The following is a 57,671-nucleotide window of genomic DNA, read 5'->3' as shown; positions in this document are numbered from 1 at the left end:
CAGGCCGCGTCGATTTCATCCAAAAACCTCTGGGCATTGGCATAGTCCTTGGTGATAATCGCCTCAGAATGCCCGGTATTGTACCGGTTGATATGCGCGATGGCCTCATCGAGGGAAGATACGGTCTTTACGGAAAGAATCCAGTCCAGATACTCTCTTCCCCAGTCTTCCTCCAAGGCTGCTCTGGAACGCTTTGGCCCAAGGATCCGGCAGACATTCTGATCCCCCCGGATCTCCACGCCCCGCTCGTTCAGGGCATCCGAAAGGCAGGGAAGAAAAGACTCTGCGATCCTCTTATGGATAACCAGGGATTCGCAGGCATTGCATACACCGATGCGCTGGGTCTTTGCATTACAGATAATATCTGCCGCCATCTGAAAATCCGCGCTCTCGTCCACATAGATATGGCAGTTCCCGGTTCCCGTCTCAATGACAGGGATGGTAGCTTGGTTCACCACGGTCTGGATCAAGCCCCTGCCGCCCCGCGGGATCAACACATCTACATAAGCGTTCATCTTCATAAAGGCGGCGGCCGCCTCATGAGAGGGATCCGTGATCAGCAGGACCGCGTCTTTTGGGATTTCCTGCTCCTCTAAGGCCGCCTGGATGATGGAAACCATGGAAATGTTGGAATACATGGCGTCGCTGCCGCCTTTTAGGATCACCGCGTTTCCGGTTTTAAAACACAGCGAAAAAGCGTCGGCAGTCACATTGGGCCTGGCCTCATAAATCATTCCGACCACTCCGATCGGAACCCGCTTCTGGCCGAGCAAAAGGCCGTTCGGGCGCTTTTTCATGGAGAGGACCTCTCCGACTGGGTCCTCCAGCGCCGCCACCTGGCGCATCCCCGCAGCTATCTGTCCGATCCGCCCTTCATCCAGCATCAGCCGGTCCAGCAGGCTCTCCGGCATATGATTGGCCCTGGCCCGGACAAGATCCTTTGCATTTTCTTCCAGCAGCCGCTCCGCGTGCTCGATTAGGGCATCCGCCGCGGCGTACAGGGCCCGGTTCTTTTTCTCCGTATCCAGCATGCCGATTTTGCGGCTTACTTCTTTGGACTTTCTACATAATTCCATCAATTCCATCCTGATTCCGCTCCTTCCTTCAGCCTATGGTCTCCCGGATAAAATCCGCGAGACAGAACGTCTCATTCTTTTCCGCCCGGAAAACAGTTCCGGTAAAAGAGTCCTCAAAAATGTGGTGCAGGACCGACACATCCCTGCCGTTTGCAATCACCATATCCGCGCCGGACAGCGTGGCGATCCTGGCCGCCGTCAGTTTGGTGGCCATGCCTCCGGTTCCCACATCGCTGCCTGTGGTGCTTTTCGCCATGTGATAGATCTCGGAGTCCATCCGTTCCACCACTTCGATCAGTCTCGCATTGGGATTTCTGTGGGGATCATCCGTGAAGAGACCGTCGATATCAGAGAGTAAAATCAACAGGTCCGCCCCCACCAAGGACGCCACAATCGCCGAGAGCGTGTCGTTGTCGCCGAACTGCATCTCATAGGTTGACACCGTATCATTTTCATTGACAATCGGAATCGCCCCCAGCCGGAAAAGCTCCTCAAACGTATTTTTGGCATTTCCGCGGGCTACCGGGTCGATCATCGTATTTTTTGTCATTAAGACCTGGCCGGCCACCTGGTTGTACTCGGCAAATAATTTCTGATACACCATCATCAGCCGGGCCTGTCCCACCGCCGCGCAGGCCTGTTTCGTGGAGATGTCCCCCGGCCGCTCCGCCAGGCCCAGCGACCTTCTCCCCACCGCAATGGCTCCGGAGCTGACCAGGCAAACATCCAGGCCGCGGTTTCGTAGGTTGCACAGCTCGCGCACCAGGCGCTCCAGTTTGGTAAGATTCAGGCTTCCGGTCTCCTCGTAATTCAGTGAGGAGGAACCGATTTTTACAACCACTCTTTTCTTTACGCTAAAATGAAAAATATCCTGCTCCATTTTTCGTCATAGTCCCCTTTTTCTCGATCATCACAAATAACTGTATTACTCTATCATATTTGTTCTAAAATAGCAAAACTTTTTTCGCGTCCGGCCGCCTCTTCCTCATCTCCCAGTCCGGCCGTAAAAGCAAATCCGCAGCTTCCATTTGAACGGAAACTGCGGATCTATTGCATCCCCAAAAGCCTCAGCTAATCCATCTAAGTTTCGGCCAATAGGAAAAATAAACTTTCCCGCTGATAGCGTCTTTGCTGACATACGTATTTTTCCAGAATCTTGCATCGAGGGAGTGATTCCGGTTGTCTCCCATCACGAAATAGTGCCCTTCCGGCACATGGTAAGGGCCGTAACTGCCGGCCATGGGCTCGGCCAGGTAGTCCTCCTTCAAGGCTTCCCCGTTCACATAGGTCACGCCGTCAATGATTTCCACCGTATCTCCCGGCAGGCCGATGACACGTTTCACATACAGGCTTTCCGGTTCGTCCGGCGCGTGAAAAACAATGATCTCACCCCTCTCCGGCTCCGAAAACCAGTATGCACATTTTAAGCCCATGACACGGGTTCCGGTCATAATCGTATTTTCCATGGACTCTGTTGGAATCGTCGCATTGATCAGAATAAAAATCCGGACCAGGAGTACGGCAACCAGCAGAATGATATAAGGCAAAAACTCTCGAATCCACTTTTTCATGCAGGTTCCTCCCCGTTTTGTATTTCTTTTTCCAATGGCGCGATCTTTTCCCGGTACATTTTACGGAAAAATGTAATCCCCATCAGCAGCGAAACGATCTCGGCAATCGGAAACGCAAGCCAGACCGCCGTCAGCCCGAAGTATTTGGCAAACAGATAAGCCAAAGGTAAAATCACAATCAACTGGCGGCACAGCGACATCAGCAGGCTGAGCACCCCGTTGCCCAGCGCCTGGAAAGATCCCGACAGCACGATGCTGATCCCTGCCACCAGAAAACTCAGACTGATGATCCGGAGAGCTGGCACGCCGACCGAAAGCATGTCCTCTGATGCCTGGAACCAGGAAAGCATCAGCTCCGGAAGGAGCTGAAACGCCAGCACGCCCAGCAGCATCAGGCAGACCGCCCAGATTACGCTGGTCCGGATCGTCTCTTTCATGCGGTCCGGACGCCTGGCCCCATAGTTATATGCTACGACCGGCAGCGCCGCATTATTCAGGCCAAGCACCGGCATGACGATAAAACTTTGCAGTTTGAAGTAAGCCCCAAAGACCGCGGCGGCCGTCGTGGAGAACATCAAAAGGATCTTATTCATGCCAAAGGTCATCACCGATCCGATCGCCTGCATCACGATGGACGGAAGTCCCACGGAATAAATGCCCTTTATGATCTCTCCGTTTGGCCGGAACCGGCGGAAGGAAAGACGAATTTCCTTATTTAGAGTCAGGTTAAAGATAATAGCCAGCGTCATGCCCAAAATCTGTCCGGTCACGGTCGCGATCGCCGCCCCCAGCACCTCCATCCGCGGAATGCCAAGGGCCGGGACGCCAAAGATTAAAATCGGGTCTAAAATGATATTGGTCACTGCGCCGGCCACCTGGGCAAACATGTGGCAGACCATTTTTCCGGTTGCCTGGAGCAGGCGCTCCCAGATAATCTGCATGAAAAGCCCCACGGAGAAAACCATGACCACCCAGAGATAATCCACTCCGTAAGCCAAAATCTGTTCGTCTTTCAACTGCATCTCAAAGAAAGTCCGGGAAAACAAGACGCCCAGCAGAGCAAAAACCACATAACTGACGGCGCCGATAAAGATCCCGTTGACAGCCGTACGGTTGGCCGATTCAAAATCCTTTTCCCCCAGTTTCCTGGACAGCAGGGAATTGATCCCAACCCCGGTTCCCACCGCCACGGCAATCATCAGATTCTGCACCGGAAAGGCCAGGGAAACGGCGGTCAGCGCCGCCTCATTTAATTGAGACACAAAGATACTGTCCACAACGTTGTACAGCGCCTGTACCCCCATGGACAAAATCATTGGCAGGGCCATGGATAAAAGCAGCGGCTTTACCGGCCGCGAACCCATCTTATTTTCTTTTCTCTCTGCTGTGGCTTCCATTGTCTTTTCTCCAAACTTTCATTCATGCCGCCTCCCGGAAAAACCGGGCTGCGCGTTCTCGTCATGTATTCTTTTGTAGGGCGGCACTCCCCTGCCGCCCTGGCCCTTAAGACAAACCAAATACCCCGCAGCAAGCTGCAGGGTATTTGGTCTCCGCTCCACACTGGCCGTTCCTTGGCAAACAATAACGATCTGCCGTTTTGTGTCCTGATCAGTCTTTGATTACCTCAGTCAAAGCTTTTAAGGAACCAGCTAATCCTTGAATCTCCGAAGGAATGATGATCTTCGTTGCCTGGCCGTCCGCCGCCTTGGCAAAGGCCTCCAGGCTCTTGATCTGGATGACTGCGTCATCGGCTCCGGCGTCTTTGATCACTCGGATACTGTCGGCGTTGGCCTGCTGAATCTTCAAAATGGCCTCCGCTTCCCCTTCTGCCTCGCGGATCGTAGCTTCTTTTTTCGCCTCAGCCCGAAGAATGGCGGCCGCTTTCTCCGCCTCCGCATCCAGAATGGCCGACTGCTTCTTTCCTTCCGCCACCAGGATCGTCGAACGCTTCTCTCCTTCCGCCTGCAGGATCTTCTCTCGGCGCTCACGCTCTGCTTTCATCTGGCGCTCCATGGAATCCTGAATCTCTCTGGGCGGGATAATATTCTTAAGCTCAACTCGGTTTACCTTGATTCCCCAGGGATCCGTGGCCTCATCGAGCAACGTGCGCATCTTCGTGTTGATCAGCTCACGGGATGTCAGCGTCTGGTCCAATTCCAGATCGCCGATGATGTTCCGAAGGGTAGTGGCCGTCAAATTTTCAATGGCCATCAGAGGATTTTCCACACCGTAGGCAAAGAGCTTCGGATCCGTGATCTGGAAAAACACGACGGTGTCAATCTGCATCGTGACATTATCCTTTGTGATCACCGGCTGCGGCTTAAAGTCGATGACCTGCTCTTTCAGGTTCACCCGGCGCGCCACACGGTCTACAAAGGGCAGTTTAAAATGGAGCCCTACCGACCAGGTCCCAATATAGGCGCCCAGCCGCTCAATAATCATGGCATTGGCCTGCGGAACAATCTTGATGCAGGATGCCAGGATACCGAGCAAAAACAGGGCCAGTATGATGATCAGTGCGGTTCCGATATACTTTCCAAGGGTCGCTGCTACTAACATGTTTTTTCCTCCTCTGAAACTCTTACAATCAGCTTCACACCGCTGATTTCTACTACGGTTACCACAGTCCCGGCCGGAATAATCTGCCCCTCCCGCTCCGACCGGGCTGTCCAAGGCATCCCATCCACCTTGACCTTACCGGTTGCTTGGAGATTGTTGATCTCTTCGATCACCTCTCCATGACGGCCTTCCATGCTTTCCACATTGGTCTTGACCGTCTTGCGGTTCAGATATTTGGCGGCGACAGGCCTTGTGAACACAAGGAGAATCAGGGAAACCGCAGCGAACGCCACAATCTGAACCACCAGTCCGCCGCCGAGGAGCGCTGCAAAAAAAGCAGCCACCGCGCCGCCGGCAAACCAGATCGTCGTAAGCCCCAGCGTCAATATTTCGATTCCCAACAGAATCACGAATAAAATCAGCCAATAGATGGATTCCATATTTCGACCTCCTTTCCACAGTTTGCCCATTTTTCCAGGGTATCCAGGCATACTCTGGCAGTGCATCCACTTTTCCCCTTTTCTTTTAGAGGGCATGCGGCTGCACTTTGACAGTGTTTCGTTCCGGCTTAGTTTCTCTATCATTTTAACCGATTTCATGCCAGAATACAACAACGAATGGATTGCAAAATAATTAAGGATATTTTAAGTTTTTCGCACTGTCTTTCCAGGAGCGGATTTGTTATAATGGCAAAAGAGCCGCAAAAGCGTGACTCTCTGCGCCGCAAAGCAGCTTTTCCTAATACAAAAAGCTGTAGGATCAGCGGGGCGCGGTTCTTTCACAGGATAAATTTTCCTATGGACCAAACATAATTGGCCGGTGAGCGACCGCCGCCAAATCAAAAGAAGAAAGAAAAGAGGACTTTTTGATGAGAGGAAAAAAGAAACTTATGTCTCTGCTTCTGATTTCAGTTCTTGGAATTACCGCCGCTCTTTCGGGATGCGGAAAATCAGAGCAGGATGTGGCCGCCACCCCTTCTGCGAATCCAAGTACAGAGGCAACTACACAGACAGCAGCGACCGATGACTCCCATATGATCACCGTTACGGTTCCATCTCCGGACGGCGCCACCACGGCTGCCGGGAACGGAGGCCAGACAGGCGGAGGGGAAAGCTCTTCCGCGGAAAGTTCGGAAGCAGGAACCACGGCCGCCGGAGGGCAGACGGATGTAAAAGCCATTGCTTTGACCTTCGATGACGGCCCTTATACCTATAAGAATGTCACCAACCGAATCGTCGACGCCCTGGAAAAAAATAACGCTAAGGCCACCTTCTTTGTGGTCGGCCAGGCTGTCAACGAATGGTTCCCCACCGACGGTCCGGAAGTGATGAAAAAGGCAGTTTCCATCGGCTGTGAGATCGGCACTCACACTTACAGTCATGAAAACCTGAATACCTCCTCCAGCGATGTAATCAAAGAACAGGTAGAAAAGGGCTGTAAAGCCATTGAGGACGTAACCGGGCAAAAAGTGACTCTCATGCGCCCGCCTTACGGCAATGCAAAGCAGAGCGTCATGGACCAGGTCGACCTTCCGATGATCCAGTGGGATATTGATACTCTGGACTGGGATACCAAAGATGCGGACAATACGGTGAAGGTAATCCTGGAACAGGCAAAACCCGGTTCCATTATCCTGATGCACGATATCTACGGCGCCTCCGCGGAGGCCGCGGAACGGGTCATCCCGGAGTTGATCAAGCAAGGATACCAGTTGGTTACCGTCAGCGAATTGTTTGAGATCTATGGCAAAGAGCTGGAGCCTCATCACCAGTATTACGACGCACGGGGGGATCGAGACATAGAAAGCTAATTGCCCGTCATACAATGTAAAAAAAGACGGAGTGAATTGTTGAAATGAAAATCAATCGAAAAAGGTGGATTACTCTTTTTCTCCTAACCGCCTGTCTGACCGCTCTGCTCTCCGGCTGCAAGGCAGGGCAGAAAACCGTTGTCGGAGCAGCCGGGGAAAGCTTGGTGGCCGGAAAAGGAAAAGAAAATGCTGCTGAAACCACAGCGCCGGAGGCCAATGCTACGGTAGCCCCTTCTTCCGGAGAGAAAGTCAAGGCGATTGCTCTGACCTTCGACGACGGACCCGACACAGGCGATACCAAAGCCACCAACGATATTTTGGATGCGCTGGAAAAGAATGGTGTGAAAGCCACCTTTTTTGTGGTTGGACAGGCGGCCGCCGAATGGTTTCCCACATCCGGGGCAAAGGCGATGAAACGGGCGGTTTCCCTTGGCTGTGAAATCGGTACGCACACTTACAGCCACGAAAACCTGAACAAAGCTTCGGACGAGGTAATCGCCGAGGAAGTTGAAAAGGGCTGCAAAGTCATTGAGGACATCACCGGACAAAAGGTAAAACTGATGCGTCCTCCCTACGGAAACGCCAATGAAAACGTCCTCTCAAAGATTGATCTTCCGATGATCCAGTGGGACGTGGACACATTGGACTGGGATACCAAAGACGCGGACAAGACTGTGGAAAACATCATGAATTCCGTCAAACCTGGTTCGATTGTGCTGATGCACGATATCTACGGGCAGACCGCAGAGGCCGTTGATCAGGTGATCCCGAAGCTGCTGGACGAAGGCTATCAGTTGGTCACGGTCAGCGAACTGTTTGAGCTTTATGGAAAGGACCTGGAAGGTCACCAACAATATTACTCGGCAAGATAACCGGGTGGATAATTTTCTGAAACAAACTGCATTGATATTGCAACGCAAGTTCCGAATAGGAGCTGCCGCAAAAGAATCGTTTCTCCAAAATGCTGGTTCCGCCAATTCGAAACCGCAGCTTGTAGAAACTCCCTTTTTGCAGCAGCTCCCTTTCTTTTTAATCCAGGAAAAAATTTCGGCCCTCCGCCTTCTCGTCCTCCCTCCACTCCGCCACATATTTCCCGTCTTCCTTCCATTGGATCACCAGGCGCTTAAAACCATATTCCGTGACTTCATAACCGAAAGGCGTCAGTGAAATCCGAAAACTGGCCATGCCACCTTTTTCCGCTGTTTTTTCCGGCTGCGCGCTGACAAAATTCCCGATGGAATAGTAAATCAGCATCCGATGCCCCTCTTTTCCCTCAAGCAATTCATAAGGCTGCGCCACATGGGGATGCGTGCCAACCACCACATCCACCTGGCTCTCCAAAAAAATCTGAGCCCACTTTCTCTGAAAATCATCCGCCTGCCCGGAATTTTCGGTACCCCAATGCACAAATACAATGACAACATCCGCCTTGTCCCTGGCAGTCAGGAGATCGTTTTGAATTTTTTCCTCATCCTCCAGGAGATGTACCATGTACGGATTTTCATCCGGAAGCCGGATCCCATTGGTTCCGTAGGTATAATTGAACAACGCAAAGCGGATCCCATTCTTTTCCATGATTTCAAAGGCATGGTCTTCCGTCTCCTCCCTGGACTGGATCCCCAGACAGACGATCTGACGGGAAGTGAAAAAACTTTTTGTCGTGTCCACGCCGTCCGGTCCCTGATCCAATGCGTGATTCGTCGCGCAGGTCACCACGTCGAACCCGGCGGCGGCAATCGCTTCCCCCACCGGAACCGGCGTACCGAATCGTGGGTAATCGCTGTATTTCTTTGCATCCTCCACAAGCGGAGTTTCCTGATTGATTACGGCGATATCACTTTGGGATACGGCATCCGCAACATTCTCAAACAGGAAGTCAAAGGAACCTCCATGATTCAAGCCGTAGCGGTAGATCGGTTCATGGATCAGATTGTCGCCAAAGACGGAGAATAAAACATCCCGTTCCTCCTTGGCAAAGCCCCAGGAATCCCAAAACCAGCAGCTGATTTTTCCCTGCCGGTCGGTCAAGAAAAGCCGGTTTGACGCAGGTTCCTCCTTGCCCATGGCAATATCCGTCACATCCTGCCCAAGATAGGAGGACATCCATTTTGGCCTGACCGTTTCCCCCTTATATTCATACACAAAAATGTGCTGGGACCATTTCCTCTCATCCTGTTCCACCCAAAAAGGCTTCTCCTCGCCATACCGCCCCACCTTCCAACAGAGCAAAAGCAATTCCTCGTCCCCATCGCAGTCGATATCGCCGAAAAGTGCCTGCTGAGTCTTTATGCCTTTCTCCGGGCGCCAGATTTCAACACCATCTCTCAGAAGGCGGACCTCCCGCTGCTTTATCTCCAATTTATAGAGACCGGAACAATCGGACGCCGGCCCACTCTTCCACTCGATCCATCTCGGAAGAAAGAAACCGATCTGCCACAGCAGATACAAAGCGGCGCCGGTCACCACCGACGCCGCCAATACCAAAAGCCCGATCTTCAGGCCCTTGCGCTTAATCATAATTACACCGATAGCTTTCCGTCCATTCCGGCTGGGAGATTTGCCCGCTATTTTCATAAAAACCGCCCTCGTTCGGCTGTATGCCCTGCATCTGCCGCCACTTGGAGTCGGTCAGACGGTCATCCATCGGCCAGGCAAATTGATAGAAAGAATAGACGCTGCCGGACGCAATTCTCAGCTTTCCATCCACCTTGACCACCACATAGATCGTGGACGGGTTCCCGGTCGCCGCCTCCAGCACAGAGCCGTTGGGATCCGTCGCTATGTCAACCACAAGCGCAGCCGGGTATTCCTGGGAGTGTATCTCCTCGGACAATCCTTCCGCTCTCATCGCCTCGACCCAAAAATGTTCGATATTGCCGCCGTAATCCTTGATCAGAGTATACTCCTCCTCGGTCAGCGTTTCGTCTTGCAGTTCCTTCTTGGAAATTTCCATCAACTGTTCCGCCATTGTAGCCAGCCGGGACAAGCTTTCTTCCGCCGCGTCAGGCAGCATTCCGTAATTTTTCAGCCCCTGAGCAGTGGATGCGGCAAGCTTGGCAAAACGGGCATACACCAACGGCTCCGGTTCCACATAGCCTCTGTCGTCAATCTCTTCGTTGAAACCGCCGCCCATCTCCGCCATCACCTGTTTGGAGTAGAGCACTGTATCATGCTTAAGCTCCGTAAAGCTGCCCGCAAAACACTCCAAACTTTTCTTGGCCCATTCTTCGTTTTGCATAAACATCGGATAACCTTCGCCCTTTTCTTCCAGCAGAGGGCGCAATGTATTGAGCCAGCCAGCATATAGACTTGCCGACCACAAGGTTTCATTTTCCTTCGATAGACCATTTTTCAATTTTGTCAGATTTTCTGAGTATCCCTTGTAATCCGTCGCGCCGTTTTCTTCCAAAATACTCAGAGCGGCCTCGCTGCCCAAGGCGGCCGGAACATCCAGCACGTCCGGAAGCATCCGCTTCGCTCCCCCGCTGTTTTCTCCCACTTCGCTGTAAATCAGCTTCTGCATGATGGACGCATCGATGCTGAACCGCTGTCCCATGAAGCGAAATCCTAAAATCGTATTCTCTTCCCCGTCCTCAATGGGGATTGAATTGATCTGGGGATCCGGGAGCGACATCGAAAGCGTACAGAAATCCTGGAATGCCGCGTCATCGGTCTTTAGGTCCTCGGTCGACGCATCCGCCCCGTAGACCGCATCCAACACCTGCTTATAATCAAAGGCAGTGATATCATCGCTGGCTCCCGCAAAGAAGGAGGTCACCGCATAGATTCCTTCCCACAGGCTGTAAGCCTCCGAATCGTCCGTCAGAGCTTTTGTCATAAGGACCGCGCTTCTTTGCATCTCCTCGTCATCCTGAGCAAAGTGCATTCTGCCGTACCACATCATCGCCCGGAAATAAGACTCCAGCCCGGCATCCCCTTCATAGTAGCCGCGCGGAATATACTGCGTATAGTCCTCATTCTCGCCGGTAATCTGCGATACGGATATCCCCGACGCCTGCCGGATGGCGTCCATTTCCTGCTCCACCATGCCGGACACATAGTCTTCTGCAACGACACTGTCGTCTTGCAGTTTGGCCCCGACGGTAAAGAAAGCGACGTTTCTCTTAGCCGCATTCTCCCATTGGCTCCCCGCCAGCTGCTGATACTGGGCAATGCTGTCGTTCAGCATCCGTTTGCTTAGCTGTTCCACGCAGCCCGTTAGATGCTCTTTTTCCACATTCTTTAACAGATAACTGAAATACACGTGGTAGGTGTGCATCAGAGAATCCACCGTTACAAAATTCGGGATCTGTGCATAGCGGTTCGACTCGTAAATCTCAAAGAACTCTTTGCCGTAAGAGCTGGATACGACAAACCCGTTCTGCCCTAGTTTAGACGTCATCTCCTCCGTCAGATAAAACTGGTTCAAATTCTCTACATTGCTCAGCCCAGGCTCCACGGTATACGGTTCCACACTAGGGAGCAGGCTTCCCACCGCTTCCTCGGCTCCCGCGGAGGAGGCCAGAGACGGCCGGTACACCATATAATTCAGTAGAGATTTCACATCGTTATCCGCCTTTGTCGTGTCCTCTGCTTTTGTGGTGTCCGCTGCCAAAGTGGTTTCTTTCTTCCCCGTTTCCTTAGCCGCCGCCCGCGTAGGATCGTCCGCCGGATTCTTAGAGGCGCATCCGCCCAGCAACCCGATCAAAAGAACCATGGCAACCGCTTGCTTTACCTTTCTCTTTCTCATCGCTCCATCTCCAATTCCATCTCGTCATATCTGATAAGGGACAGGTTAAGTATAACAAACAATCACTTGCCGTGCAATATTTTTCAACTCTATTGGGCAAGGATTGCCTATACTTTAAGGAAGCAAAAAAAACGTGCCGGTATTAAAACCGACACGCAATTTTTAATCATTAATCTTCTACCCAAACCTCGCGGTAACGGACGCCCCAATCATAGGTCTTCGAGTGAGACGAAACCAGCAGATCGATGGTGTGGCCGGATACGCCGGTATCCTGTGCGCAGTACACGCCGTCTTTGCCTTCAATCTTCACCAGGGATCCCAAGGAGATAACAGAAGAATCCACTGCGATGGTATAGCCGGGCTCCATATCCGCCCCGGTCGCCGTCTTTCCGGCATTGCTGCCGTTGCATTTGGAGCAAGGGCAGTAGGCCGTGATCTTAAAGGTTCCCAGGCTTCTCCAGCCATCCTTGGAGCTGCTGGAACCGGAGCCTTCGTCCGAGTCGCTGGAACTGCTGGAGTTATTCTTGCTGGAAGAGCTGGAACCGCTTTTTCCGGAGGAACTGCTCTTCCCCGAAGAACTGCTCTTCTTAGACTCCTGCGCTTCTCTTCTTGCAGCCGCCTCTTCCGCCGCCGCCTGACGGGCTTCCTCCCGCTCGTTCACTTCTTCCTGAAGCTCTGCTTCCTCGGAGATCGTCATGCCCACGGAAAGTCCGGATGCAACGGAAACATAATCGGAATGTACATAGCCGACCACCTGGGTCGTCAGCTGAATCTTGATCCAGGAATCCTGGACTTCCAGCACGGTAAAGTGCATCCCCTTCACCGCTACGGCCAACAGGTCCGCTTCTTCGTCCGGGCCGGTCCGCACGCAAAGTTCGTCGGTCACCACCGTGGCAACCTGGGGATTTATTTCCGCCACCAGAGCTTCCGCATCCTCGCCGGTCACCAGATAAGAGCTCAGCACCCATCCGTTTACTTCGCCGGACAAAACTTTGCTCCACTCGCCGTTGATCTCCTGAATCTTGGCTCCGGCGCCGCGGTACAGGCGTCCCACCAATTCCCCGTCTTCTCCGGGAGTCTCGCGGACATTCAGAGCAACGCTAGCGTTTACCACGCTCATCTGCGGTTCCGCCGCGGGAGCCGGGGCATCCGTGTTCGCTGCGGAAGAATCCGCCGCCTGGGTTTCCGGGGCGTTCTCCTCGGCCGCCTGCTCTGCGCGAAGTTCCGCCGCGGAGAGCTTCGTCTCATCCACAGCCGGAGTCTCCTGGGCCGCTTTGCTGGCCGCAGCTTCCGCCGCCTCCGCTTCCAGAGCAGCCACATCGATTCCCTCGGCAAACTTCAACCGGCTTTCCGGTTCCGCCGGAGCGGTCTCTGCCGGAGCCGTCTCCGCGGGATCCGCTGCCGAAGTCTCCTGTGCAGGATCCGTCGTGGGTTCTCCTGCCTGATTCGGAAGCGTCGCCGCAAGCTGAGCGATCTGTCCATGGATATCTACCATAGGAAGAGTTTCCGCATCCTCCGATCCATGTTCTTCTTCCAAAACGGCGGAGACACCTGCTGCCTCTACCTGACTTACTTTATCTGTTCTTACTGCCGTATAAGTCAGCTGGAGGCAAAACACAGCGGCGATAACAACGTATATGACTACGTCGCTTTTTTTCCTCTTCATAAGAACCTCCTGATTTCTTACTCTTTTTTTGTAATTATATTACCAAGATACGAAGTTTATTACATAAATGTTACAAAAAGAATATAGCATCATTAACGAAAAAAGTCAACCCCCTCCCACTTTCCGGTCCAAAACACAACATTTTGTGGTCTGCTCCCCCACCTGAAAAGAAAAAAAGAAAGTGTCTTTCGACACTTTCTCTTACTTTCCCCCTCACCGGTTCTGCCGGTAAGCTTCATACATTAAAATAGAGGCAGCCACCGCAGCATTCAGCGACTCCACCTTTCCTTCCATCGGAATCCGGATATAGGTATCCGCCAACGAGGCCAGAGACTCCGTCAAACCGTTCCCCTCGTTCCCGATTAAAAATGCGGTGGATTTCCGGTAGTCTTCCTGATCATAAAAAGCTGTGCCTTTCAGATGGGCGGCATACACTTGAAAACCTCGCATTTTCAAGCTTTTTACATCTGCCTCAAGGTCTTCGGACACATAGTAAGGGACCCGGTAGATTGCCCCCATCGTGGCCCGCACCACCTTCGGATTATAGCGGTCGGCCGTCTCGCGGTTCGCCAGAATCCCCCCGATTCCCGCCGCCTCCCCGGTGCGTAAAATTGTTCCCAAATTTCCCGGATCTTGAATGCTCTCCAAAACCATCACCGGGCCTCCGGAAAGCAAGTCTTCCCAGACAAATTTCTTCTGTTTTGCCACTGCAAGAATCCCCTGAGGTGTTTTCGTATCCGACATATGGCGAAACACTACATCTGGTATGGGCTCAGCCCCCACCTGGGAGGCAAAATCCGCATTTTCTTTATTAATTAAGTAAGACTCGGATGCAAACACACGAATTCGCAGCGATTCCGGAAGTTCCTTAATTATTTTCGTTCCTTCCGCAATAAAAAGTCCGGATTCTATCCTGGCCTTGGCCTTAGTCTGCAAACCCACCACCTGTTTTACCTGTGCATTGGATGTGCTCGTGATCATCAGGCACCCTCATACCAGATCGCGCTCTCAATCTCATAACCTTTCAGGCGCTCTCTTCCCTTTAGTCCGGCCAGCTCCATCAAGAAACAAAGCTTTACTACCTGTCCCCCCAGACGCTCCACCAGATGGATCATGGCTTCCGTGGTCCCGCCGGTGGCAATCAAATCATCCACCAGCACCACTTTCTGTCCGGGATGAATGGCGTCTTTATGAATTTCAATGGTGGCTTCCCCGTATTCCAGCGCATAGCTTTCGGAAATCGTTTCCCGCGGCAGCTTTCCCGCCTTCCGGATCGGAATAAATCCTTTGTGAAAATGCTCGGCAATGGGCGCCGCGAAAACAAACCCTCTGGCTTCCGCGCCGACCACCACATCAAAATCCACTCCCTCCAGCATCTCCTCCAAGCGATGGACTGCCAAAAAAAAGCCGTCAGGATCCTGCAAAACACTGGTTACATCCCGAAAAATAATCCCCTTCTTCGGAAAATCCGGAATACTAACCACATAATCTTCTAACCGTTTCATCCCTATCTCCTTTCAAAAATGTTGCCCTTTTCCTTTGGGCTTTAGATACATCCCCGCATGTTTCAGCAGCAATAATTTTCCACCACAATCTGGAGATTGCGGCGGCCCATATATTCATTGATTGAGGGATAATAAGCAAGCATCAGACAGATTTCGTTTTTCCTGCCCTGCAAGGCCTGTTCCCAGGCGGACCGGCCGAACGTTTCCGTCACCTGCCGTTCAAATTCCTCCGCATCCCCAAAGTAAATCGCGTCCAGCACTGTCCCAGCCGCATTCTGTACCTGAAGCTTCACAATCGGCCTTGTTTTCCCGACCAGTGAGATCCGGCGCAGCCAAAACTGCTTTTCTGCAAACAGCGGCTTCGGATTTCCTTTTCCAAAGGGCTCCAAAAGCTCCAGCTCTTCCACCAGCTTTTCACTGATATAGCCAAGAGGCATCGCAGCGTCAATTTTTATGATCGGAACAAAGTCCTCTTCCGTCAGATTTGCTTCCCGATTTAATTGTTCCCTTAATATAGGAAGATTCTCCTTCGGGAGAGTGAGTCCGGCCGCCATCGCATGGCCTCCGAACCGGCTCATCAGATGCCGGCATGCCTGAAGCCCCTCAAACATATTGTAGGCTTCAATGGAACGGCCGGAGCCTTTCACCCCCTCCTCCACCTGAGTCACCACGATCACCGGCCGGTGATACCGCTCCTTGATCCGTCCGGCAATAATTCCAACCAGGCTTTCGTGGCAGTTTTCCAAGGAAACGACCATCACCTTGTCATTCTTCAGGGAAGAGTTTTCAATCGCCTCGATCGCCCGCTCCGTCCCCTTCACCGTCATTTCTTTGCGGGAATCATTCAAGGCTTTTAATTGTCTGGCCAGCGGCTCCGCCTCCTCCAAGGTCTGCGCCGTCAGGAGTGCAAAGGCCTCCGCCGCAGTCTCCAAACGCCCGGCCGCATTAAAGCAGGGCCCCAGGACAAAGCCAATGTGATAAGCGCTGAGACGATCCTTGGCCAGCTGGTTGGCGTCGATTAAAGCCTTTAATCCCGGTTTTTCGGTGCGGCGCAGCCTCTTTAGCCCCTCCTTGACCAGAATTCGATTTTCCCCTTCCAGATCCATCACATCCGCCACGGTGGCGATCGCCACATACTCCAGCAGAAATTCCAGATCCTTCGCAGGGATTCCCTGTTTTTCGTATAAATACTGGATCAGCTTATAGGCGACTCCTGCGCCGCAAAGTTTTTTAAAAGGATATGGACAGTCTTTCTGCTTGGGATCCAGGATCGCCTCCGCCTTCGGCAGCAGGTAAGTCCGGCTCCCATCCGCTTCTTTCCGAAACGCCACCTCATGATGATCCGTCACCACCAAGGGAATCCCCAATTCCGCCGCTCTCTCCGCCGCCTCAAAGGCCGCAATGCCATTGTCGCAGGTCAAAAGGAGACCGGCGCCCTCCGCGGCCGCTTCTTCCACGATCCTCTGATTCAGCCCATACCCCTCTTTGACACGGTGAGGCGTCTTGACTCCGGCCGACGCCCCCAGGTGGCGCAGCCCCTCCCATAGAATCTGACCGGAGAAAATCCCATCCACATCAAAATCCGACGCGATGACAATGGGCAGCCCGGCTTTTATGGTGCGAAGAACGGCGAAAGCCGCTTTTTCCATATCTTTCATCAGTCCCGGAGAATTCAAATCCTCCAGGGTTCCGTACAAATACTGCTCCATTTCTGCTTCTGTGCAGACGCCGCGGTTCACCATCAGCCGGATGATCAGCGGATCAACGCCAAACCGGCGTCCCAGCCCCTGAAAATCAGCCCGCTTTGCCTCCAGCACCCATTTTTCCATTTTGTAACCTCAAATTCTTTTGTTTCTGTCCAGGGAAAAGTATAGCACAAATCCTGAGTGAATTCAATTTCAACCGATACGTTATCATCGCCTCTCCTTTTCCCTCTATTTTCCTTGTACTTTTCTTCTAGTTTTATTATAATGAAATGAATAAAATATTTATCGTATTTTTCCTACAATATCAAATGGCTTTTTGATTTTTGGAAAAATGCCAAAGGAGGAACCATGTTAAAAACCGGATGTATCCACCCGCCCCTTCTCTCCGCCCTCTCCTACTGCGGCCATGGGGACAAAATCTTAATCGGCAGCGCCAATTACCCGCTGCAAAGCCGGTCCGGCGAGGCAGAGCGGATCTATCTCGGCCTTTCCCGCGGCCTTCCCACCTCCACGGATATTCTCAAAAGCCTGCTCAGCGTCATCCAGGTAGAGCGGGTGCAGGTCATGGCGCCGGAAGGCCCGGAACCGGAAGTTTTTCGCGAATACCGGGAAATACTGGAGGATCTCCCCCTGGAACCTTGCGGCCGCTTCCCGTTCTATGAAACATGCGAGGGAAAGGACGTCCGCCTTGCCATCATGAGCGGCGATCTGCGCCCTTACTCCAATCTTCTTTTGACCGTCACCGTCGTAAGGGAGGGTTAATATCAACCTAGGGAAATTGTCCGCATAGGAAGCCATGCTTTTCCATACATTGTACCATGAAGAACGAAAATCGCCTGATTGAGGAGGCACCGCCCTCCGTACTGGAAAAGTTTGTCTCCCAGCTCAACAACCCGTTCACCTTCGTCCTTTTTGCAGCGGCCGCCATCTCTTTGCTCCTGTCCGAATACAGCGACGTAATCGTCATCCTGGCCGTCGTCATTTTCAACGGCGTATTTGGAGTGATTCAGGAAGGAAAAGCAGAGCACGCCCTGGCCGCGCTGAAAAAGATGACGAGCCCCACGGCCCTCATCCGCAAGGGCGGAACAGTCCGCCGCGTTCCCGCAGTATCCCTGGAACCGGGGGATGTGGTTCTATTGGAAGCCGGGGATCAGGTCCCCGCGGACATCCAACTGACCGAGGCGTCCCACCTTGCGGTGGAAGAATCCGCTTTGACCGGGGAATCCCTGCCCGTCCACAAATCTGCCGGGCAGTCCGTTTTCATGTCCACACTGATCACCGACGGACGCGGGGAGGGCGTCGTAACCAAGATCGGGATGGACACGGAAATCGGTAAAATCGCTGCCCTGATTCACAAAAGCGAGTCGTCCCAGACACCGCTGCAAAAACGCCTCGGCAAACTGGGAAAATCCCTGAGCATTCTGGCGCTGGTTCTCTGCGCCCTTCTGTTCGCCCTAGCGCTGGCCATGGGACGGGATGTCCCTGAAATGCTGGTCACCGCAATCTCTCTGGCAGTGGCGGCGGTTCCGGAGGGCCTTCCAGCCATCGTGACCATCGTGCTTGCCATCGGGGTCAGCCGCCTGGCTTCCGCAGGCACCATTGTCCGCAAAATGCCGTCGGTGGAAACACTCGGCTCCGTATCCGTAGTCTGCTCCGATAAGACCGGAACACTGACACAAAACCGAATGACCGTCACTGCCTATTACGAGAACGGAAAGATTACCTCCGCCTCCGAGCGGAAACCGTCCCGCCTCTTAGACGGATTTGTCCTCTGCAATAATGCGATCCTGGCGGGACGCCAGCGGATCGGGGATCCCACCGAACTGGCGCTGCTGGATTGGGCTGCGTCCCATAAGGTCTACAAAGAAGCTCTGGAAATTCGCTATCCGAGGGTCGACGAACAGCCCTTCTCCTCCGAAGCCCGCCGGATGGCGACCCGTCACAAGAAAAACGGCCGTCTTATTTCCTATATAAAAGGAGCCTCCGACGTGGTTTTGGCAAAATGTACGGAGCTGGCCTCCTATGGATCCGTCAAACCGCTGACTGCGTCGGCGCGCCGGACCATCGAGCAGGCGGTGGAAACCATGTCCGGCGAAGGACTTCGCGTCCTGGCGCTGGCGGAAGACAACGTGTTTCTTGGCTTAGTCGGTATGAAAGACCCGGTTCGTCCGGAATCCCTTCCGGCGATCCGCCGGTTCCGTGAAGCGGGAATTCAGACCGTAATGATCACCGGAGACCACAAAAACACCGCCTTCTCCATTGCCAAGGAGCTGGAACTGGCCGACCAACCGTCCCAGTGTCTGACCGGAGAAGAGCTGGACCGCCTCTCCGACGAGGAATTGGAACAAAAAATCACCAACTGCCGGGTATTTGCACGTGTCTCGCCCGGCCATAAAGTGCGAATCGTCAAGGCATTCCAGAAATCCGGCCACCTCGCCGCAATGACAGGCGACGGCGTCAACGACGCCCCCTCCTTAAAAACCGCAGATATCGGCATTGCCATGGGCAAATGCGGCACAGATGTAGCCAAAGGTGCTGCGGATATGATTCTGACCGACGACAATTTTGCCACCATTGAAAAGGCCATTGCCGGAGGACGAGGGATCTATGAGAACATTCGGAAATCCGTGCTGTTCCTGCTCTCCTCCAATTTCGGCGAGATCATGACGATGTTTACCGCCGTGGCAGCCGGATTGGCGGTTCCCTTGCAGGCCATCCATATCCTCTGGGTCAATTTGATCACCGACTCTCTGCCTGCCCTGGCTCTGGGGATGGACAAAAATGAGGACGCCCTGCTGATGCACGATCCTCCCCGTGATCCAGAGGAAAGTCTGATGGCTCACGGCGGCTGGTTTTGCACCTGTTTTTATGGTTTCCTGATCGCAGGAATCAGCCTGTTTGCGTTTCTCATGCTTCCGGTGCTGATGCTTCGCCAGATGGATATGGAACTGACTCTTGGCAATCTCCGGGTTGCGCTGGAAACTCCTGCCGTACTGGCCAGAGCTCAGACCTACGCCTTTACCACATTGGGCGTGTCCCAGCTCTTCCACGCCATCGGCATGAGAAATCAACGGAAGTCGATTTTCGAGATGAACCATCTGCAAAATCCCATGATGTTCCTGGCCCTCTTTTTAGGCCTTGGACTTCAGGCCGCGGTCACGGAAATCCCGGTGCTGATCCGGATTTTCGGCACGGCGCCGCTGGCCCTTCACGAGTGGGGGTTCCTGCTGGCGCTTTCGGCAGTGCCTCTCTTTGCCCACCAGCTTCTTTTATTAAGAAAAAGCGGGAAAAAGAAAGGATAGCGAAAGGACATTTCTCTAGGAAAAATAGAATCATCATGCTATAATATCCATGCCTGTTTTTCGGACGCCGTTCCTGCGTCCGGAAGACAGGTATCCTTGTGTAAAGAATCATAAGGAATCAAAAGAGGCAGATAAGGAAACTTTATAGAAAAGGAGATTCTTCCATGATTGATATGACGCCGACAAAATATTTGGTCTTGAAAATTGACGGGGACTACGCCATTCTCCGACGCCTGGAGGACGAACAGGCGGAGCCTATTTCCGTGGCGCGAGCTCTGCTTCCGGAAGCGATCCGGGAAGGCAGCCGCCTGCTCCGGGAATTCCTGGAATATACACTGTTGGATTAACCGGAGGATATCATGAAAAACAATACTGCAAAGGAATACGCGATCATCACTTTCGGCGCTTTTCTCGTGGCCCTCGGCGTATACTTGTTCAAATTCCCCAATAACTTTGCCTTCGGCGGCGTGACCGGTTTTGCAACGGTAGTTGCCAAGCTGACTCCGCTGACAGCCTCCACGGTCAGTATGATCCTGAACATTCTGTTTATGATTTTGGGATGGATTTTCCTGGGAAAAGACTGCGGATTGAAAACCGTCTATGGAACGTTGGTTTTCACCGCGATGCTCTCCGCCTTCGAATGGATTTTCCCCATGAGCGGACCTCTGACCCATCAGCCAATCTTAGAGCTGATCTATGCGATCGCCGTACCGGCCGCAGGCTCCGCCCTGCTCTTCCGCTTGGATTCTTCCACCGGGGGCACCGAGGTTCTTGCGATGATCATGAAAAAGTATTCCAGCCTGAACATCGGCATGGCCCTGCTTTGCACCGATGCGGTGCTGGCAGCCTCCTCGTTTTTTGTATTCGGAGTGGAAACCGGTCTCTTTTCCCTGGTCGGCCTGGTGGTAAAATCCTTGATCATTGACAGTATGATCGCCAGCATGAACCGGAACAAATATTTCACCATTGTGTGCAGCAAGCCGGACCTGATCGTCGATTACATCAACAACACCCTGCACCACGGCTCCACTCAGACCGGAGCCACCGGCTCCTATACCGGCAGCCACAAGACGATCATCTACGCCGCGGTAAAGACAAAAGAAACGCGGGCGCTGGTCAGCTATGTAAAAAAAGTGGACCCTCACGCTTTCCTGTTTATCCAAAACTCCAGTGAGATTATTGGAAAGGGATTTCTGTCCCACTAACCCCAATCCCGTTTTCCGGATCAAGGGGAACCGCCTTTCCCGGTATAAAAAACGGCGGGTCAGCTTTTCGGATAAGCTGACCCGCCGTTTTTCATTCTATTTCGCTTTATTGCACAAAAAAAGCGGATAACGGGAATCGAACCCGCCTATCCAGCTTGGGAAGCTGGTGTTGTGACTTTATGTTTTTAACTGATTCCGTCAAGTGCCATGAATGACGTATTTACGCCATTTTCTGGCACTTTCCTTTTATCTCGTTTTGTCCTCTTCTATCTCATTTTGTAAATTTTTTGTAAATCATGCAGTTCACTTACAGACACAACTCGGCGGCATTACGATTTATTTGTTTCTGCCTGCGACATTATAAATAATGTAAATACGCTATTCGGGGAACTCTTTCTTCTAGCTTTTTCTTATCATATTTTATAAAATTATCTCGAATCTATTGGATTTATGCTTCTCAAAATTTAATAAAAATTTTATTTTTATAATACTGTCTGGTAAAACACAACATATTGTGTTTGTGTATCTTTTTTTGCACGATATATATACCGAAAAATTTTTCCGGATTCCGGAAAAAAGTTACCGATATCGGAAAAAATTTCCCTCTTTAAGGAAAACGAATTCCGCTACTCATTTATAAATCAAAAACGAGAAAAACTATATATAGTATTTTCCCCCGATTTGCGTTCAAAATATAGTATGCTATAATAAGGTTGATAATAAAAATAATACTAAGAAGGGAGACAATGATGTCAAATCTTGAATTAAAAGAAAAAATTAAAAACGCTGGGCTTTTTCAATGGCAGGTTGCAGATACAATAGGAGTCTCAGACGTTACCTTTTGCAAATGGCTAAGGAAACCTTTAAGCCCGGACAAAGAACAGGCCGTCCTTGAAGCCTTGCAAAAACTAAAGGAGGCGATTTGATGAGAGCGACCAGAAAACAGAAAATTCCATTGTCTAGCATGGTAGCAGTCAGCGCGAATACTCTAGCAGGAATTCTTGATTGCGGCAGAGCTACAGCGGTCAAGATCGGGACCGATGCTAATGCCAGGTTTCAGGTAGGGAAGCGAGTTTTGTATAACGTGGAAAAAGTTCGCCACTACCTAGATACTCTGGCGGAATAGCGGGAGGGAACTTATTTGCCAAGCACAATAAAATTAAAAGAACAGGCTTTATATTATGCCAGCCTGGGCCTTGCGGTATTCCCTTTGAAGCCCAAAAGTAAGTTTCCGGCAACGGAGAATGGATTCCATTCGGCTACCACGGACAGAGAGGAAATTTCCCGTTGGTGGGACAAGCATCCAGATTACAATATTGGAATAGCCACTGGTTCCATAAGTGGTGGGGTTTTTGTCATTGATCTGGATATTGACGAAGATAAAGGCTTGAACGGTTATGAAGTCCTAAAAGAGTGGCAGCGGGAGCATGGAGACCTTCCAGAAACCTGGATGGCTATAACGGGCAGGGGAGGATATCATCTGTTTTACAAAGATAACTCTACCGTTAGGAGCAAGGTAGGGATTTATGAGGGTGTGGATATCCGCGGAGATGGCGGCTACGTAGTAGCGCCGCCTAGCGTTCATCCAAACGGAAGGTCATATGAATGGGAGATCGCTCCGGAGGACATGCCCTTGACATCGGCAAATGGAAAAGTGCTTGATTTCATCCTTCCGATGCCAGAAAAGGAGCAGACTTTCACCACTCCGGAAACCATAGCGGAAGGGGAACGGAATAAAACCTTATTTACTCAGGCATGCAGCATGAGGGCAAGAGGGGACGCAGAAGAAGCTATATTAGCCGCTGTAAGAGCGACGAATAATTCCCGATGTGTTCCACCGTTGGATGATAAAGAAGTGGAAATCATTGTGAAGAGCTCCTTCAAGTATAAAGGCGGGACAGCCCCTTATAAGGCGGTGTTAGACGATGGTAAATTCCGGCCGGTAAAAGAAATACCAAAGTTGAACCCCGTGACGGCTGCGGAGTTAGATAAAATGGAGATTCCGCCTGTTGTCTATCTAGTGGAACCGATTCTTCCGGAAGGTCTGAACATGTTGGGTGCTCCCTCTAAGTACTATAAATCCTACATGGCAATTGACCTTTGCCTATGTATCTGTCAGGGAATGGATTTCTTGGGATTTAAAACAAAGAAAAGCGCGTGCCTGTATCTTGATTTAGAGAGTACTAAGAGACGGCCTCGCGACCGGATCCGCCAAATATTAGGAAATAATCCGATGCCGGAAAACTTTCATTTACTTACGGCGGAGGATGATGTGAAGCCAATTGGAAATGGGTTTGCAGAGCAAATTGAGGGAGTACTGACAGATCATCCGGATATCCATCTTATTGTGATAGATGTATTCCAGCGTGTCCGGGCGGCTGCGAAGAAGAATCAAACAGGATATGACCGAGACTATGACGATCTGGGTGTGATTAAGAAAATTGCAGATACTCATAATGTTGGTGTGCTTCTAATCCACCATACCAGGAAAATGAAAGACCCAAACGACGTATTCAATGAACTCTCCGGTTCTGTCGGTATTATGGGTGCGCTGGATTCTGCGTGGGTAATTACGAAAGACGAGCGATTCTCCAATGAAGCTACTCTCAGTATTACAGGCCGAGATATGGAATCCAGGCAATTGAAAGTTCGATTTAATAAATCAACATTCCGGTGGGAGTACATAGGAACAGCCGAAGAAATTGAGAAACAGCGGGAACTATCGGAATACGATCAATCACCAATAAAAAAGACTGTCAAGAAGCTCTTAGATCAATCTGGTGGAACCTGGGAAGGCGGTGCAAGCGAAATCATAGAAGCCAGTAAATACTTCAATTCAAGAATCTATGATGATGCTTCTAGCGTAGGTAAGTGGATTAACCGGTTTAGCAATCATTTTTGGTTGGATGGGATTGAAGTGAATTTCGGAAGAAAAGCAGGAGGGAATAGGAAGAGGGTTTATGTTTTTACTGTCCCATCCGTCCCAAGTGATCATACTGTCCCATCCGTCCCAAGTGTCCCGGATAGTTCGGACAGATAGGGACAGTTGGGACATAGGGACAGTTATATATCAAAGGAGAAATGAAGTATGGATAAATTAGAATTTGAACAGGAACTAATGCAATGGCAAGAGTTGGCCACAAAGTATGGAGGACTAGACATCTTAAAGGCAATGGAAATAGATCGTCTTGATCAGATCGCGTCAGCCCTGAAAGGTGTTGAACTATATCTTAGTCTACTGTCTGATTGTGTGGAGGCCCCGTACGGGTACGGCGAGAAATTCTGTATCACTGAGAGGTGACATATTGAATAATAAGGACGTAACCAACGCTTTCAATGATATATTTTCCTGGTGGAAGAAATACCGAGACGAGCCGCCGGATGAAAGTCTGTTGGAACAGATGGCGAAGGAAGGCTATGAGATTTGCCGAAAATACTTCGCCGCAGATTTGGCGGTGCATATGGTAGACGATTTAGTCCAGATAATAGAGAAAAGAAAAAGCCCTTTGGAAGTTGCCGCTTCCGCCGGGCAAGTAACACGGACATACGCAAGGCCGGTCACATGATTAGTATACCAGACCAGCCTAAAATAAGAAAGGTAATTCTGATAGAATTTACAGGCCTTGGTATTTGTTTTCGTTGGATGAATGTGTATAAGATTTGTGAGGCCCTAAAAAGAGAAATCAGAGGCCCTAAAAAGGCAGGAGGACAGGCCCCCCTATTGATTGAAGTGAAATGTCTCTGGGGAGACCGGTGAGTGGAGCTTCATTTTACTCTCAGGTCGCGCGTAAGCCCCTCCCCTTTTCTGGGTGAAGCATGGGCGAAGCTAGGAATTTTGTATGCAAGTGTACGCAAGCGGCACTCTCCCATTTTGTAGGATAGCGGAAAGCGAACGGGCATAAGCGAACATTCTTTATGCTGGATACCAAGAAGAAAGAATGTTGTATGCGGTACGGGCCTAAGAAATCCTAAGAAAATACAAGGTTTCTGTAAAACGAAACGAAACAAACACAAAGGTCGCAATGAGACTTTTTTCAAAACAAACAATTATATGGCCTCGTGTTGTCCGATGTCCTCCTGCTTTCAGCGGGCAGGAGGATGTTGAGAAATGTCAAGATTGCCGGACAGACAGAGAAGCCTAACAGGAAGGATGGTATATTATGAGATTAAATACAGTCAGATACAAAGAAGTGTCAAGGGAAAAAAATTAAAAGATGCTGATGTGGCAAGAATGGCCGGAATGACAGTAAAGGCCTTTTCATGGATTCTGGAAAATCAATTTGCAGACCTGGAAGTGATCGAGATTATCGCGGACGCGGTCGGATGCAATGTAAAGGAACTGGCATTGTGTGATTATGAAGGTTACGTGGAAAATGTGATCGAATGGATTCGAGATCAGACAAGGGCTACGGTCAGCCTGTCCCAGAAAAGAACAATAAGCAGAGTTCGGAAGCTGGCGAAGGAGCATCCAGAGAAATGTCAGATCGTGGCCGAGAATAAAGACGGGAGTATTTGCGCTCATATCCCGGTTAGTTGGGTGAAGATTGTTCCTGGCAGAGCATTGACAGACGAACAGCGGACACAACATGCGGAGCAGTTAAAAAGAAATCTTTTGAACGCCGATTGCAACCGGGGTGAAAACAGGTGATTTTCCATTTTAAAACCGGACGGGTATAAAGTATTACCTAGAGATGAAAAAGAGGAAATCGGGCAGTTTTATATCAGGTGGGAGCATCCCCCCAGTATATGGAGCCGATTTGGGAGAACTCCCCTACACCGACCGCCCCCAGCTGTCAATAAAAATGTCCCGGATTAAGTTTTGACAGATTGTCCTCCTGCCAAATGGTTGATAGAAACCGCTCAACGCAAATCTGCGTTAGGCTTCCCCAATTTTGGAGAGACCATGAAAGTTCTCCTCAATTTTGAGGGGATGTGCCTCCAATTTTGGATAGTCCTTATTCCTGGAAGATACGCCCAGTTTTGAGCCGGTCTCTAATGAAAAATAGGAAACGGTTAAAGCTGTGAAGAAGCTAAGAAAAAATAGAAAAAGGCGCAAAAAATCCTCCTGCTTTTCTTGACGATGGCAGGAGGAAAGGTTATAATAGACTCAACAAGAGAGCCGGTAAGCCAGCGTACACCTGGCCGCCCGATTTTCAAGTTACTATCAAAAATAGCGCCTTACTTTACCAGAGCAGGGGCGCTATTTTTTGTGTTTGATAAAAACAAAGTAAGTAGTCGTACTACATTCCAAATAAGTCTGCGTGCGTCCCGGTTCGGTATAACAAGAGTTCACTCTCATCCTGGCGGTAAATTAATAGCCAGTCCGGTTCTATATGGCATTCTCGATAGCCAGTGTAATTGCCTCCTAAGCTGTGATCAACATTTTTCGGAGGTAGTGCATCGGGGATTCGTAATATGTCGATCACTTGCTGTAGTCGTTCCATCTTACAATGACGCTTGATACAAGTTTTAAAATCTTTTTTGAACTTAGTTGAATATCTTACATCAAGCATTGTTAATTCTCCATCAATTCGGCAAAAAGTTGTTCTGTAGAACCCGTAAAATGATGACCACCACCATTGTCTAGTTCAGTAAAAGCTTCTAGCGTTTCCGTATTTGGCATTTCGTCCGGAACAGCCGCCCCTTGTAAGTATGAAATAACATAAAATAAACGATTTTCTGGTATCTGATCAATAAGATTCTTGGCAAATTCGCGATTACTCATGGTATGCACTTCCTTTCATGGTTATTGTATGCAGTGTCTGAGCAGATTATTAGATTCTATGCCATGCAAGTTATATGACAGTTCCATCATCAAAAACAAATTCAGCACGCCATGTGCAACCTAGAATGGACGCAATTTGTTCAAGCTCCTCTTTTGTCAGGGTATTTCGTTTTACTTTCTGATTTAGATTTGATGGCGTAGTTCCAATTTTTCGAGCTAGCTCTGCTTGGCTCATTCCCTTATAAGATAAGGCCATATTCAGTTTTTGCGCGATTGTCACAGTGTCACCTCCATTTCTTAAGATTATACAGTAAAATATTGATAAAATCAAGCATAAAGTTAAAAATATACAGCAAATACTATTAGAAAATGCTTGACAATATTTAGCATTTGCTGTATAATAAGATATATCAAATAGAGAGCAACCGGAAAAAGACGTAAAAGCGTCCAAGGCCGAAAGCGTCCGATACTCCCAACCATATACCTGTGAAACGCTCAAGGGTAGGTCACAGTCATAGCCAGGAAGATGATGGGAGGGTTGCAAAAAGGAGGTATCCCGATGGGAGAAAGAGCACTAGAAAACAGAGTAAAGAAGCTGAAAGAAATCGAAGCCCAGATGAGGGCCCTGGAAGAACAGGCCGAAGCACTGAAAGCTGAGATCAAGAAGGACATGGAGCGGAAAGGGCAGGAGGAAGTAAAAGCCGGTTCCTTTGTGGTCAGGTGGAAAACCATCATTTCCAGCAAGTTTGACAGCAAGGCATTCAAAGCGGAGCACGAAGCACTTTACAACCAATACGCCCGGCAGATCAGCGGCAGGCGGTTCACGGTAGCATAAGAAAAAGCCCTTACCAGAGCGGCCACTCTGATAGGGGCAAGTACCCAAAACTAGACTTAAGGGCGGTTTGATTATACCATATCAGCCGCCCAGATGTAAAGGAGGCAATATGGAAAAGTGGAATAAACTGCGGGACGTGATCGCAGAACTCCGCGACATGCAGGAGCGGGCCTGGATTCCGATCTTGGCGTTGGTGGAAGATTATTTCAGCATTACGGATGAAACGGCAATTTTGAAGTTCCATGACCGGGCACGGGTGCAATGTGATATCGCCCACGATTATATTTTTCGAGTAGGGGAACTGGCAAGTGAAGCATATGGAATATTGGCAGGGTAGGGGGTATGAGAAAATCAGAATTGCTCCAAGAACTTGTGAGACATGTAGGAACGCTAAGTGAAATTCGTTTGAAGCAGCTTTATGAGATCATGGAGTTCTTCCGCAAGGCAGCAAATTCACAGGAATGTAAAACTTTAACAGATGTAGAATGGTTAAAAATGTTATTGATTATAGGTATCCTGCGTTTAAACGATGCTGAGCAATTAAGGCATCTGCATAGCTTACTTATGTGAAGGGAGAATCGGGATTCGATCAGAAAATCGACTACGAAGAATAGGGTGGCTCAGAGCTGCATTGACATGTTAAGAAATGTTAATGCCGGCGGGGTTGGCGTTGGGACGTTTAACCATTTCTGGACATACTGGAAAATGAAGGAAAGCGTCCTCCTGCCAGCAGTCCTACAAAAAGAGTAAATATGGCATTGTGCTGTGAAAGGAAAATGAGATGAAACAACGGTATGACAAAGAAGGAAATGTCCTTCCAAAAGGCATCACTCAGAGGCCCGATGGCCGCTATTCCGGGCGTTTTATGTACCAGGGCGAGCCTTACATTGTGAGCGGTGATACAATAAAGAAAACCATCAAAGCCCTGGACGCTTTGCGTTATGAAGTGGAACATGGGATTTATGCCAAAGAATCCAATATCACGGTTGACGCTTGGTTCAAAATCTGGATGGACGAATATAAAGCGAACAGTGTAAAAGCCAGCACCGCAGAAACCTATCGGCAGGTATACGATGCTCAAATCAGGCCGCATATTGGAAAAAAGCAGTTAAAAAGTATTCGTCCGGAAATGATTCAGCGTTTAATCAACCAATATTACGGCGATGGCCTTTCAAAGACACGGGTAAACCTTCCTTATATCGTCTTGCTTAATATGTATAAGCAAGCGGAACGAAATGGAATTGTACAAAGCAATCCCGTTTCAAAGGTTGTTCTCCCCAAATTTGTTAGCAAAAAGGAACGCCGTGTAATGTCAAAAGATGAACAAGATACTTTTCTTAAATATGCTGCTTCTTCTCAATATTATGATATCTATCTTTTTGCGCTTTCCACGGGTATGAGAATCAATGAAATTTTAGCACTGCAATGGCAAGATATTGATTTCAAAAAGAAAGTTCTCCAAGTGAATGGAACTCTCGTTTACCTTAGAGAACAGGGAAAACGTATCAAAGACGCCCCGAAAACAGAAAGCAGCCGACGTGAAATTCCTATACTGAACCATGTAGAAGCACTGTTGAAATCCCGAAAGAAGCAGCAGCTAGAGAACCGCCTACGCTTTGGCGAAGAATGGGGATACAAAGAAGGTCTGGAAAATACTGTGTTCACGGATTCCCTTGGGAAAACCATATGGGATACTCAAATCCGGAAAGACATGCAGGAGATCATAAAAAGCATACGGGCGGACGGAAAAGAATTTGATACTATCACCCCTCACACATTCCGCCATACCTTTGCCACCAGGGCCCTCGAAAATGGAATGAAGCCCAAAGTTGTGCAGATGATACTAGGGCATTCTACCCTAGCTATGACAATGGATTTGTACAGTCATGTCCTACCGGATACCAAAGCCGAAGAAATGCAAAAATTAGCACATACCTTCTAAACGAAAAGACCGCCACATCCTGGCGGTTTTGTTTGTGCAGAAATTTTGTAAATTATTTGTAAATCAGAGGAAAAGCCCTCTCCCATCATCCGACGCTGCCTCCCCGAAACCCACGTTTTTGCAACAAAAAAGCGGATAACGGGAATCGAACCCGCCTATCCAGCTTGGGAAGCTGGTGTTCTACCAATGAACTATATCCGCACATAAATGGAGCTATATGAAATTCGCTACCTGTATATTATCCTCGATAATCCTGTTTTTGTCAAGTGTTTTTCCATTCTTTCCTGCGGAAAAAAAGGGGAGCCGCCGCATATAAAATTTCCTGCGGCAGCTCCCGGAATCCCCATTGCCTGTGATTATTTTTTCTCAAAAGTAATCTTTACTCCCATAGAATCTTCGGCAATGATCAGCTTTCCGTCCTCGATCTGTACTTCCAGATCTTCTCCGTCGGCAGTCAGAACGAACTTCCCATCTTTTTCTGCCCATGTGCCGTCCTGAGACTGGTCCATCAAAGTCATGGAAAAGGTCTTATCTTCTTTTGCGACCATTTCGATCTTCACGGAATCCGCGTCCCCTCCCAGCTGTTTCGCAAAGGCGTCAAAGTCCATGCTTACTCCGCTCGCCTCTACGGTAGCCGCTTTCCATGTACCCACAATTGCCGGAGTGCTGCCGCACCCAACCAGCAGCGCCATTGCCAGCACAGCTGCAAATACCAGCGCAGCCAGCTTTTTGCTCACCTTACTCATCTCTTTTTCCTCCTCACATATGTTGTCGGCAGATATTTCGGGATGAAATACTTGCTCTTTTGTATCCGAATCTCAGCCCGCTCCCCTTGCCGCTTGAGTAATGCTCTATTATTATACAATACTGGTCATAGTTTGTACAGAGCGAACTTTTTATTGTAAAGTACTTCTTCTTTCTTTTCTATGGAAATTTCCATTTGAATTTCCCATAAAAAAACCAATCCCAACTCTTCTCTGCCGTTCCTGAGCCGGCTGCCTCCCGGCAGGCAAGGAAAAGGCCGGACCGGCAAGCAGCATCTTTCTTTCCCATCCGGCCTATGTATGTCAGCTTACCATCTTTTATTTTTCTGCTTCAATCCGGCTTTTATTGATCTCATTCCACATCTCCACATCTACACCTTTCCAGGACAGCTTGTTGGGATTATAGTAGGGATCGATCTTGGCTTTCATCTGTCTTTCATAATCTTTATACATGGCGAATACTTTCGGGGACAGCGCCAGTACGACAAGCATATTAATCCATGTGCAGGAGCCAAGAGCCAAATCCGACAAATTCCATGCCAGGCCAGATTCCACATTTCCCCAGATAAAGATCAAAACAGGCATGCCGAACTGCATGGTTCTGGTCACGATCTTGCGAATCTTCGCCTTCTTCTCACCCTGGAATAAAAACATGGCGGCGCTCTCCGCCTCGTAATAATAGCTGATCAGGCAGGTAAAGGAGAACAAGGCCAGCATGATTGCAATAAACAGCGGGGCAATGGCTCCAAGGACCTGCTGGACTGCCAGCTGTACAAAGATTACGCCGTTGGTGCCTTCCGCCGCCAGCGCGGCCATCTGGGAGGAACCGCTTCCAACATATCCGAACTGGGTATTAAAACAATCTGTCAGCAGAATCATCAGACCGGAAGCCGTACAAACGATGACGGTATCCAGCCATACACCAGCCGCATTTGCCATCCCCTGCTTGACCGGGTGGCTGGTCTCGGCTGCGGCTGCGGTCGGGGAAGCCTCGCCCATACCAGAGGCGGAGGAGAAGGTTCCTCTCTTCACGCCCTGCTGGATCGCAATACCGATACTGCCGCCAAAAATTGCGTTTGCTCCAAAAGCAGATGTAACCACATTTTTAATCAATGCAGGAACTTCAGTGATATTCAGAATGATAATAACCACCGCCGCAATCAGATAAATCACCGTCATAAAGGGTACAACCATGGAAGCTACGGAACTGATTCTCTTAACACCGCCGAATACCACGATCAGCATGACGACTGCGATAATCAGAGCGCTGACCCACATGGGAACGCCGATCGCGTTTTTAAAACCGTCGCAGATGGTAAAAGTGGCCGCCGCGGGCATGAAACAGGCAGTGCCAATCATCAAGATAACAGCCAAGAAAGCGCCATATGCCTTCCAGTTCAGTCCCCGCTGGGCACAGTAAGCGCCTCCTCCCCGGTATTCTCCATCGATTTTGGTTTTATACAGAGAACCCAAGGTACACTCAGAAAAACACACGGCCGAGTTTGTCATACCTGCGAGAATCATCCAAAACAGCGCGCCGGGGCCGCCCATAAATATGGCAACGGCCACTCCGGCCACATTGCCGGTGCCAATGCGCATTGCCATGGTCGTGCAGAAAGAGGCAAAGGAGGATATGCCGGAATCGGAAGCATTTTTGTCTAAAATCCGGCTCCACATATCTTTAAAATGAACAAACTGGAAGAATCCAAGTCTTACTGTAAAATACAAACCCGAACCTACAATCAAAACCAACATGCCGACACCCCATATAGGGCCATTCAGCGCAGCTACGAGATCGTTGAACCAATCAAACATAGACTCTCTCCTTTTTGTAGTATCGTGAACTAGATATGGACCAAAACAAGTCTTGTGTGAAGATTCGTGAAGAATCCGGGCGCCCGTTTTCCACAAAACTATATTTGGTGTTCGTGGTTATTATAACATTCCAGTCATCTTTCGTCAATATATTCCGAATTCATCGCGAAAATCATTTCTGATTTCTCACTTCATCATGAAGTATATTAATCTTATGTTTATTTGTAAAGCAACATTCCTTCAGGAAACAATTCCTTGTTCTATTCATGCGATCCTTGTTTTGTTCCAAGTTTCACAGTCTTCTATCCAAGATTTTAGAGTTAAATTGTCCTCTCTCTGTTCCAATCGGGTCTTATTGTCCGGTATGTGCAAAAAAATCGCCTAGACTGGTTCCATCACTCTGGTACCAGTCTAGGCGGTCCGGTGTCTTGGAATCTTTCTCTTACCAGTTAACCGCGTTCGCTTTTCTCGACATGACCTCAAGAAACACCTCTGCCAAAACAGGGTCAAACTGCGTTCCCGCGCCCTTTTGGATTTCCGCCAATGCCGCCGCTTCCGAGATTCCTTTGTGATAGGGTCTGTCGGCAGTCATTGCGTCATATGCGTCTGCGATTCCAATGATCCGGGCCGGAAGGGGAATCGACTCTTTAGAAAATCCAAACGGATATCCGTTGCCATCCCACCGTTCATGGTGGTATAAACAACATTGGGCGGCCATTTCCCACAGCTTGGAGGGCGGCTCCCGGAGCGGCAGGGGGATCCTGCCCAGGATGATATAGGCGCCAAGCATCGTGTGCGCATATATGAGTTTCCATTCGAAATCTTCCAACGGCCGGGTACTGTTCAGGATGGAATCGGGAATAGCCGCTTTGCCGATATCATGGTACTTTCCCCAAATATCAACATGAGAAAGCATTTCCAAAGGCAGCTCGCCTTGATCGGGTTTATACTTTGCCTGCGATATGGAATCAACGATTAATTCGGCGTATTTGCCAACCATGCAGCTATGCTGTTGGACAAATACCGGCAGCGACCGAAATACCGTTTCCATTTGTGCTGTTTTTCTAAACTCTGTCACCGGTTAACTCCTCCCTTTTGCCCACCCTCTCTCATGAGCCGTCACATAATACGGATTATGTGACTAAAAAACAGTACGATCTTCCAAAAGTTGGGCCCAAAAGTTTCATAAATATCCGTTCAAAACGAATAAAATTTATTTTGCGAAAATCTGCGCCGCAAATGTGCTGCATCAGCGGCATCTTTCTTTACATTTGTGTACCCTAAAGGGCAGACTCTGTGCATCCCTAGCGGAATGTTTTTTATATCTGTTAAAAAGGCACAAAAAACCAGGCGGGAAGAGGTGAAATTCTTCCGGCTTGTTTCTTTCTGCCTATGGTAAGATGTCACTGAGAAATCTGCCGAATCTCTTGAAAAAGAGCGGCATTTATGTTATAAGTAGAAGAAATAAATAAGTAAAAATCTATGTATGCAGCATATATCATTGAGCGGATGGTCCACATAATCCGTATTATGTGACCAGAAGGGTTTTCTGTATCCGTCCGAGGCGGGCCAGATGGCCATCACCGGATTCCATTGTGTATATCCTCGTGGTGTCCACGCTGCTATGGCCCAGCAGATCAGCCAGACGTATGATGTCTTTTTCAATGGAGTAAAATGTTTTTGCAAATAGGTGTCTGAGATTATGAGGGAAAACTTTGCTCTGAGCCACGTTTGCCCTAGCACAAAGCCCTTTCATAATGCGCCAGATATAGCTGCGGTCCAATGGCTTACCATTCTTGCCGATAAAGACCGGCCCGGTTTGCAGATTGGTCTTTTTTATATACCGGAACAGCAGCTTTTTCAACGGCGCAGGGAAAAAGATCACCCTCGTCTTGTTTTTACTGTTGACCACTGCCCTTCCGTTCCGAACCGCCTCCACGGTGACGAATCGCAGTTCGCTGATCCGGATACCTGTTCCGCAAATGGTTTGCAGGATATATGATAACTGAGTGTCCCTGGCCGCATTTACCAGCCGCCGGTATTCTCCCCTGGTTAACTCTTTTTCCTGGCGGCAAAAAATTTGCCGTTGAATTTTTAATAGCTTCACACAGCACTCCGCTCGTCCGCAAAACCGCAGAAAGCAGTTTAACGCCACCAACATGGAGTTCACGCTGGCAGGGGCGTAACGTTTTATCAAATGCTCCTTGTATGCCAAAACCTCCGTTTTCTCTGTGGCTCTTTGTTCAAGAAAAGTATAGAAGCAGCGCACGTCGTGCAGATACTTTTCCACGGTAGCTTCACTTTTTTCTTCCTGATGCAGGTATTCTTTAAATGCAGTCAGCTCTTTCTTTGATAATTGGTCCATAGCAGGTTCCTTCCTTCAGAATCGAATGATACCTTTCTATTTTGCCCACTCTCATTCACAGTATTAACGATATGAAAAAGAAGCAGACAACGATCAAAAGCCTACATCCCGGAATGAACCGTGATGCACAGGCATGGTTTTCTCAATCAATGGATACCGCAGCAGAAAAACGCCGCCCAGAAATGCGCTGGAATTTAAAATATCCGGCGTAAAATTTTGAAAATCTCTGATTAAAAAATCCCGGCAGTGGCTCAGACGGAGCACTGCCGGGATTTTGTACCGACGAAATAAAAATTGGGATTCTTGCGAAGATTTCCTTTCCACTCGCTTGATTTTGTGTGTTGGCTTTTGTCTGCACTCAGAAATTTCTACAAATGCAGCTTCTTATGCAGTTCTTCCCTCATCTCCCGTCCCCGGAATAAGGCCATCTGGCCGATGCGCAGCACGCCAAGTCCGGCGCAGATTAACGAAGGAACCTGTTGGCCTGCCGCGCCAAAGATCAAAAGCGGCAGAGGAATCAGAGCCAGCATGGCGGACAAAATCGAATAGATCATGTTCTCCCGCAGAGGAATCCGCCGCATCCGGGATAGGGCCGGCATCAGGACCATGGCAGCCACGCCGGCGGCCGGAAGTACATAATCCACAGACCAGCCCCGCCAGCCCGTAGCAAAATCCCAGATCAGACACCCGACATCCGCCGCCACGGCCATCCATATCGCGCCTTTCAGAGGATTCCGCCGTTTATAAAATCCGAAAGCTCCCATCACCCATAGACTGGCAACACCTCCGGCGGCATACAGCCCCCAATGGGCGTCAGGCCAAACCAACTGCCCCCCGGCGAGAACCGCCACCAAAACGGCCAGACATCCAAAAGTAAAGCTGCGGAACAGGCGGCTGCTCTGCCCGGCGGACGATGTTTCCTCCGGAAACTGTCCTTCCAGGATGGTCACCGGCACCCCCAGTTCACCCAGGATCCGGAAAAAGTTCCGCTGTACATTGCGTCCCAGGAGCCGGGTCGTGAAGCTGAATACCAGATCATCCTGGTAAGAGCAGACCGTCAGCTCCATCTTGGCCGTGCTGGTGAAAACGCCGAATCGTTTCATATATTTGCCATACTCCTCTGGCATCGTCACAACGCCAAGATTGGAAAAGATGGCTGTGACTCCATTTTCTCCCAATTTTAAGGCCAGGCGCAGCACCAGCGTTTTTAGGGCCAGAGGAACCGCCCGCAGAAACGGATTGCGCTCCAAAGCCACCAGCTCATTCATTTTCTGCCCGACCCGCTCCGGCGTCAGCTCCCTGGCAAAGTCCTCCTTCATCTGCCGGAGGGCAGCTTCCAGAGAATCTTCCTGCTGGAAATCATACCTCGGCTCAATCCAGCCGAAAAAATTCAGCATGGAGGAGGAAGGATAATATTTTCTCAGATTGACCGGCACCATCAGGGCCACCGGCCGCATTCGGTTTGCCTTCATCTCCTCCCGGATTGCCCAGAGCAAAACGGCAGATAGGAGTATGGTCACAGTCACCCCCTTTTCTTTTGCTGTTCTCCGAAGCGCCTGGCTGGACACAACCCCTTCCAGAATATCCAAATCTCCGTAAGGATCCTTCACCCCTTCCAGCTGATAGGAGGCGGGCTTTTTCTTCTCTTTGCTCTTTGGTTTCTTTTTGTAATACTTGGCGAACCCATCCGTAATCTGATCTTCCACGGTGATCTCCTGTTCCTCCAGAGGCAGATCCATCAGCCCCTCCTCCCCGTGGCTGACCAGTAAATACCGTTTGACCAGTTCTTTCAGAAAACAGATGGCTCCGGTCCCGTCCGTCAAGGCATGGAACACTTCCAGGTTGATTCTGTTCTTATAATAAGACACCTGGAACAGCAGAGTTTTCCGGTCGCGGATAAAGAGGGAATCGCAGGGCGGCTCCGCCTCCTCCCGCACGACCGGCCGCAGCTCGCTGCTCTCCAGATAATACCAAAAAAGCCCTTTCCGCATCACAGACAGAAAAAGGGGATAGGTCTCCAGGGCGGCGTCCAAAGCCGTCTGCAGGGCCTCCCCCTGCACCGGCTCTTTCAGCTCACAGTAGAACCGGAATACACGAGTGTCCTTCTGGTTGCTGGTGGCCGGAAAAATTTTAGCCGCGTTGTCCAGCCGCCTCCAGCGGGGAATCCGTTCCTTTCTCTTCTCCATGATAATCCGACTCCTTTAAAAACTGATTGATGATTTCTAAACTCTCCTGGACATGGTAAAACTTAATACCAAGGGCAAAATAGCCGTGAAGGGCATCTTTGATCCGGCGGACCTCCACTTGATTTCCGGCTCTCGCCAAACGCCTGCCATACGCCTCGCCTTCATCCCGCAGCGGATCATATTCCGCGGTCAAGATCAGCGTGCGGGGCTGGTTGGACAAATCCTCCGCAAGGATCGGAGCAAAATAAGGATTCTTCCGGTCCTCCACGCTGCTCTCGTACAGTTCCAGATACCGGCAAAGTTTCTGGGAGGTCAAAAGAAAATCCGTTCCGTTTTCCCGGACCGAAGGAAACGGGGATGCCTCCGAATAGTCGTTGTTCACAGCAGGGTAAATCAAAATCTGCCGCTGGGGGAGGAATTCTCCCCGGTCCCTTGCAAGCAGGGACAAGGCCGCCGCCAGATTTCCTCCGGCACTGTCGCCGATCACGGTGATCCGGTCCGGCCTGGTATTCAGGAAAAACTGGTTCGTGAACACCGCCTTCGCCACGGCATAGCAATCTTCCAGGCCAATGGGGAACCGGTATTCCGGCGCCAGCCGGTAACCCACGGAGACCACGGCATGGCCGGTTGATTTGGCAAGTCTCGCGCAGATGCGGTTGTAAGTATCCACGCTCTCCGTGACCCATCCGCCGCCGTGAAGAAAGAGGAGAACCGGCAGGGCGGTCTCCCTGCCCACCGAAACCGTCAGCTCTTCTTCCGGCAGATAGACCCTTGTGGGAATCTCGTGATCCCCGCTGAAAACCTTGCAGTCCATGGCCTTATAGAACGGCTTCAGCGGATCCAATGCCTTCAAGTTGGCGGCCCGCCTGGAGGTTTGAAGCTCCAGATCCCCATAGGACAGGGCCTTTAAAATCTTCCTCATTGTTTTATTGATCGCCATAGTTCTCCTAATCTCCCGCTGGAAATATCGCCGCCAGAAAGCCGGGATTCCTTTTTGTCTTATGTGAAGTATAACATAGAATTGGGGAAGAGAACAATTTTATTTGCAAAAGCAAGACAGATCAGGATAGACATACAGCCTCTATCCTGATCTGTCTTATGATTTCCAGCTATTTTTGCCACTTCCTATCACCAGCATAAGCGGTTTAGTCATCTAGATATAACTGCATTTTACTTAGATAATTAGATACATTTTGATCCGTCGAATTGAAATTCTCCGAAAACGTCTGCAAACTACCAGACGGATTGACAACTAAATTAGTAAATTCCAGGTAAGCGTCGTAATAGTCTTGCAAAGTACGGTAGGCTTCCTCGTGTTCTTCCGGAGGATTCTTCATGTCTTTCATCAAAGATGACACCTTTTCCTGATTCTCTTCCACTGATTTTATCTTAATCTGAAAGCTGGCATCTCGAAATAAATTCCCTAGCGCATCGTTGAAATCATCATAGAACGCACCGCTCCCCTGGTTTTTTCGGGTGAATTTATCCGTGGATGAATCTGTCTTCTCATAAATCGAGTTATACCATACTTTTTTAATTAGATTTCCCGCCGTCTCAGCGTCCGCAGCCCCAGACAACATGTCATATGCAATCAGTTCCAGATTTTCGCTGTATTCCTAGCTCAAACGCTCAGCCTCTTTAGCCGCGTTCTGTTTTTTTATTTGCTGAAAAGCAAAAATACCGATCACCGCAACTACAATCACCGCAGCGGCGATGATAATTGATTTTTTCGATTTCTGTACCTTTTTTGGCGTTATGTCACCAGTAAATTCCACCTGCTGCGACTCATCAGTCTGATCTTTTTCTTTTACTTCAGCTGGGCATCCGCACTTGCTGCAAATATCTGCTCCCTCTTCGATCTCCGCTCCACATTCCGGGCAGATCCTCTTCCCATCCGGAAAAAATACATAACCACAGTGAACACATTTTTGGGCCTTGTCCGAAACAGGCTCCCCACATCCTGGACATGGAATCATTGCCATAATCAATCCTCCCCCTTTTACTCCTACGGCTATCCGACTGCTATATCAAATTCTATCCATATACCTGCCTATTATTGACCGATATATCGATATGCTAATAGTATAGCATAAACATGTTATTTTTCAACAATTTCCCTGTCAATTTTTGATCATTCCCTCTTTATTTGCAGTATAATAGTGCTATCTTATATTTCAGACTTCAATATCCATGTTTTACCGTTCAAAATTCGCCCTGTTTCTTCCCTGCGGGAGGAGAATCAAAAAACCGCCTGCCCCGCAGACGGTTCCAAATTCAGTCAGAGAATTCTTCATTCTCTGATTTCATTATGCCAAAGCTTTCTGACTCCTAAAAAGGAAAATCAGATACAGGATTCCGGCCACGAACTGTACAACCGCAATTCCGGCCGACAAAAGGGCTGCGCCGATATTGATAATCGGGATGACGCTCAGCAGTTCACACAAAATCATGACGCCGGTACAAACGGCGTAGAGAACCCAGACTGTCGTCCCGCTTCCGGCAAGCCTATAATCAACGGTTGAAAGGAAATCCCCGGTTGTCTTGCAGATAAAAAAGACGGACAGGAAGTTCAAAATTTGAATCGCCATGTCAACCAAAGCCCCTAGAAATCCGTTTTTAAACACCATCCCGACCACTGACAGAATAATCCCCACGATATTCACATAAAATGCGGTCCGATATCCCTCTGCTGCCGTGGAAAGCGTATACAGAGCATATAGATTTAATCCAAACGCGACGATCCCGATAAAGGGCAGCCAGGAAAACAGAGAGATAATCGCCGATACAAACAGCAAAAGCAGCCCTCTGGATGCCTGTTCTCTTGGGTAACTCATAGTTTCTTCCTCCTCTGGTACAGGTTAAGAGCTTCCGCTGCTCATAGTCAGCAGGAAACTAAAGTTCATTTCGCTCTTTATTTGTTATTGTACCCCAAAGAAGAAAAATTCGCAATGTACAAAGCTCAAATATCTCTGACAATTTCCTCCTACCGGCGCCCGCCGGTCATCCATGCCAAAAACGAAAGCAAATTTGCAGGATCCGGCGACCTTAGACTGCGAACTCCCATCCGCCGCATCCCGTCCGATCCTGCCGTTTTCTTGATCTTTGCGCAAAAAAGCAGCTGCAAAAACAAGGCTTTTCAAAACTTCAACCTCTATTCTCGCAGCTGCTCTGCCTATTCGAAACACTCCAGCCGTCGGATCCTGTTAGAAAACGATCTTCTTTCCTTCTTCCGCCGACCGGTAAGCGCCATAAATCACCCGCATCACATCATAGGCCAGATAAAAATCAGAATCCGGCTCCCGGTCAAAGGCAATGCACTCCATGAAGTTCTTCAGCTCGCCGGCATAGCCGCGGATGATTTCATCCGAGACAAACGCCTGGTTCCAGCCGGTCTTCTGCGGAAGCATTTCCGAAATGTACACGTCGTCCAGCCCTTCCTCATCCATGAAATAAGTGTTCAGGATGTCGCAGGGATTCAAGTTGCAGCGGAAGGAAGCGTCGTGCGCATATACATTCACCGTGTTCCGGGATCCGCCCAGCACCGCATCGGAGCAGATGGCGACACATTTGGTCCCGTCCAGGAACGTCACGGTCACCACGGCCACATCTTCCACATCCACCGGATGGGCGTTGATGTAGCGGTGTTTCTCTTTCTCAATGGCCGCAGTCTGCACGCCGGTATCCGCCACCACGCTGACAATCCCAAACTCTTCCCCGCGGGCCTTTGCCTCCTGGCGTTTCAGCCAGAGCATCGCAGTCAGCCCATGGATTCCGTTTCTCATCAGCGTACCGCCCCCGATCTGGTTCCAATGGCCGCCCTTGGGGGAGCTGGATCCAATCAGGGTATTCTCACTGTTCATGAACACAATTTTACTCTTCTTTGCCCGGAGAATCTCCGCGGCTTTCTGTACCGGCGTCGCATAGACCTGGTTTTCTGCATACATGAATTTCTTTCCGCTGGTCTCAATGATGGCCTTCAGCTCATCCATCTGTGCCAAAACACTCTCGTACATGACGGACTTCGGAACGGTCTTGCCGATATTGTCCTCTCCGTTCCCCACATATCCGGTCAGGGGTTTCTCACAGATGACATGTTTCCCTGCCTTTAACGCCGCCATGGCAATCGGAACATGCAGGGTTTGATTGGTATTGATATCCACCACGTCGATCTCCGGATCATTGATGATATCCATATAATCCATGGTGACCACTTCGTAGCCGTAACGCTCCTTCATGGCCTCTGCCTTCTCCCGGTTGGAACCGCCGCAGACGGTCTTCAAGCGGACCGGGATTCCCACCATATTTTCATAGCCGCCTCCATGGAGCTCACAGCCATAGCCGGTTCCTACCATACCCACTACAATCGGGCGATCCACTTTCTGCTTCATGCCATCATTTCCTCCTATCGAAATGTTTTCTTTAAATATTCAATCCCCTGCCGGGTAGCGGTCAGGCTGTCCGGCAGCGGTTTGCACTCAATGGAAACCCATTTTTCATAACCCGCTTCTTTTAAAACGCACGCTGCCTGATGAAAATCAAAATGCTTGTCGTCCGGCAGATTTCTGCCTTCATCCGAGACATGGAACAAAACCAACTTTGAAAGGGAACGGCGGATCGCCGCCGGCACGTCAAAGTCTTCGGTGAGCATATGATAAGTATCCCCATTGTAGAGCAGCCAGTCCGAGTGAAATTTTTCCAAAAAGCTCATGGTACGCTCGGTGGAATTAAACACATCCCCGTCGTTCCGGTTGATCTGCTCAAATACCGTAGGTGTCTGAATGCTGGCTCCGTACTCCACCACTTCCCCCAGGGTCTCTGTCAAAATATCTTCAAACTCCTGATCGCTTCGATCCGGCCCTTTGCGTCCGCGCAGGTATCCGATCAAGATCTGGGAATCCAGCTCCTTTGCCAGATCCAACTGACGTTTCAGCCGCTCCACCGTGGCGGCGCGCACCTTCGGATCCGGATGAGTCATGCTCATTCCTTCCATGGTATAGGCGAGTCCCGTGGTCACTGCCGAGGCTCCCAAACCATGGGAATCCAACATCTGTTTCAGTTCTCTTCCATTATAATACTTGGGATCTTGAATTTGCAATTCAATTCCGTCAAAACCCAAAAGTTCCGCCTGCCTGGCGCATTCCTCATAGGTCTTTCCCCTGAGAGGAAACGGAACGTCCGGGCTCAAATCCCGATCCACCGTGCACACACTGAATTTCATATCGTTCTCCCCCTTACCGCTCGATTTCCACCGGCACATAGACCGAAGCTGTCACGCTGTGGTACTGATGCCAGGGATATTCCCCATTCTCCCCGTAGATCCTGTCATGGGCATTGCCGGGGGCCAAAATGAATTCCCGGTAGAAGGCAGCCGGGTCATTCTCCCGGAACAGCTGCACTTTTCCCATTCCCTGCAGCTGCACATGAACCTCGTCAATGTCCTTCGCATGCTCCTTGTGGGGGCCGGACGGAGACATCGGAGCCGCATAGCAGACCGTCACGGAAGTATCTTCCGTCAGGCGGATTTTTTCCGTCTTATGATAGGGAATTCCCTTCTGGCGTTCATTTCCGGACCACTCATACAGGGATTTCCAGGTTTTCTCCACCAAAGCTGCCGTTTCGGGATTGGTCACGTCGTACCGGTCGTAATTGCGGAACACCAGCGCCCGCTCCACGCCCTTTAACACAACGCCCTGAAGGACAGCCGCTTTTAACGGTTCCAGAGGAAGGCCTTCCGCATCGATGATTCCGTGTGTCTTGTGAGCCAGGTTAATGACAATGCTCTTTGGTTCCACGAAATATTCCGCCTCGTTTTCCACGAACTCCACATCCTCAAAAAAGGGTTTGGCAAAATCTAATTTTTTTATGCTCATCGGTTCCTCCTATCGGTCGATTTCGATCGGCATATAAACCGCACGGGTAATGCTGTGGTATTGATGCCAGGGATACTCGCCTTTTTCATTGTAAAACTTGTCGTGGACAATACCCGGCGCCATGATGTATTCCTGATAAAACGTGCTGGTGTCATTGGTTTCGAATTTCTGCATCTTGCCGAACCCACGAATCTGAGCATGAACCTCATCAAAGTTTCTGTCGTGATCCCGGTGAGGCCCGGACGGAGCCATCGGCTCGGTGAAGCACACGTTCAGCTCCGTATCTCCGCCTACGCGAACCTTCGGAGACTTAAAATAAGGAATCCCTTTGTGCCGCTCAATGCCAGAACACTCATAGAGGCTCTTCCAGCTGCCCTTGATCCGCGCGATTACTTCCGGATCGTCGATATCATATTTTTCATAATCCAGAACAATCAGCGCGCGGCCGATGTTTTCCAGCCAAACGCCTTCCACGATCGTCCCTTTTAATGGAAGAAGCGGGATCCCCTTGATATAGATAATGGTCTGGCTCCTCTCCGCCAGGTTGATCACCATGCTCTTCGGCTTTACGAAATACTTTTCCTCATTCTCCACATATTCCATCTCAAAAAGCGGCTGCCCAAAATCCAGTTTCTGAACACTCATGTTTCTCCTCCTCCTGCCGGTATTTCATCTCCGGCTGCTAGTTCAATTGAAATTACAATATTTTTGTTTCTTTCCACTGTGATATATTACTATCTTTTGCTTCTCCGCTTCATTTCTTTGTATACCAGGATATTAGCATCTTTTCTTCCATATGTCAATCCTTTTAGCAAAAATAGTGATATATCACTTTGTGTTTTTTTATCATTATGTTCTTATCACTACAGCGATTTGCGATTAAAATAAGGACACCGGCCTACCGCCAAAGCCGGCGTCCTTAAAATTGATACGAGTTTTGGTCTGCCTGTTATGGGGAACGTCTCGTCTCTCTTCGCGTTCAGCCTTCCAGATACGCTCTCGTCTGTTCCAGGCAATACCGGATATAAGGTTCGATCCCCTGATGTTTCATCCGATCCGGATTTGGAATTTCCAGTCCCCGGACCGCCTGCGGAATCCGTTCCAACAGCCCCCGGATATCCACGGCCCCTTCCCCCGGAATCAATCTTTCCTGAATTCCGGTTTTCACCAGGGAAGGGATATCTTCCGGAATCTCCGGCCCGCAGTCGCATAGATGGACATAGGAAAACCACTCGATTGGGAGCAAATCCAACTCCTCCACTTTTACCCGCGAACGGTAAAAATGCAGCGTATCCACCACAATCCCAACATTTTTCCATCCAGAGGTCAAGAGCATGCGGGCAGCGGTCCGAAGGTCTTTCACTGCGGACCAGGTGACAAATTCCAGGTGAACCGATTGGTCATATCCTGCCGCCAGCTCGCAGAGCCGTTGAAATTGCTCCATGGAAAAAGCTTCCTCTTCCGACCAGATATTCGTCAAAATATTCTTACAGCCAAGTTCAGCAGCCGCTTCCAGATCCGCCTCGTAATCCCTTACATCAACGCCAGGAAAGATCCGGGCGTTTTCTATATCATTTACCGTAAGACCAGTCTCCGCCAAGGCCTGTTTGGTCCGCCGCAACATCTGCCGGTCTCCGGCAAAGTCAAAAGGCGGCGGGCCGCTGAGGGAAGAGGAAAAGCCCCCGCTCTGTTTCGTACGGGCGGGAATCCCGCGAAAGCTGACGCAATCGTAACCGGCCCCGGCCGCCTGCAGCACCAATTCCGGCGGAGGGCAAAATCCATTGGTCAAATGGACCAGACAATACCTTGGTTTCACCCTTCCGTCTCCTCTCTTCTCTGTTCTGCTGCCGCCCGCTCTGCCAAAATCGTTTCCACCGTGCGCCTCATCTGCCCGATCGGCGCTTTTCTTCCCGTATGGAGCTGGAATCCGATGGCTCCCTGGTACACATTCATGTTCATCCCATTGAGAGTCCGGCAGCCGCGCGCTTTTGCTTCCTTTAGGAAACGGGTTTCCGGCGGATTATATATCGCATCGAAGGCCAGCTGGCCCGGATGAAAGATCTCCGGTGTAAATGGCATTTGCCCGGCCGATTTTCCCATCCCAAGGCCGGTCAGGTTCATGATCACTTCCGCCTGTCCGGAGACATTTCGGACAAGATCTGCCTTCTCCATGGACACAACCTCCGCGACGCCGGGAAAGTCCCGGTTGATGTCCCGGCCGAGGGCATCCGCAGACTCTGAAATCACATCCGTCAGCCATATCTTCTTCGCTCCGCAGTGGGCCAGCGTATAGGCAATGGAACGGCCGACTCCGCCTGCTCCGATGCAGAAAAAACGCTCTTCTTTTACACGGACCCCGGCATCCTCCAACGATTTTACGCAAGCCAGCCCATCGGTGTTGTATCCGACGAGGCGTCCGTCTTTTGTTTTTACCACTGTATTGACCGACTGCATTGCTGCGGCCAGGGGATCCAGATCATCCAGCAGACCGCAGACAAATACTTTGTTCGGCTTTGTGATCACCAGCCCGGCGTAATTCTGAGCCCGCGCCGCTTCCAGGACAATCTTCAAATCCTCTTTTCCCACTTCCGACGGATAATAATAGTAGTCCAGCCCTTCTGCGGCAAAGGCCTCGTTCTGAATTCGGGCGGCAAAGGAATGGTCCAAGGGCTTTCCCAGCAAGGCAATCAATTTTGTGGTTATTTGAATCTCCAAATCTATCCCGCTCCTCTCGTTTCTGTCTGCCGTCCGGCGTTAAAAATCAATCCTGCGGCCTTCTTCCGCGGACTGGTAAGCGGCATAGACAACCCGGATCGCCTCATAGGCCAGTTCAAATCCCGTTTCCGGCTCCCGGCCGTAGGCTACCGATTCCAGGAAAGACTTCATCTCACCGGTATAGCCACGAACCACTTCATCCGACACAAAAACCTTATTCCATCCGGTTTTAGAGGTGACCAGTTCTCCCCAGCCCACTTCTTCCAAGCCTTTTTCATCCATCGCATAGGTATTGAGCAGGTCCGTAGGAGTCAGATTGCACATCATGGTCGTATCATTACTGTAAACATTGATATAATTTCTGGAACCGCCCAGCACCGCGTCGGAGCAGATGGTCATGCACTTGGTTCCGTCGGAAAAAGTAACCGTCACCATGGCCACGTCTTCCACATCTTCCGGGCGGGCATTGATGTAGGAAAGCTCATCCTCCGACAGACAGGCCGTCTGTCTTCCGCAGTCCGCCGTAACGCTTTTCACCGTGATCGCTTCTCCTCTGGCCTTGGCCTCCACCTGTTTCAGATAGAGCATGCCGGTCAGCGGATGAATTCCGTTCCGCATCAAGCTTCCGCCCCCGAAATGGCGCCATTTTCCGGCCAGTGGGGAGCTGGAACCCACGATGGTTTCTTCACCGGTCATCAGCACAATTTTGCTTTTCTTAGCCCGAAGAATCTCCGCCGCCTTTTGGACCGGCGTTGCGTAAATGAAATTCTCCGCATACATAAATTTGCACTCGCTGGCGTCCACAGCCTGTTTCAGCTCCTCCAGGCTTTTTTGAACCTCTCTCCACATTTCCGACTTTTTCATGGTCTTCCCGATGTCTTTCGCCTCCGGATCACCGAAATAGCCGGTCACCGGTTTTTCACAGATGATGTGCTTTCCGGCTTTCAAAGCGCGGATGGAAAAAGGAATATGTAATGCCGGAGGAACGCTCAAATCAATCACATCAATCTCCGGATCCAAAAGCAGTTCCTCAAAATCCGTACAAACCTGTTCATACCCGTAACGTCTCTGAAACCGTTCCGCTTTTTCCCGGTTTCTGGCGCAGAGGGTTTTCAGGCGAATCGGGATCCCTCCCGCATTCAGATAACCGTTTACGTGCAGGAAGGCTCCATAGCCGCTTCCCACGGTTCCGATCACAATCGGTTTCGTCAACCGTTCCATGTCTGCCTCACTTTCTTCCTTATGATATCAAAAACAGGCTGATTCCCTGTACAAATGTGATCAGCATCAACGCTACAAAGAACATCAAAAGCTGCGGCACCGCTTTTTTGGCGATGGCCATTGGCTTGATTCCTGTCAGGGAAGACGCTACATAAAGGTTCATGCCGACCGGGGGAGTCACAAATCCGATTGCCAGGTTTACAATCATGATCACGCCAAAATGGATCGGAGTGATTCCCACGGCAGTCACAAGCGGCAGGAGAATCGGAGTCATAATCAGGACCGCCGCGCCGGTATCTAAGAGCATGCCAACCACCAGCAGGACCGCATTGATCAGCAGCAATAAGAGGACCTTGTTGGAGGCGATCCCTCCCAGCATCTCCGCCACCGACTGAGGAATCCGCAGCAGCGTTATCACTTTGGCGAAAATCGCTGCCGAACCGGTGATGATCAGGCAGGAGGCCACTGTGCCGACGCTTTCCACCAGGGAAGGAATGATATCTTTCCAGGGCAGGGAGCGGTAGACAAACAGACTGATGATCAAAGAGTACACCACGGACAAGCAAGCAGCCTCGGTCGGAGTGACAAAACCGGAGTAAATTCCACCCAGCACGATAACCGGGCTGAGAAGCGCCCAAAAACTGTTCCGGAAGACCTTCCAAAATCCAAGCCGCCGAAGTTCCGAGACCTTGGCGCGGATTTTCTCTTTGTCTTCCCCTTTCCGTTTGCAGTACAGCACCGCATAGGCAATCAGCAGTCCTCCAATCAGGCAGCCCGGCACAATTCCGGCTAAGAACATATCGCCTACCGGCGCGCCGCTGCTGTTGCAGTACATGACAAACGGAATGCTCGGCGGGATGATAACGCCCAGGCCGCCTGCCACCGCAACCAGAGCTGCGCAGAACGTAAGATCATATCCTAAACTGACCAAAAGCGGGATTGTCATGGAGCCGACCGCCGCCGTGGTCGCCGGGCCGGAGCCGGAGATCGCCCCGTAGAACAGGCAGGTGACCACAACTGCGCTGGGAAGGCCGCCCGGCAGGTTGCCGATAAAATAGGCGAACACATCGTACAGCTTTTTCGAGATCTGACCGCGGGCCATGATGACGCCGGACAGAATAAACAGCGGGATTGCCAGAAGCGTTGTATTGTTGAACGCTTCAATAACATTCCGGAAGATATACTCCGGATTGACTGCAAAGGTTCCCATCAAGCTTGGCACCGCCGAAATAATCAAAAGGATTACGCCGACCGGAACCGTCAGGATCAGTAGCACTACCAGACAAATGAACATTGCTGCCGCCATTTTTACACCGCCCCTTCTTTTTTATTTTGACCCTGTTCCAACCGCATTTCCCTGATGTCCACCACAATCATCTGGAGGGCCCGGAGGGCGGAAAGGACAAAGCCGATCAAGGATACAAAATACAGGACGTCCAGATTATAAGGCAGCGACGTGGCCTTGGTCGTTCTCATGGACACCACCACGTTCCAGGATGCCCGGAACATGTAGACAAAGAACACAAATACGATTGCATTGGAAATGATTTCAAAGATATGCCGTCCTCGCTCTGAAAAAAAATTTACGATCATATCGAACTTGATCGCCATCCGGTGGCGGATGGAATAGGCCAGCCCCCAGCAGGCGGAACAGATAAAAATGTGGCGGCACAATTCCTCCGACCAGATAATGGAAGCGCCAAAGAACTTTCTATAAAAAATCTGAGCCGTCATCACCGCCACCATCACCACCAGGCCGGCTGCAATAAATACTGCCTCCATATATTTGTCCAACCATCGAATTACTTTCATGTAACCTCCTCACCTTCTCCGGGCCCTTGCTCCAAAAGGGAACAAAGGCCCGGCTCTCATTACGATCAATCACAGCATCGCTGTTTACTGCGGAATCTGATCTCCGTAACCGGCGGCAGTCAGGAACTGATCCAACAGATCTTTTCCGATTGCTTCGCTGATACTCTTATAAGCCACATCAAAGGTTTTCTCTTTCAAAGCATCCCGCAGTCCGGGAATCTGATCAAAGTCCACAAAAGTCATGCCGCATTCTTTGATTAACTTATCCAGCATCTCGTTCTCATAGGAATCCGTGTGCTTTTGTACAATCTCAACACACTCCGTAGCCGCATCCCAGAAAATCTGCTGTTCGGTTTCCGTCAGGTTCGCCCACATATCAGTGCCGGTGTACATACATCCCACATAAAGAACATGGTTGCTGTTGGTGATGTATTTCTGAACATCGTACAGCCCCTTGTCGTATGCCTGGCTCCAGGGGTTTTCCTGTCCGCTCAGCATCCCCTGCTGAAGAGCAAGATAAATCTCCGAGGTGTTCAGCGGGGTGGCCGCCACTCCCAAAGCAGTAAACCAGGCAATGTGATGCGGGTTATTCATGGTCCGGAGCGTCATCCCGTTAAAGCTCTCGATTCCGGTGATCTCCGTGTTGGTGGTAATGGAGCGGAAGCCCTGATCCGTAAACGGGAAAAGTTTCAGCTTCTGTTTGGCAAAGGCATCCGACATATCATCAAAGAACTCTTGGTTCAGCAGCACTTTACGTGCATCTTCCACTGTGTTGAACAGGAACGGCATATCAAATACGGCCGACTCCGGAACCACGTTTGGAATGGCAGCTGGGGAGGTAATCTGAAAGTCGATCGCGCCGGCCTGCACATCCGCAGCCGCCGACGTGTCGGAGCCGAGCTGGGAAGCGTTGTAGATATCAATGGTCATCTTTCCGCCGCTTTTTTCTTTCACCAGATTGGCAAATTGTTCTCCATAATAATCGTTGGTAGAACCCGGAGATCCGCTGTGAGCCAGGACATAATTTTTCGTATTCACCTGGTCCAGATCATAGGACGCGGCGCTTCCCGCCGTGGTCGTATCAGCGGAAGCCGCCGTGCTGCCCGATTCCGTTTTTTCTGTTTCCGCCGGCGCAGCCGTTGTCGCCGCAGGCGCTGCTGTGGTTCCTCCTGCCGTCGTTCCTGTGTCTCCGCTTCCGCACCCTGCAAGCAAGGAAACCGCCATAACCGCCGACATTGTCATGGCTGCCAGTCTTTTTTTGTTCAACATACTCATTCTCCTCCTGTTTTTTATCGCTATGAGCCGGGCGTTTTTTGAAAAATATGTGCCGCTCATGGATCTTGCTCACCGAACCGCCCGGCGTACTTCCCTGTTAGGCCTTACCTGGATTCTCCGTCATCTTCTCTCCGGCAGCACAGATAATCCAGCTCTGCCTGAGTCAGTTTGATATCCATTGCACCGACGCAGGAATTCAATTCTTTTGTATTTCTGCTGCCGATCACAGCCGCCACCGGGAAATCCCGGCAGAGTACATAGGCCAGCGCAATATTGACCGACTCTACGCCTTTCTTTCTCGCCAATTTCTTGGCCCGCTCCATCCGCTCAAAGTTTTCATCCGTAAAATATACGTCCTGAATCCACTGAGGCGCGCTTCCGTCCCTCCGGTACAGGCCTTCCACAAAGAAACCGGCCGCCTGGGAAGCCCAGGAAATCAGGGCAACCTCCGGATGCTTCTCGTGCCACTTTACTTGGTCTTCATCCATATGGACCGTGCCTGGACGTCGGGGCGCCGTTACCTTTGCCAGAGAGAAGGAAGGGTTGTTGGCGACAAGCCCCTGATATCCTTTTTTCTCGCAGTAAGCCATCGCCTCTTCCACCCTGGGAAGCTCCCAATTCGATACCCCGTAGGCTTTGATCAGGCCTTCTTTCCGATGTTCCTCCAACCGGTCCATTAATTCACCCACCGGCACACTGGGATCATCCCGGTGCATTTCGTACAAATCGAAATAGTCGCATCCGGTATGAAACAATCCATAGTACAAGTCTTCGGTAATCAAGTCCGGTTTCACTCTCCAATACTGAGGATGATGTTCCTCATCCGGCGTAATAATGGGATGCCCCGCTTTATCGATGATGATCACTTGATCCCGGCATCCGGAGCGGTCCAGCCAACGCTTCAGCAGCTTTTCCGCACAGGCGCCGACGCCATAGTACCGCCCGCAGTCAATCACATTTCCGCCAGCTTCGATGTAAGCGCCCATCATCTCATCGATCACATCTTCCTGGTCCGGGTGAAACCATGCAGTCCCCATTACCAACTTGGAAAACGGCCGTTCAATCCCTTTTACCTGAATATACTCCATTCCACTTCCTCCCTTCCTTGCCATCGCATCTGCCTGTTTGGCAGTTTCTTTGTCTCCCGGAAATCAGTCTGCCATCCGGCGGCCGATGCCGCCGCTATCTTGGAAAACCACATTTCTTCCATACCGCTTTCATTTCTGTTCCGCTATTCTTTTTTGCATAGCCTTCATTTTCTTAAAACATGTTTTAAGTTTTGTTCCCTTTTTTTAGTTTTTGTGATATATCATAGTTTTGTAAATTTTACCCTTGGGTTTATCTGTACTTTATCATTGGTCCAATATTTTGTCAATCATTTTCTTATCTATTCCGTAAAACATTAATATCTTTTTATTAATATTAATTTTATTACTTTTTTACAGGGTTATTCGTGGTTTTCTTCTTGGCCTTTTCTATTTTTCTATTTCTGTTTTTATTTTTCTTTATTGATTCTATTCAACTTGTGATATTTCACATTTTCCTATGTTTGTTTTTCTTACATTTTTTTCTTGACTTCCTAGAAAAAATAAGATACTCTTATCAGAGAAATCCTAAAACGTGACAGTAAGAAAGGAGGAATCTAATTGGCCAGCAGTCAAGACAGTAAAATCATTGCGCTGAATTACCTAAAAGAACAGATTATTACCTGCGCAATGCCGCCAGGCTCCTCCATCAATATCAATGATATTGCCGCCAAGCTGAATATCAGCAAAACGCCGGTTCGTGAAGCGCTTCTGGAGCTGCAATACGAAAACTATATCACGGTCATCCCCAGAAAAAAGACGATCGTGTCCCGGATTTCCCTCAAGGATCTGGAATACGTTTACGACGCCCGTTCCCTGATCGAGATCCACATCATCAGCAATATCTCCCTGGGAGATATCAAAAAACATAAAGAAATGCTGACCGCTCTCCGAAAAGAGTGGCAGGAATTGGAGCTGGTGGAACAGACCAAAGATACCTACATCACCTTTTTGCAGGCGGACTTGCAGTTTCACACTTCCTTGATCCAACTTTGCGAGAATCCCCACTTAGTGCATTTCTGCCAGGAACTGATTTACAAGTCTCAGCGCTTTTGGTACATGGCCCTTTTCAACAATGAAGTCGACCGGGTCCGCAACGAGCATCTTCAGATTTTGGAATCCTTGCTGCAAGGGGATCCGGTAAAAGCGGCCGGCTTTGAGCGAAAGCATATCTCCGCATCCAAGGCGCTTTCCATCCTATCCGACTGATCCCGGATGGAAGAACCGGCGCAGAAAGCACCGTTTGCGGCGATTCAACAAACAGCGTATTTTCCACATGAAGTTTAGCCTGCGCCCTATTTTCTGATCGGACGACACGATCCATTTTCAATGACAAGCGGAATGATAAAAAAGGAGAGCTCCCAAGCAATTTATGCCTGGAAGACCTCCTTTTTTGTGACACCCTCTGGGATTTAAATTTTTTTGCATTCATTGGTGAATTATGAAAGCAAGCCGGAAGTTCTCCTAAGCTTTAGCCCTCGGTCTTCAACTCTTCTTTCTTGCAGACGCAGCGGAATAAAAACAGAGCCAGACAAGCCACCGCAAACACGATTCCGATCACGTAGGCGGTATTTGTCATCCCCTTGCTGCCAAAATTCAGTCCTTCTTCCGCGTACAAAATATAAGTCATGCTGACCGCCGACATAAAGGTAGCCGGTAAGGCCGCCATGAAACTGGCCTTTTTATTGACAAACCGGCAAAGATAGACGGCACCGGCCCACAAGGCGATCATGGCCAAAGTCTGATTGGACCAGGAAAAATATCTCCAGATCACCTGATAGTCCACCAGAGAGATCAAATAACCGATCCCCAGCAGGGGAATCGAGAGAAACAGACGTTTCTTCGTGCTCTTCTGGTCAATCTGAAACCAGTCCGCCAAAGTCAAGCGCGCGCTTCGAAAAGCGGTGTCCCCGGAGGTAATCGGGCAGGCAATCACGCCGATCATAGCTAACACCCCGCCGATGGGCCCCAAAAGATCCATGGACATCTGATAGACTACCGTAGAGTTTCCGCCGCCGGCCGCGTTAAGCGCCGCCATTCCGTCTCCGGCTGTGTAATAAAAAGCAACTCCCGCCGAGGCCCAGATCAAAGCAATCACACCTTCTGCCACCATTGCGCCGTAGAAGATCTTTCTTCCCTGTTTTTCCTGCGTGATGCAGCGGGCAATCATCGGCGACTGAGTTGCGTGAAAACCGGAAATCGCGCCGCAGGCTACCGTGATAAACATCAGCGGCCAAATCGGTTTTCCGTCCGGATGGAGATTTTGCAGCGTCAGCTCCAGCATGGGACGCGTTCCATTGTGCAGGACCGTGGATCCCGCGATGCCCAGAGCCATGACGATCAGGCACACGCCGAAAATCGGATATAGTTTCCCGATGATTTTATCAATCGGAAGCAGGGTCGCCAGGAAGTAATAGATCAGCACCACAATCGTCCAGAACTTGACGCTCATCCATCCGGGCGTCAGCAAAGCCAGAAGACCGGCCGGCCCCACCATGAAGACCACGCCGACCATCACCAGCAAAACAACAGAGAAAATCCGCATGACGGTTTTCATGACCGGCCCCAGATAGATTCCGACAATTTCCGAAATACTGGCTCCATTGTTCCGCTCCGAGAGCATCCCGCTCAGGTAGTCATGAACTCCGCCGGCAAAAATGGTGCCGAATACAATCCAGAGATAGACCGAAGGGCCCCAGATTGCGCCGGACAGTGCGCCGAAAATCGGCCCCAGTCCTGCGATATTTAAAAGCTGGATCAGGAAAGACCTCCAAGGTTTCATCGGAACGTAGTCCACACCGTCGGGGTGAGCCACACAGGGGGTCTGCCTTTCATCCGGGTGGAACACCTTCTCGACAATCGCGCCGTAAACAAGGTATCCGACGATCAAAAGCGCCAGACAAACAAAAAAGGTTATCATAGATTCTCCTCCTCTCAACTGGTTTCCTCTCCGTAATTTCAAGGAAGCTTTTCCATTCCGCTTTCCCCTTCTTCTATGGCGTTTCCTGCCCGCGCCGGATGGTCCCAATGCTTTTCCCAGTCTTCCGTCCCGCGGGCCATCGGAAAGTGCTCGTCTTTCCCTCCTGCCGGGCACCCGGCAGGTTTTTCAGCCCCTTCGCTCCCCCTTTCCTGCCAAGACCGCTTTTCCCGCTGTCTCGGCGCCTTCTTATTTTTATATTCTCCTTCCCACAGAAGCGTTCCTATTCAAGCCCCGGAAAGCGAAAGTTCCGCCGGTTTGGAAAAGATGACCAGTTCACTCTTCATTCCATTCAGCTCAATGATATTTTCGCATTCCCTCGCCTCGCCGCCCTGGACCGAAAAGTCCTCTGTGGACTTTCCGTCCCTCTCAAAGAGAATGTGGTTGGCAATCCCTCTTTTTTTCGTAGCAAACAACAGTCCTGCCGGGACGCAGAGTTTTGACGTGGCGGAAATCTGATTGAGATCCAGGCGGCCGTTCCAGCTCTCCCAGCGGATTTCCAGATCCTCATTGCAGTTTAGTTCCAGATGGCCGGAATTTCCTTGCAGAAAAACGAAAGAAGCTTTTCCGGAAAACTCAATATTTTCCGCTGCGAGATTCCGGATGTTCAGCCGCTCCGTATTTCCGGCAAGTTCGATCCGCTTCGTATATTTCTGCGGAAAACGGAGAAACACGTAGATGGCTTCCTTTGCCTTGGTCTCCGTCACCGGCTCCGTGCGGTGCACATCGATATCGATTCTTTGCTTGACATCATCGATCTTCACTTTACACAGCGAACGGATCTCCGGAATCTGGTCGGACGCCAGGCGAACCTGAACTTTTTCCCCTTCATATCCTTCCAATACAACCTGTCTGGCTCCCGCCAGATTGACATCAAAACTTTTCTCACAGTCAATATCATACTCGGTCACACTGTCAAACAAAAAATCCTGTTTTGAGGATGCTGTTCCCTCATTATCCAGGAGTTCGTCCAGGGAGATTTGGAACAGGGCGGAGATCGCGCAGAGATTGTCGAGATCCGGGACGCCGGCTCCGGTCTCCCACTTTGTGACGGCCTGCCTGGATACATTCAGTTTTTCCGCCAACTGTTCCTGGGACATCTTGGTCTGTCTGCGAAGAGCTTTTAATTTTTCCGATAACATAATGATTTCCTCCTACGGATTGATGGTTTCAGAATAGCAACGCAGCGTACATTCGGCAAGCAACCTTGGTTTGCAAACCGCAGATTTTTGCTACGTTCCGTAGCATCCGCCTTTTTCCTGGGTAAATCTACTGCTCTGGCGTCCTTTTCACGAATCTCCGTATGTATCTTCCAAAATCCGAGCCGCCAGTCTTACCAGCTGCACGCAGGGGCGTCCGGCATAGTAAGCCTCATTCCGCTCCGCCGGTTTTCCCCCGCGCTCTCCCTCCGGAAGCCCCAAGAGCTCCCGGCAGAGAAGACTCCCTGCCTCCGCTTCAAAGCGCTCCGCGAGTCTTCGCATCTCGGTATAATTTCTGTCTTTCGCCTCCTGGTTTCCCGGTTCCGTATTTCCGCTCTCCAAGCCGCAGACCAGAGCCATGCCGGTAACCGCGCCGCAGATCTCTCTCATCCGTCCGACTCCTCCTCCCAACGCGCAGGAAAGCTTCAGCGCAGTGGCGGGATCAAAACCGTACCGGTCTGCAAACGCGGTAAAAACAGACTGAGCGCAGGCAAAGCCCTGACGGAACAGTTCTTCCGTCTTGTCTTCCCGGCTCATGCTTTGTCTTCGTCTCCATAGGCGCCGCCTTTATATTCCGGACCGGTCACCACAGAGAAATGGAAAATCGGACGGTCCACCCGCTTGATGCTCATCCGCATATGAGGCATGCCTGCGGGACAAAAAATCAGGCTGCTCCTGGTGATCCGGTGGGACTCCCCGTTGATCGTAACTTCCAGCTCCGCGTGAAGCTCATAAGGATCCTCCGGATCGCTGCCGAAAAAGCCAATCAACTCATCATACTCGTGGACATGCTCCTCAAACACCGGATCTTTCTCCGGAACCGCGTAATACCAGGCGGTGTTCATCTGGAAAGCTCCAGGACACACCTTATCGTCGATCCACAAAATCCGGTGGGAAAAGCGCTTATACATTTCCTGAAATTCCAGAGTTCCCGCACAGGGGTCCTGCAAATTTTGAATAATATATTTTCCATATTCTCCTTCGTTGTTTTCGTATACCATTTGAATCCTCCTCATTTTTATATGTCCTGCCGTTCTTCCGAAACGGCAAAGGGGCGCACCAAGGTGCGCCCCTTATCCACTGACTGTCCCAGAGAAGACAGACGCCATCGCCCCTGCCTCCTCTTTTCAGCAATTTCTTTTATTTGCTGTAAACCTCTTCCAGTTTTTTCAGATGCTCGTACTTCGCCTTCGCATTGGCCTCCGCCTGCTCGAACAGCTTCTCGGCTCTCTCCGGATTCTTCAGCGCCAGGGAAGTGTAACGAACTTCGCCTTTCAGGAAATCCTGATAGCTGCCGGTCGGCTCTTTGCTGTCCAGCTGGAACGGATTCTCGCCTGCGTCCGCACGGCGAGGGTCGAAACGGAAGTTGTGCCAATATCCGGCTGCAACCGCGTTCTTTTCCTCGGTCTGAGCCTTGCTCATGCCGGCCTTGATACCGTGAGTGATACAAGGAGCATAGGCAATGATCAGGGAAGGTCCGTTGTAGCTTTCCGCTTCCACGAACGCCTTGATGGTCTGATTGTAATCTGCGCCCATCGCCACCTGAGCCACATAGACATAACCGTAGCTCATCGCAATCGCCGCCAGGTCTTTCTGCTTCACATCCTTGCCGCCGGCTGCAAACTGAGCCACTGCGCCCACGTTGGTCGCCTTGGAAGCCTGTCCGCCGGTGTTGGAGTACACTTCGGTATCGAATACCAGGATATTGATGTCACGGCCGCTGGCCAGAGCGTGGTCCACGCCGCCGAAGCCGATATCATAAGCCCAGCCGTCGCCGCCGAGGATCCACTGGGATTTCTTGCTCAGGAATTCTTTATCCTTCAGAATTTCCTTCGACGCCTCACAGCCGCAGGCCGTCAGAGCCGCAATCAAAGCAGTGGTGGCCGCAGCGTTCTCGGTGCCGTTCTCATAGGTAGCCAGGTAATTCTCGATGGCGGTCTTCACTTCGCCCTCGCCGGCGCCGGCCAGGATCTTCGTGAGTTTGTCCTTCAGGCCGTTCCGGATCGTGGACTGAGCCAGCTGCATGCCAAGACCAAACTCCGCGTTATCCTCGAACAGAGAGTTGGACCAAGCCGGGCCATGGCCCTTCTTGTCAACCGTGTAAGGAGTGGACGGCGAGGAGTTGCCCCAGATCGAGGAGCATCCGGTCGCGTTGGCAATGTATGCTCTGTCGCCGAACAGCTGAGTCATCAGCTTCGCATAAGGGGTCTCGCCGCAGCCTGCGCAGGCTCCGGAGTACTCCAGCAGAGGCTGTTTGAACTGGCTGCCCTTTACCGTGGTGGGTTTGAACTTAGCGGCAACCGCTTCCTTCTCCGGAAGTTTCTGGGCCCAGTCGAATACCTTCTGCTCGTTTACATTGGCTTCCAGAGAAGTCATGGTCAGAGCCTTCTCGCCCTTCTTGCCAGGGCATACGTTTGCACAGGAGCCGCATCCGGTACAATCCATCGCGGAAACCGTCATGGCAAACTGATAGCCAGGCATACCGGTCATCGGAACCAGCTTCATGCCTTCCGGCGCATTCTTCGCTTCCTCGTCGGTCAGCGCGATCGGACGGATGACAGCGTGCGGGCAGACATAGGAGCAGAAATTACACTGAATACAATTGGTCGGATTCCAGGTCGGAACGTCCACGGCAATACCGCGCTTTTCATAGGCGGCCGCGCCGGACGGAGTGGAGCCGTCCACGTACTCGGTGAAAGCGGAAACAGGCAGATTCTGGCCGTTGTGAGCATTGA

At 50.3% G+C, this 57,671-nt stretch carries 56 protein-coding genes and 1 tRNA gene (2 of these 57 cut by a window edge); 17 read left to right on the top strand and 40 right to left on the bottom strand.

All coding sequences use genetic code 11. From position 1 onward, the window contains the following. The 6 genes from MUB23_RS00490 to MUB23_RS00465 form a co-directional block, all read right to left on the bottom strand. Positions 1–1,085: the 5' portion of a glutamate-5-semialdehyde dehydrogenase gene (locus MUB23_RS00490; protein WP_244798226.1), read on the bottom strand. The gene continues 166 nt to the left of window position 1, outside the view; 1,085 of the gene's 1,251 nt are visible here — the first part of the coding sequence; the start codon lies at positions 1,083–1,085; its stop codon lies off the left edge, out of view. A gap of 19 nt (positions 1,086–1,104) precedes the next feature. Continuing rightward, a complete protein-coding gene (gene proB / locus MUB23_RS00485) occupies positions 1,105–1,956 on the bottom strand; it encodes a glutamate 5-kinase (protein WP_244798225.1) in 852 nt (283 codons plus the stop codon). A gap of 187 nt (positions 1,957–2,143) precedes the next feature. After that, the gene (lepB, locus tag MUB23_RS00480; RefSeq protein ID WP_244798224.1) at positions 2,144–2,647 is read right to left on the bottom strand and encodes a signal peptidase I; all 504 of its coding nucleotides are present in this window, start codon (positions 2,645–2,647) and stop codon (positions 2,144–2,146) included. Continuing rightward, positions 2,644–4,044: an MATE family efflux transporter gene (locus tag MUB23_RS00475; RefSeq protein ID WP_244798223.1), complete on the bottom strand. Its 1,401-nt coding sequence runs from the start codon at positions 4,042–4,044 to the stop codon at positions 2,644–2,646. The genes lepB and MUB23_RS00475 overlap by 4 nt, the downstream gene beginning before the upstream one ends. Positions 4,045–4,255: 211 nt before the next feature. After that, positions 4,256–5,206: an SPFH domain-containing protein gene (locus MUB23_RS00470; protein ID WP_244798222.1), complete on the bottom strand. Its 951-nt coding sequence runs from the start codon at positions 5,204–5,206 to the stop codon at positions 4,256–4,258. Beyond that, positions 5,200–5,646 (bottom strand): NfeD family protein, encoded by a 447-nt coding sequence (locus MUB23_RS00465; protein ID WP_244798221.1) that lies wholly within the window; start codon positions 5,644–5,646, stop codon positions 5,200–5,202. The genes MUB23_RS00470 and MUB23_RS00465 overlap by 7 nt, the downstream gene beginning before the upstream one ends. A 428-nt stretch (positions 5,647–6,074) precedes the next feature. On the opposite strand from MUB23_RS00465, the gene MUB23_RS00460 reads away from it, so the two are divergent. Next, positions 6,075–7,016, top strand: a complete 942-nt coding sequence (locus tag MUB23_RS00460) for a polysaccharide deacetylase family protein (RefSeq protein ID WP_244798220.1) — start codon at positions 6,075–6,077, stop codon at positions 7,014–7,016. Positions 7,017–7,060: 44 nt separating this feature from the next. After that, positions 7,061–7,888, top strand: coding sequence for a polysaccharide deacetylase family protein (locus MUB23_RS00455; protein ID WP_244798219.1), 828 nt, complete (start codon positions 7,061–7,063; stop codon positions 7,886–7,888). A gap of 157 nt (positions 7,889–8,045) precedes the next feature. Here MUB23_RS00455 and MUB23_RS00450 read toward each other — a convergent pair whose 3' ends face one another. The 6 genes from MUB23_RS00450 to recJ form a co-directional block, all read right to left on the bottom strand. Continuing rightward, positions 8,046–9,533, bottom strand: coding sequence for a CapA family protein (locus MUB23_RS00450; protein WP_244798218.1), 1,488 nt, complete (start codon positions 9,531–9,533; stop codon positions 8,046–8,048). Then, on the bottom strand, positions 9,526–11,766 hold the full coding sequence (locus tag MUB23_RS00445) for a DUF3160 domain-containing protein (RefSeq protein WP_244798217.1): 2,241 nt from the start codon (positions 11,764–11,766) through the stop codon (positions 9,526–9,528). Before MUB23_RS00445 ends, MUB23_RS00450 begins: the two co-directional genes overlap by 8 nt. Positions 11,767–11,935: 169 nt before the next feature. Beyond that, positions 11,936–13,432, bottom strand: a complete 1,497-nt coding sequence (locus MUB23_RS00440) for an SH3 domain-containing protein (protein ID WP_244798216.1) — start codon at positions 13,430–13,432, stop codon at positions 11,936–11,938. Between the two features lie 213 nt (positions 13,433–13,645). Continuing rightward, complete coding sequence (locus tag MUB23_RS00435) at positions 13,646–14,413, bottom strand: TrmH family RNA methyltransferase (RefSeq protein ID WP_244798215.1); 768 nt, start codon at positions 14,411–14,413, stop codon at positions 13,646–13,648. Next, positions 14,413–14,937 (bottom strand): adenine phosphoribosyltransferase, encoded by a 525-nt coding sequence (locus MUB23_RS00430; protein WP_244798214.1) that lies wholly within the window; start codon positions 14,935–14,937, stop codon positions 14,413–14,415. Before MUB23_RS00430 ends, MUB23_RS00435 begins: the two co-directional genes overlap by 1 nt. A 62-nt stretch (positions 14,938–14,999) precedes the next feature. Beyond that, positions 15,000–16,766, bottom strand: coding sequence for a single-stranded-DNA-specific exonuclease RecJ (gene recJ, locus MUB23_RS00425; protein ID WP_244798213.1), 1,767 nt, complete (start codon positions 16,764–16,766; stop codon positions 15,000–15,002). A 225-nt stretch (positions 16,767–16,991) separates the two neighbouring features. Between recJ and MUB23_RS00420 the strand changes: the two genes are divergently transcribed. The 10 genes from MUB23_RS00420 to MUB23_RS00375 all read left to right on the top strand — a co-directional run bounded on the left by MUB23_RS00420 (position 16,992) and on the right by MUB23_RS00375 (position 25,798). Beyond that, entirely contained in the window at positions 16,992–17,405 is a 414-nt protein-coding gene (locus MUB23_RS00420; protein WP_244798212.1) for an RbsD/FucU family protein, read from the top strand. Between the two features lie 56 nt (positions 17,406–17,461). Then, positions 17,462–19,945 carry a cation-translocating P-type ATPase gene (locus MUB23_RS00415; protein WP_244798211.1) on the top strand — a complete coding sequence of 828 codons (2,484 nt, stop codon included), beginning with the start codon at positions 17,462–17,464 and terminating at the stop codon, positions 19,943–19,945. A 164-nt stretch (positions 19,946–20,109) separates the two neighbouring features. Beyond that, the gene (locus tag MUB23_RS00410; protein ID WP_244798210.1) at positions 20,110–20,292 is read left to right on the top strand and encodes a DUF3006 domain-containing protein; all 183 of its coding nucleotides are present in this window, start codon (positions 20,110–20,112) and stop codon (positions 20,290–20,292) included. Between the two features lie 12 nt (positions 20,293–20,304). Further along, complete coding sequence (locus tag MUB23_RS00405; protein WP_244798209.1) at positions 20,305–21,150, top strand: YitT family protein; 846 nt, start codon at positions 20,305–20,307, stop codon at positions 21,148–21,150. Between the two features lie 746 nt (positions 21,151–21,896). Beyond that, positions 21,897–22,076 carry a hypothetical protein gene (locus tag MUB23_RS00400; RefSeq protein WP_244798208.1) on the top strand — a complete coding sequence of 60 codons (180 nt, stop codon included), beginning with the start codon at positions 21,897–21,899 and terminating at the stop codon, positions 22,074–22,076. Beyond that, positions 22,076–22,276: a hypothetical protein gene (locus MUB23_RS00395; protein WP_244798207.1), complete on the top strand. Its 201-nt coding sequence runs from the start codon at positions 22,076–22,078 to the stop codon at positions 22,274–22,276. Before MUB23_RS00400 ends, MUB23_RS00395 begins: the two co-directional genes overlap by 1 nt. A gap of 15 nt (positions 22,277–22,291) precedes the next feature. Then, positions 22,292–24,190: a bifunctional DNA primase/polymerase gene (locus MUB23_RS00390; protein WP_244798206.1), complete on the top strand. Its 1,899-nt coding sequence runs from the start codon at positions 22,292–22,294 to the stop codon at positions 24,188–24,190. 48 nt (positions 24,191–24,238) lie between these two features. Next, complete coding sequence (locus MUB23_RS00385) at positions 24,239–24,451, top strand: hypothetical protein (RefSeq protein WP_244798205.1); 213 nt, start codon at positions 24,239–24,241, stop codon at positions 24,449–24,451. A gap of 4 nt (positions 24,452–24,455) precedes the next feature. After that, entirely contained in the window at positions 24,456–24,716 is a 261-nt protein-coding gene (locus tag MUB23_RS00380; protein ID WP_244798204.1) for a hypothetical protein, read from the top strand. A 674-nt stretch (positions 24,717–25,390) separates the two neighbouring features. Further along, entirely contained in the window at positions 25,391–25,798 is a 408-nt protein-coding gene (locus MUB23_RS00375; RefSeq protein ID WP_244798203.1) for a hypothetical protein, read from the top strand. 592 nt (positions 25,799–26,390) lie between these two features. Here the strand turns inward: MUB23_RS00375 and MUB23_RS00370 are convergent. From MUB23_RS00370 to MUB23_RS00360, 3 genes are all read right to left on the bottom strand, one after another. After that, positions 26,391–26,663: a type II toxin-antitoxin system YafQ family toxin gene (locus MUB23_RS00370; RefSeq protein WP_244798202.1), complete on the bottom strand. Its 273-nt coding sequence runs from the start codon at positions 26,661–26,663 to the stop codon at positions 26,391–26,393. Positions 26,664–26,665: 2 nt separating this feature from the next. Next, positions 26,666–26,875, bottom strand: a complete 210-nt coding sequence (locus MUB23_RS00365) for a hypothetical protein (protein WP_244798201.1) — start codon at positions 26,873–26,875, stop codon at positions 26,666–26,668. Positions 26,876–26,945: 70 nt separating this feature from the next. Then, positions 26,946–27,155, bottom strand: a complete 210-nt coding sequence (locus MUB23_RS00360) for a helix-turn-helix domain-containing protein (RefSeq protein WP_244798200.1) — start codon at positions 27,153–27,155, stop codon at positions 26,946–26,948. Between the two features lie 279 nt (positions 27,156–27,434). On the opposite strand from MUB23_RS00360, the gene MUB23_RS00355 reads away from it, so the two are divergent. From MUB23_RS00355 to MUB23_RS00340, 4 genes are all read left to right on the top strand, one after another. Further along, complete coding sequence (locus MUB23_RS00355) at positions 27,435–27,710, top strand: hypothetical protein (RefSeq protein WP_244798199.1); 276 nt, start codon at positions 27,435–27,437, stop codon at positions 27,708–27,710. A 109-nt stretch (positions 27,711–27,819) separates the two neighbouring features. Further along, complete coding sequence (locus MUB23_RS00350) at positions 27,820–28,047, top strand: hypothetical protein (protein WP_244798198.1); 228 nt, start codon at positions 27,820–27,822, stop codon at positions 28,045–28,047. 5 nt (positions 28,048–28,052) lie between these two features. Continuing rightward, complete coding sequence (locus tag MUB23_RS00345; protein ID WP_244798197.1) at positions 28,053–28,280, top strand: hypothetical protein; 228 nt, start codon at positions 28,053–28,055, stop codon at positions 28,278–28,280. A 211-nt stretch (positions 28,281–28,491) separates the two neighbouring features. Further along, on the top strand, positions 28,492–29,652 hold the full coding sequence (locus MUB23_RS00340; protein ID WP_244798196.1) for a tyrosine-type recombinase/integrase: 1,161 nt from the start codon (positions 28,492–28,494) through the stop codon (positions 29,650–29,652). 130 nt (positions 29,653–29,782) lie between these two features. On the opposite strand, the gene MUB23_RS00335 is transcribed toward MUB23_RS00340, so the two are convergent. The 20 genes from MUB23_RS00335 to MUB23_RS00240 form a co-directional block, all read right to left on the bottom strand. Further along, positions 29,783–29,853, bottom strand: a tRNA-Gly gene (locus MUB23_RS00335). 155 nt (positions 29,854–30,008) lie between these two features. Then, complete coding sequence (locus MUB23_RS00330) at positions 30,009–30,398, bottom strand: Hsp20/alpha crystallin family protein (RefSeq protein WP_244798195.1); 390 nt, start codon at positions 30,396–30,398, stop codon at positions 30,009–30,011. A 336-nt stretch (positions 30,399–30,734) separates the two neighbouring features. Next, entirely contained in the window at positions 30,735–32,231 is a 1,497-nt protein-coding gene (locus MUB23_RS00325) for an alanine/glycine:cation symporter family protein (protein ID WP_244798194.1), read from the bottom strand. Positions 32,232–32,673: 442 nt separating this feature from the next. Beyond that, entirely contained in the window at positions 32,674–33,309 is a 636-nt protein-coding gene (locus tag MUB23_RS00320) for an HD-GYP domain-containing protein (RefSeq protein ID WP_244798193.1), read from the bottom strand. Positions 33,310–33,759: 450 nt separating this feature from the next. Then, a complete protein-coding gene (locus tag MUB23_RS00315) occupies positions 33,760–34,596 on the bottom strand; it encodes a tyrosine-type recombinase/integrase (protein WP_244798192.1) in 837 nt (278 codons plus the stop codon). 368 nt (positions 34,597–34,964) lie between these two features. Further along, entirely contained in the window at positions 34,965–36,782 is a 1,818-nt protein-coding gene (locus tag MUB23_RS00310; protein WP_244798191.1) for a DUF6320 domain-containing protein, read from the bottom strand. After that, positions 36,727–37,722 carry an alpha/beta hydrolase gene (locus MUB23_RS00305; protein ID WP_244798190.1) on the bottom strand — a complete coding sequence of 332 codons (996 nt, stop codon included), beginning with the start codon at positions 37,720–37,722 and terminating at the stop codon, positions 36,727–36,729. The genes MUB23_RS00310 and MUB23_RS00305 overlap by 56 nt, the downstream gene beginning before the upstream one ends. A gap of 676 nt (positions 37,723–38,398) precedes the next feature. Continuing rightward, positions 38,399–38,764 (bottom strand): zinc-ribbon domain-containing protein, encoded by a 366-nt coding sequence (locus MUB23_RS00300; protein WP_244798189.1) that lies wholly within the window; start codon positions 38,762–38,764, stop codon positions 38,399–38,401. Positions 38,765–39,088: 324 nt separating this feature from the next. Further along, positions 39,089–39,616: a hypothetical protein gene (locus MUB23_RS00295; RefSeq protein ID WP_244798188.1), complete on the bottom strand. Its 528-nt coding sequence runs from the start codon at positions 39,614–39,616 to the stop codon at positions 39,089–39,091. A 369-nt stretch (positions 39,617–39,985) separates the two neighbouring features. After that, positions 39,986–41,170 carry a Gfo/Idh/MocA family protein gene (locus MUB23_RS00290; protein WP_244798187.1) on the bottom strand — a complete coding sequence of 395 codons (1,185 nt, stop codon included), beginning with the start codon at positions 41,168–41,170 and terminating at the stop codon, positions 39,986–39,988. Between the two features lie 14 nt (positions 41,171–41,184). After that, the gene (locus tag MUB23_RS00285; protein WP_244798186.1) at positions 41,185–42,000 is read right to left on the bottom strand and encodes a sugar phosphate isomerase/epimerase family protein; all 816 of its coding nucleotides are present in this window, start codon (positions 41,998–42,000) and stop codon (positions 41,185–41,187) included. 13 nt (positions 42,001–42,013) lie between these two features. Then, the gene (locus MUB23_RS00280) at positions 42,014–42,652 is read right to left on the bottom strand and encodes a hypothetical protein (RefSeq protein WP_244798185.1); all 639 of its coding nucleotides are present in this window, start codon (positions 42,650–42,652) and stop codon (positions 42,014–42,016) included. Between the two features lie 9 nt (positions 42,653–42,661). Further along, the gene (locus MUB23_RS00275) at positions 42,662–43,297 is read right to left on the bottom strand and encodes a hypothetical protein (protein WP_244798184.1); all 636 of its coding nucleotides are present in this window, start codon (positions 43,295–43,297) and stop codon (positions 42,662–42,664) included. A 334-nt stretch (positions 43,298–43,631) separates the two neighbouring features. After that, positions 43,632–44,468, bottom strand: coding sequence for a sugar phosphate isomerase/epimerase family protein (locus tag MUB23_RS00270; protein WP_244798183.1), 837 nt, complete (start codon positions 44,466–44,468; stop codon positions 43,632–43,634). Then, positions 44,465–45,367, bottom strand: coding sequence for a shikimate dehydrogenase family protein (locus tag MUB23_RS00265; RefSeq protein WP_244798182.1), 903 nt, complete (start codon positions 45,365–45,367; stop codon positions 44,465–44,467). Before MUB23_RS00265 ends, MUB23_RS00270 begins: the two co-directional genes overlap by 4 nt. A gap of 39 nt (positions 45,368–45,406) precedes the next feature. Continuing rightward, positions 45,407–46,588, bottom strand: coding sequence for a Gfo/Idh/MocA family protein (locus MUB23_RS00260; protein ID WP_244798181.1), 1,182 nt, complete (start codon positions 46,586–46,588; stop codon positions 45,407–45,409). Positions 46,589–46,607: 19 nt separating this feature from the next. Beyond that, positions 46,608–47,894 carry a TRAP transporter large permease gene (locus MUB23_RS00255; protein ID WP_244798180.1) on the bottom strand — a complete coding sequence of 429 codons (1,287 nt, stop codon included), beginning with the start codon at positions 47,892–47,894 and terminating at the stop codon, positions 46,608–46,610. A gap of 2 nt (positions 47,895–47,896) precedes the next feature. Then, complete coding sequence (locus MUB23_RS00250) at positions 47,897–48,400, bottom strand: TRAP transporter small permease (protein WP_244798179.1); 504 nt, start codon at positions 48,398–48,400, stop codon at positions 47,897–47,899. Between the two features lie 84 nt (positions 48,401–48,484). Next, the gene (locus tag MUB23_RS00245; RefSeq protein ID WP_244798178.1) at positions 48,485–49,669 is read right to left on the bottom strand and encodes a TRAP transporter substrate-binding protein; all 1,185 of its coding nucleotides are present in this window, start codon (positions 49,667–49,669) and stop codon (positions 48,485–48,487) included. Positions 49,670–49,779: 110 nt separating this feature from the next. Further along, a complete protein-coding gene (locus tag MUB23_RS00240; RefSeq protein WP_244798177.1) occupies positions 49,780–50,763 on the bottom strand; it encodes an aldo/keto reductase in 984 nt (327 codons plus the stop codon). Between the two features lie 558 nt (positions 50,764–51,321). Here MUB23_RS00240 and MUB23_RS00235 point away from each other — a divergent pair. Beyond that, complete coding sequence (locus tag MUB23_RS00235) at positions 51,322–51,969, top strand: GntR family transcriptional regulator (RefSeq protein ID WP_244798176.1); 648 nt, start codon at positions 51,322–51,324, stop codon at positions 51,967–51,969. A 262-nt stretch (positions 51,970–52,231) separates the two neighbouring features. Here the strand turns inward: MUB23_RS00235 and MUB23_RS00230 are convergent, their stop codons facing one another. The 5 genes from MUB23_RS00230 to nifJ form a co-directional block, all read right to left on the bottom strand. Continuing rightward, positions 52,232–53,680, bottom strand: a complete 1,449-nt coding sequence (locus MUB23_RS00230; RefSeq protein WP_244798175.1) for a carbon starvation CstA family protein — start codon at positions 53,678–53,680, stop codon at positions 52,232–52,234. A gap of 284 nt (positions 53,681–53,964) precedes the next feature. Beyond that, the gene (locus tag MUB23_RS00225) at positions 53,965–54,879 is read right to left on the bottom strand and encodes a helix-turn-helix domain-containing protein (protein ID WP_244798174.1); all 915 of its coding nucleotides are present in this window, start codon (positions 54,877–54,879) and stop codon (positions 53,965–53,967) included. A 147-nt stretch (positions 54,880–55,026) separates the two neighbouring features. Then, positions 55,027–55,473 carry a C-GCAxxG-C-C family protein gene (locus tag MUB23_RS00220; protein WP_244798173.1) on the bottom strand — a complete coding sequence of 149 codons (447 nt, stop codon included), beginning with the start codon at positions 55,471–55,473 and terminating at the stop codon, positions 55,027–55,029. Then, entirely contained in the window at positions 55,470–55,937 is a 468-nt protein-coding gene (locus MUB23_RS00215) for a hypothetical protein (RefSeq protein ID WP_244798172.1), read from the bottom strand. The genes MUB23_RS00220 and MUB23_RS00215 overlap by 4 nt, the downstream gene beginning before the upstream one ends. A gap of 139 nt (positions 55,938–56,076) precedes the next feature. After that, positions 56,077–57,671 carry the end of a pyruvate:ferredoxin (flavodoxin) oxidoreductase gene (nifJ, locus tag MUB23_RS00210; RefSeq protein ID WP_244798171.1) on the bottom strand. It continues 1,939 nt past the right edge of the window, so the window shows 1,595 of its 3,534 coding nt (coding positions 1,940–3,534); its start codon lies off the right edge, out of view — the gene reads right to left on this strand; its stop codon occupies positions 56,077–56,079.

The organism is Cuneatibacter sp. NSJ-177, from assembly GCF_022867805.1.
Classification (GTDB): domain Bacteria; phylum Bacillota; class Clostridia; order Lachnospirales; family Lachnospiraceae; genus Pseudolachnospira.
The sequence above is the reverse complement of the archived record's forward strand: the minus strand, read 5'-3'. Positions and strand labels throughout refer to the sequence as shown.

Excerpts from the sequence above, each read along its gene's own strand:
- MUB23_RS00305 (WP_244798190.1), bottom strand. The coding sequence starts at position 37,722 with ATGGCGATCAATAAAACAATGAGGAAGATTTTAAAGGCCCTGTCCTAT.
- MUB23_RS00435 (WP_244798215.1), bottom strand. The coding sequence starts at position 14,413 with ATGATCACGAGCACATCCAATGCACAGGTAAAACAGGTGGTGGGTTTG.
- MUB23_RS00230 (WP_244798175.1), bottom strand. The coding sequence starts at position 53,680 with ATGATAACCTTTTTTGTTTGTCTGGCGCTTTTGATCGTCGGATACCTT.
- MUB23_RS00465 (WP_244798221.1), bottom strand. The coding sequence starts at position 5,646 with ATGGAATCCATCTATTGGCTGATTTTATTCGTGATTCTGTTGGGAATC.
- MUB23_RS00395 (WP_244798207.1), top strand. The coding sequence starts at position 22,076 with ATGAGAGCGACCAGAAAACAGAAAATTCCATTGTCTAGCATGGTAGCA.
- MUB23_RS00420 (WP_244798212.1), top strand. The coding sequence starts at position 16,992 with ATGTTAAAAACCGGATGTATCCACCCGCCCCTTCTCTCCGCCCTCTCC.
- MUB23_RS00470 (WP_244798222.1), bottom strand. The coding sequence starts at position 5,206 with ATGTTAGTAGCAGCGACCCTTGGAAAGTATATCGGAACCGCACTGATC.
- MUB23_RS00215 (WP_244798172.1), bottom strand. The coding sequence starts at position 55,937 with ATGGTATACGAAAACAACGAAGGAGAATATGGAAAATATATTATTCAA.
- MUB23_RS00430 (WP_244798214.1), bottom strand. The coding sequence starts at position 14,937 with ATGAAACGGTTAGAAGATTATGTGGTTAGTATTCCGGATTTTCCGAAG.
- MUB23_RS00240 (WP_244798177.1), bottom strand. The coding sequence starts at position 50,763 with ATGGAGTATATTCAGGTAAAAGGGATTGAACGGCCGTTTTCCAAGTTG.
- MUB23_RS00415 (WP_244798211.1), top strand. The coding sequence starts at position 17,462 with ATGAAGAACGAAAATCGCCTGATTGAGGAGGCACCGCCCTCCGTACTG.
- MUB23_RS00400 (WP_244798208.1), top strand. The coding sequence starts at position 21,897 with ATGATGTCAAATCTTGAATTAAAAGAAAAAATTAAAAACGCTGGGCTT.
- MUB23_RS00340 (WP_244798196.1), top strand. The coding sequence starts at position 28,492 with ATGAAACAACGGTATGACAAAGAAGGAAATGTCCTTCCAAAAGGCATC.
- MUB23_RS00440 (WP_244798216.1), bottom strand. The coding sequence starts at position 13,432 with ATGAAGAGGAAAAAAAGCGACGTAGTCATATACGTTGTTATCGCCGCT.
- MUB23_RS00275 (WP_244798184.1), bottom strand. The coding sequence starts at position 43,297 with ATGAGTGTTCAGAAACTGGATTTTGGGCAGCCGCTTTTTGAGATGGAA.
- MUB23_RS00300 (WP_244798189.1), bottom strand. The coding sequence starts at position 38,764 with ATGGCAATGATTCCATGTCCAGGATGTGGGGAGCCTGTTTCGGACAAG.
- MUB23_RS00375 (WP_244798203.1), top strand. The coding sequence starts at position 25,391 with ATGACAGTAAAGGCCTTTTCATGGATTCTGGAAAATCAATTTGCAGAC.
- MUB23_RS00385 (WP_244798205.1), top strand. The coding sequence starts at position 24,239 with ATGGATAAATTAGAATTTGAACAGGAACTAATGCAATGGCAAGAGTTG.
- MUB23_RS00370 (WP_244798202.1), bottom strand. The coding sequence starts at position 26,663 with ATGCTTGATGTAAGATATTCAACTAAGTTCAAAAAAGATTTTAAAACT.
- MUB23_RS00290 (WP_244798187.1), bottom strand. The coding sequence starts at position 41,170 with ATGAAGCAGAAAGTGGATCGCCCGATTGTAGTGGGTATGGTAGGAACC.
- MUB23_RS00450 (WP_244798218.1), bottom strand. The coding sequence starts at position 9,533 with ATGATTAAGCGCAAGGGCCTGAAGATCGGGCTTTTGGTATTGGCGGCG.
- MUB23_RS00345 (WP_244798197.1), top strand. The coding sequence starts at position 28,053 with ATGAGAAAATCAGAATTGCTCCAAGAACTTGTGAGACATGTAGGAACG.
- MUB23_RS00220 (WP_244798173.1), bottom strand. The coding sequence starts at position 55,473 with ATGAGCCGGGAAGACAAGACGGAAGAACTGTTCCGTCAGGGCTTTGCC.
- MUB23_RS00250 (WP_244798179.1), bottom strand. The coding sequence starts at position 48,400 with ATGAAAGTAATTCGATGGTTGGACAAATATATGGAGGCAGTATTTATT.
- MUB23_RS00285 (WP_244798186.1), bottom strand. The coding sequence starts at position 42,000 with ATGAAATTCAGTGTGTGCACGGTGGATCGGGATTTGAGCCCGGACGTT.
- MUB23_RS00280 (WP_244798185.1), bottom strand. The coding sequence starts at position 42,652 with ATGAGCATAAAAAAATTAGATTTTGCCAAACCCTTTTTTGAGGATGTG.
- lepB (WP_244798224.1), bottom strand. The coding sequence starts at position 2,647 with ATGAAAAAGTGGATTCGAGAGTTTTTGCCTTATATCATTCTGCTGGTT.
- MUB23_RS00445 (WP_244798217.1), bottom strand. The coding sequence starts at position 11,766 with ATGAGAAAGAGAAAGGTAAAGCAAGCGGTTGCCATGGTTCTTTTGATC.
- MUB23_RS00330 (WP_244798195.1), bottom strand. The coding sequence starts at position 30,398 with ATGAGTAAGGTGAGCAAAAAGCTGGCTGCGCTGGTATTTGCAGCTGTG.
- MUB23_RS00315 (WP_244798192.1), bottom strand. The coding sequence starts at position 34,596 with ATGGACCAATTATCAAAGAAAGAGCTGACTGCATTTAAAGAATACCTG.
- MUB23_RS00405 (WP_244798209.1), top strand. The coding sequence starts at position 20,305 with ATGAAAAACAATACTGCAAAGGAATACGCGATCATCACTTTCGGCGCT.
- MUB23_RS00295 (WP_244798188.1), bottom strand. The coding sequence starts at position 39,616 with ATGAGTTACCCAAGAGAACAGGCATCCAGAGGGCTGCTTTTGCTGTTT.
- MUB23_RS00355 (WP_244798199.1), top strand. The coding sequence starts at position 27,435 with ATGGGAGAAAGAGCACTAGAAAACAGAGTAAAGAAGCTGAAAGAAATC.
- proB (WP_244798225.1), bottom strand. The coding sequence starts at position 1,956 with ATGGAGCAGGATATTTTTCATTTTAGCGTAAAGAAAAGAGTGGTTGTA.
- MUB23_RS00455 (WP_244798219.1), top strand. The coding sequence starts at position 7,061 with ATGAAAATCAATCGAAAAAGGTGGATTACTCTTTTTCTCCTAACCGCC.
- recJ (WP_244798213.1), bottom strand. The coding sequence starts at position 16,766 with ATGGAAAAATGGGTGCTGGAGGCAAAGCGGGCTGATTTTCAGGGGCTG.
- MUB23_RS00350 (WP_244798198.1), top strand. The coding sequence starts at position 27,820 with ATGGAAAAGTGGAATAAACTGCGGGACGTGATCGCAGAACTCCGCGAC.
- MUB23_RS00365 (WP_244798201.1), bottom strand. The coding sequence starts at position 26,875 with ATGAGTAATCGCGAATTTGCCAAGAATCTTATTGATCAGATACCAGAA.
- MUB23_RS00310 (WP_244798191.1), bottom strand. The coding sequence starts at position 36,782 with ATGGAGAAGAGAAAGGAACGGATTCCCCGCTGGAGGCGGCTGGACAAC.
- MUB23_RS00475 (WP_244798223.1), bottom strand. The coding sequence starts at position 4,044 with ATGGAAGCCACAGCAGAGAGAAAAGAAAATAAGATGGGTTCGCGGCCG.
- MUB23_RS00225 (WP_244798174.1), bottom strand. The coding sequence starts at position 54,879 with ATGTTATCGGAAAAATTAAAAGCTCTTCGCAGACAGACCAAGATGTCC.
- MUB23_RS00460 (WP_244798220.1), top strand. The coding sequence starts at position 6,075 with ATGAGAGGAAAAAAGAAACTTATGTCTCTGCTTCTGATTTCAGTTCTT.
- MUB23_RS00245 (WP_244798178.1), bottom strand. The coding sequence starts at position 49,669 with ATGTTGAACAAAAAAAGACTGGCAGCCATGACAATGTCGGCGGTTATG.
- MUB23_RS00410 (WP_244798210.1), top strand. The coding sequence starts at position 20,110 with ATGATTGATATGACGCCGACAAAATATTTGGTCTTGAAAATTGACGGG.
- MUB23_RS00325 (WP_244798194.1), bottom strand. The coding sequence starts at position 32,231 with ATGTTTGATTGGTTCAACGATCTCGTAGCTGCGCTGAATGGCCCTATA.
- MUB23_RS00260 (WP_244798181.1), bottom strand. The coding sequence starts at position 46,588 with ATGGAACGGTTGACGAAACCGATTGTGATCGGAACCGTGGGAAGCGGC.
- MUB23_RS00255 (WP_244798180.1), bottom strand. The coding sequence starts at position 47,894 with ATGGCGGCAGCAATGTTCATTTGTCTGGTAGTGCTACTGATCCTGACG.